56 protein-coding genes (2 of these 56 running past the window's edge) are annotated in these 57671 nt (G+C 38.1%); 29 read left to right on the top strand and 27 right to left on the bottom strand.

All coding sequences use genetic code 11. From position 1 onward, the window contains the following. From yccS to ACUXZ4_RS08215, 3 genes are all read right to left on the bottom strand, one after another. Positions 1 to 90, bottom strand: the start of a protein-coding gene (yccS, locus tag ACUXZ4_RS08225; protein ID WP_464972726.1) for a YccS family putative transporter. The gene continues 2067 nt to the left of window position 1, outside the view; 90 of the gene's 2157 nt are visible here — the first part of the coding sequence; the start codon lies at positions 88 to 90; its stop codon lies beyond the left edge, outside the window. Positions 91 to 181: 91 nt separating this feature from the next. After that, a complete protein-coding gene (locus tag ACUXZ4_RS08220; protein ID WP_464972725.1) occupies positions 182 to 640 on the bottom strand; it encodes a methylglyoxal synthase in 459 nt (152 codons plus the stop codon). Between the two features lie 86 nt (positions 641 to 726). Next, positions 727 to 1392: a curli polymerization inhibitor CsgI-related protein gene (locus tag ACUXZ4_RS08215; RefSeq protein WP_464972724.1), complete on the bottom strand. Its 666-nt coding sequence runs from the start codon at positions 1390 to 1392 to the stop codon at positions 727 to 729. Positions 1393 to 1560: 168 nt separating this feature from the next. Here ACUXZ4_RS08215 and ACUXZ4_RS08210 point away from each other — a divergent pair, with 168 nt between their 5' ends. The 4 genes from ACUXZ4_RS08210 (at position 1561) to hypE (ending at position 4872) form a co-directional block, all read left to right on the top strand. Then, positions 1561 to 1833 carry an acylphosphatase gene (locus ACUXZ4_RS08210; protein ID WP_464972723.1) on the top strand — a complete coding sequence of 91 codons (273 nt, stop codon included), beginning with the start codon at positions 1561 to 1563 and terminating at the stop codon, positions 1831 to 1833. Positions 1834 to 1940: 107 nt separating this feature from the next. Continuing rightward, on the top strand, positions 1941 to 2732 hold the full coding sequence (gene hypB / locus ACUXZ4_RS08205) for a hydrogenase nickel incorporation protein HypB (protein WP_464972722.1): 792 nt from the start codon (positions 1941 to 1943) through the stop codon (positions 2730 to 2732). Positions 2733 to 2744: 12 nt separating this feature from the next. Further along, complete coding sequence (gene hypD, locus ACUXZ4_RS08200) at positions 2745 to 3857, top strand: hydrogenase formation protein HypD (RefSeq protein ID WP_464972721.1); 1113 nt, start codon at positions 2745 to 2747, stop codon at positions 3855 to 3857. A gap of 1 nt (position 3858) precedes the next feature. Beyond that, positions 3859 to 4872, top strand: coding sequence for a hydrogenase expression/formation protein HypE (gene hypE, locus ACUXZ4_RS08195; RefSeq protein WP_464972720.1), 1014 nt, complete (start codon positions 3859 to 3861; stop codon positions 4870 to 4872). A gap of 37 nt (positions 4873 to 4909) precedes the next feature. On the opposite strand, the gene cmoA is transcribed toward hypE, so the two are convergent. Continuing rightward, positions 4910 to 5635: a carboxy-S-adenosyl-L-methionine synthase CmoA gene (gene cmoA, locus ACUXZ4_RS08190; RefSeq protein ID WP_464972719.1), complete on the bottom strand. Its 726-nt coding sequence runs from the start codon at positions 5633 to 5635 to the stop codon at positions 4910 to 4912. 107 nt (positions 5636 to 5742) lie between these two features. Between cmoA and aspS the strand changes: the two genes are divergently transcribed. From aspS to ruvB, 8 genes are all read left to right on the top strand, one after another. Then, on the top strand, positions 5743 to 7509 hold the full coding sequence (gene aspS, locus ACUXZ4_RS08185; RefSeq protein ID WP_464972718.1) for an aspartate--tRNA ligase: 1767 nt from the start codon (positions 5743 to 5745) through the stop codon (positions 7507 to 7509). Positions 7510 to 7512: 3 nt separating this feature from the next. Further along, positions 7513 to 7971, top strand: coding sequence for a dihydroneopterin triphosphate diphosphatase (gene nudB / locus ACUXZ4_RS08180; RefSeq protein WP_464972717.1), 459 nt, complete (start codon positions 7513 to 7515; stop codon positions 7969 to 7971). 78 nt (positions 7972 to 8049) lie between these two features. Next, on the top strand, positions 8050 to 8790 hold the full coding sequence (locus tag ACUXZ4_RS08175; RefSeq protein ID WP_464972716.1) for a YebC/PmpR family DNA-binding transcriptional regulator: 741 nt from the start codon (positions 8050 to 8052) through the stop codon (positions 8788 to 8790). 87 nt (positions 8791 to 8877) lie between these two features. After that, entirely contained in the window at positions 8878 to 9342 is a 465-nt protein-coding gene (locus ACUXZ4_RS08170; RefSeq protein WP_464972715.1) for a hypothetical protein, read from the top strand. Positions 9343 to 9412: 70 nt separating this feature from the next. Beyond that, a complete protein-coding gene (gene ruvC / locus ACUXZ4_RS08165; protein ID WP_464972714.1) occupies positions 9413 to 9982 on the top strand; it encodes a crossover junction endodeoxyribonuclease RuvC in 570 nt (189 codons plus the stop codon). Positions 9983 to 10043: 61 nt separating this feature from the next. After that, complete coding sequence (gene ruvA, locus ACUXZ4_RS08160) at positions 10044 to 10655, top strand: Holliday junction branch migration protein RuvA (protein ID WP_464972713.1); 612 nt, start codon at positions 10044 to 10046, stop codon at positions 10653 to 10655. 9 nt (positions 10656 to 10664) lie between these two features. After that, positions 10665 to 12137: a protein adenylyltransferase SelO gene (locus ACUXZ4_RS08155; protein ID WP_464972712.1), complete on the top strand. Its 1473-nt coding sequence runs from the start codon at positions 10665 to 10667 to the stop codon at positions 12135 to 12137. A 24-nt stretch (positions 12138 to 12161) separates the two neighbouring features. After that, positions 12162 to 13169, top strand: coding sequence for a Holliday junction branch migration DNA helicase RuvB (ruvB, locus tag ACUXZ4_RS08150; protein WP_464972711.1), 1008 nt, complete (start codon positions 12162 to 12164; stop codon positions 13167 to 13169). A 58-nt stretch (positions 13170 to 13227) separates the two neighbouring features. Here ruvB and apbC read toward each other — a convergent pair whose 3' ends face one another. Next, positions 13228 to 14340 carry an iron-sulfur cluster carrier protein ApbC gene (gene apbC / locus ACUXZ4_RS08145; protein WP_464972710.1) on the bottom strand — a complete coding sequence of 371 codons (1113 nt, stop codon included), beginning with the start codon at positions 14338 to 14340 and terminating at the stop codon, positions 13228 to 13230. A 241-nt stretch (positions 14341 to 14581) separates the two neighbouring features. Here apbC and metG point away from each other — a divergent pair, with 241 nt between their 5' ends. Beyond that, positions 14582 to 16627 (top strand): methionine--tRNA ligase, encoded by a 2046-nt coding sequence (gene metG, locus ACUXZ4_RS08140; RefSeq protein WP_464972709.1) that lies wholly within the window; start codon positions 14582 to 14584, stop codon positions 16625 to 16627. 74 nt (positions 16628 to 16701) lie between these two features. On the opposite strand, the gene ACUXZ4_RS08135 is transcribed toward metG, so the two are convergent. After that, on the bottom strand, positions 16702 to 17748 hold the full coding sequence (locus ACUXZ4_RS08135; RefSeq protein ID WP_464972708.1) for an extracellular solute-binding protein: 1047 nt from the start codon (positions 17746 to 17748) through the stop codon (positions 16702 to 16704). 261 nt (positions 17749 to 18009) lie between these two features. Between ACUXZ4_RS08135 and deoD the strand changes: the two genes are divergently transcribed. Then, positions 18010 to 18720 (top strand): purine-nucleoside phosphorylase, encoded by a 711-nt coding sequence (deoD, locus tag ACUXZ4_RS08130; RefSeq protein WP_464972707.1) that lies wholly within the window; start codon positions 18010 to 18012, stop codon positions 18718 to 18720. A 42-nt stretch (positions 18721 to 18762) separates the two neighbouring features. Here deoD and ACUXZ4_RS08125 read toward each other — a convergent pair whose 3' ends face one another. Beyond that, a complete protein-coding gene (locus tag ACUXZ4_RS08125; protein ID WP_464972706.1) occupies positions 18763 to 19098 on the bottom strand; it encodes a zinc ribbon domain-containing protein YjdM in 336 nt (111 codons plus the stop codon). Between the two features lie 141 nt (positions 19099 to 19239). Here ACUXZ4_RS08125 and ACUXZ4_RS08120 point away from each other — a divergent pair, with 141 nt between their 5' ends. Further along, positions 19240 to 19800, top strand: a complete 561-nt coding sequence (locus ACUXZ4_RS08120) for a YtfJ family protein (RefSeq protein WP_464972705.1) — start codon at positions 19240 to 19242, stop codon at positions 19798 to 19800. 58 nt (positions 19801 to 19858) lie between these two features. On the opposite strand, the gene ACUXZ4_RS08115 is transcribed toward ACUXZ4_RS08120, so the two are convergent. Together ACUXZ4_RS08115 and ACUXZ4_RS08110 are read right to left on the bottom strand one after the other, a co-directional pair. Further along, on the bottom strand, positions 19859 to 20587 hold the full coding sequence (locus ACUXZ4_RS08115; protein ID WP_464972704.1) for a nitroreductase family protein: 729 nt from the start codon (positions 20585 to 20587) through the stop codon (positions 19859 to 19861). A 93-nt stretch (positions 20588 to 20680) separates the two neighbouring features. Next, a complete protein-coding gene (locus tag ACUXZ4_RS08110) occupies positions 20681 to 21982 on the bottom strand; it encodes a nucleobase:cation symporter-2 family protein (protein WP_464972703.1) in 1302 nt (433 codons plus the stop codon). A gap of 233 nt (positions 21983 to 22215) precedes the next feature. On the opposite strand from ACUXZ4_RS08110, the gene ACUXZ4_RS08105 reads away from it, so the two are divergent. Next, positions 22216 to 22803, top strand: coding sequence for a hypothetical protein (locus tag ACUXZ4_RS08105; protein WP_464972702.1), 588 nt, complete (start codon positions 22216 to 22218; stop codon positions 22801 to 22803). 142 nt (positions 22804 to 22945) lie between these two features. On the opposite strand, the gene ACUXZ4_RS08100 is transcribed toward ACUXZ4_RS08105, so the two are convergent. The 11 genes from ACUXZ4_RS08100 to glnA form a co-directional block, all read right to left on the bottom strand. Continuing rightward, positions 22946 to 23377, bottom strand: a complete 432-nt coding sequence (locus ACUXZ4_RS08100) for a methyltransferase family protein (protein ID WP_464972701.1) — start codon at positions 23375 to 23377, stop codon at positions 22946 to 22948. Between the two features lie 54 nt (positions 23378 to 23431). Further along, positions 23432 to 24523: a redox-regulated ATPase YchF gene (ychF, locus tag ACUXZ4_RS08095; RefSeq protein ID WP_464972700.1), complete on the bottom strand. Its 1092-nt coding sequence runs from the start codon at positions 24521 to 24523 to the stop codon at positions 23432 to 23434. Between the two features lie 24 nt (positions 24524 to 24547). Next, positions 24548 to 25132, bottom strand: coding sequence for an aminoacyl-tRNA hydrolase (gene pth / locus ACUXZ4_RS08090; protein ID WP_464972699.1), 585 nt, complete (start codon positions 25130 to 25132; stop codon positions 24548 to 24550). A 123-nt stretch (positions 25133 to 25255) separates the two neighbouring features. After that, positions 25256 to 25942: an arginine ABC transporter permease ArtM gene (artM, locus tag ACUXZ4_RS08085; protein ID WP_464972698.1), complete on the bottom strand. Its 687-nt coding sequence runs from the start codon at positions 25940 to 25942 to the stop codon at positions 25256 to 25258. Then, complete coding sequence (artQ, locus tag ACUXZ4_RS08080) at positions 25942 to 26613, bottom strand: arginine ABC transporter permease ArtQ (RefSeq protein WP_464972697.1); 672 nt, start codon at positions 26611 to 26613, stop codon at positions 25942 to 25944. The genes artM and artQ overlap by 1 nt, the downstream gene beginning before the upstream one ends. 3 nt (positions 26614 to 26616) lie before the next feature. Beyond that, positions 26617 to 27339 (bottom strand): arginine ABC transporter substrate-binding protein, encoded by a 723-nt coding sequence (locus ACUXZ4_RS08075; protein WP_464972696.1) that lies wholly within the window; start codon positions 27337 to 27339, stop codon positions 26617 to 26619. 11 nt (positions 27340 to 27350) lie between these two features. Continuing rightward, positions 27351 to 28085 (bottom strand): arginine ABC transporter ATP-binding protein ArtP, encoded by a 735-nt coding sequence (gene artP, locus ACUXZ4_RS08070; RefSeq protein WP_464972695.1) that lies wholly within the window; start codon positions 28083 to 28085, stop codon positions 27351 to 27353. Between the two features lie 130 nt (positions 28086 to 28215). Beyond that, entirely contained in the window at positions 28216 to 28800 is a 585-nt protein-coding gene (gene lpcA, locus ACUXZ4_RS08065; protein ID WP_464972694.1) for a D-sedoheptulose 7-phosphate isomerase, read from the bottom strand. A gap of 54 nt (positions 28801 to 28854) precedes the next feature. Beyond that, the gene (gene mfd / locus ACUXZ4_RS08060; RefSeq protein WP_464972693.1) at positions 28855 to 32310 is read right to left on the bottom strand and encodes a transcription-repair coupling factor; all 3456 of its coding nucleotides are present in this window, start codon (positions 32308 to 32310) and stop codon (positions 28855 to 28857) included. 123 nt (positions 32311 to 32433) lie between these two features. Next, positions 32434 to 32805: an MliC family protein gene (locus tag ACUXZ4_RS08055; protein WP_464972692.1), complete on the bottom strand. Its 372-nt coding sequence runs from the start codon at positions 32803 to 32805 to the stop codon at positions 32434 to 32436. 89 nt (positions 32806 to 32894) lie between these two features. Continuing rightward, complete coding sequence (gene glnA, locus ACUXZ4_RS08050; RefSeq protein ID WP_464972691.1) at positions 32895 to 34322, bottom strand: type I glutamate--ammonia ligase; 1428 nt, start codon at positions 34320 to 34322, stop codon at positions 32895 to 32897. Positions 34323 to 34530: 208 nt separating this feature from the next. Between glnA and typA the strand changes: the two genes are divergently transcribed. Beyond that, the gene (typA, locus tag ACUXZ4_RS08045; protein WP_464972690.1) at positions 34531 to 36378 is read left to right on the top strand and encodes a translational GTPase TypA; all 1848 of its coding nucleotides are present in this window, start codon (positions 34531 to 34533) and stop codon (positions 36376 to 36378) included. A gap of 45 nt (positions 36379 to 36423) precedes the next feature. Here typA and ACUXZ4_RS08040 read toward each other — a convergent pair whose 3' ends face one another. The 4 genes from ACUXZ4_RS08040 to ACUXZ4_RS08025 form a co-directional block, all read right to left on the bottom strand. After that, positions 36424 to 37434, bottom strand: a complete 1011-nt coding sequence (locus ACUXZ4_RS08040) for an ABC transporter ATP-binding protein (protein ID WP_464972689.1) — start codon at positions 37432 to 37434, stop codon at positions 36424 to 36426. Between the two features lies 1 nt (position 37435). Further along, positions 37436 to 39088 carry an ABC transporter permease gene (locus ACUXZ4_RS08035; RefSeq protein WP_464972688.1) on the bottom strand — a complete coding sequence of 551 codons (1653 nt, stop codon included), beginning with the start codon at positions 39086 to 39088 and terminating at the stop codon, positions 37436 to 37438. A 113-nt stretch (positions 39089 to 39201) separates the two neighbouring features. After that, positions 39202 to 40212: a Fe(3+) ABC transporter substrate-binding protein gene (locus ACUXZ4_RS08030; protein WP_464972687.1), complete on the bottom strand. Its 1011-nt coding sequence runs from the start codon at positions 40210 to 40212 to the stop codon at positions 39202 to 39204. A gap of 188 nt (positions 40213 to 40400) precedes the next feature. Beyond that, the gene (locus ACUXZ4_RS08025; RefSeq protein WP_464972686.1) at positions 40401 to 40745 is read right to left on the bottom strand and encodes a DUF496 family protein; all 345 of its coding nucleotides are present in this window, start codon (positions 40743 to 40745) and stop codon (positions 40401 to 40403) included. Positions 40746 to 40946: 201 nt separating this feature from the next. Here ACUXZ4_RS08025 and serC point away from each other — a divergent pair, with 201 nt between their 5' ends. From serC to recR, 5 genes are all read left to right on the top strand, one after another. Beyond that, positions 40947 to 42029 (top strand): 3-phosphoserine/phosphohydroxythreonine transaminase, encoded by a 1083-nt coding sequence (gene serC, locus ACUXZ4_RS08020; RefSeq protein ID WP_464972685.1) that lies wholly within the window; start codon positions 40947 to 40949, stop codon positions 42027 to 42029. 114 nt (positions 42030 to 42143) lie between these two features. Then, positions 42144 to 43244, top strand: a complete 1101-nt coding sequence (gene hisC / locus ACUXZ4_RS08015) for a histidinol-phosphate transaminase (protein WP_464972684.1) — start codon at positions 42144 to 42146, stop codon at positions 43242 to 43244. A 17-nt stretch (positions 43245 to 43261) separates the two neighbouring features. After that, positions 43262 to 44563 (top strand): 3-phosphoshikimate 1-carboxyvinyltransferase, encoded by a 1302-nt coding sequence (gene aroA / locus ACUXZ4_RS08010; RefSeq protein WP_464972683.1) that lies wholly within the window; start codon positions 43262 to 43264, stop codon positions 44561 to 44563. A 77-nt stretch (positions 44564 to 44640) separates the two neighbouring features. After that, complete coding sequence (locus tag ACUXZ4_RS08005; protein WP_464972682.1) at positions 44641 to 44970, top strand: YbaB/EbfC family nucleoid-associated protein; 330 nt, start codon at positions 44641 to 44643, stop codon at positions 44968 to 44970. 374 nt (positions 44971 to 45344) lie between these two features. Beyond that, positions 45345 to 45947 (top strand): recombination mediator RecR, encoded by a 603-nt coding sequence (recR, locus tag ACUXZ4_RS08000; protein ID WP_464972681.1) that lies wholly within the window; start codon positions 45345 to 45347, stop codon positions 45945 to 45947. A 31-nt stretch (positions 45948 to 45978) separates the two neighbouring features. Here the strand turns inward: recR and ACUXZ4_RS07995 are convergent, their stop codons facing one another. Continuing rightward, complete coding sequence (locus ACUXZ4_RS07995) at positions 45979 to 47433, bottom strand: leucyl aminopeptidase (protein ID WP_464972680.1); 1455 nt, start codon at positions 47431 to 47433, stop codon at positions 45979 to 45981. A gap of 131 nt (positions 47434 to 47564) precedes the next feature. On the opposite strand from ACUXZ4_RS07995, the gene lptF reads away from it, so the two are divergent. Further along, entirely contained in the window at positions 47565 to 48665 is a 1101-nt protein-coding gene (gene lptF / locus ACUXZ4_RS07990) for an LPS export ABC transporter permease LptF (RefSeq protein WP_464972679.1), read from the top strand. 2 nt (positions 48666 to 48667) lie between these two features. Further along, positions 48668 to 49738, top strand: a complete 1071-nt coding sequence (gene lptG, locus ACUXZ4_RS07985) for an LPS export ABC transporter permease LptG (protein ID WP_464972678.1) — start codon at positions 48668 to 48670, stop codon at positions 49736 to 49738. 47 nt (positions 49739 to 49785) lie between these two features. Here lptG and ACUXZ4_RS07980 read toward each other — a convergent pair whose 3' ends face one another. After that, the gene (locus tag ACUXZ4_RS07980; RefSeq protein ID WP_464972677.1) at positions 49786 to 51741 is read right to left on the bottom strand and encodes a hypothetical protein; all 1956 of its coding nucleotides are present in this window, start codon (positions 51739 to 51741) and stop codon (positions 49786 to 49788) included. Between the two features lie 178 nt (positions 51742 to 51919). On the opposite strand from ACUXZ4_RS07980, the gene metF reads away from it, so the two are divergent. Further along, entirely contained in the window at positions 51920 to 52798 is an 879-nt protein-coding gene (metF, locus tag ACUXZ4_RS07975; RefSeq protein ID WP_464972676.1) for a methylenetetrahydrofolate reductase, read from the top strand. 85 nt (positions 52799 to 52883) lie between these two features. On the opposite strand, the gene tyrS is transcribed toward metF, so the two are convergent. Beyond that, a complete protein-coding gene (tyrS, locus tag ACUXZ4_RS07970; RefSeq protein WP_464972675.1) occupies positions 52884 to 54074 on the bottom strand; it encodes a tyrosine--tRNA ligase in 1191 nt (396 codons plus the stop codon). Positions 54075 to 54243: 169 nt separating this feature from the next. Between tyrS and ACUXZ4_RS07965 the strand changes: the two genes are divergently transcribed. The 4 genes in view from ACUXZ4_RS07965 to lolE are tightly spaced (at most 26 nt apart) and all read left to right on the top strand, a layout consistent with a single transcriptional unit that may run on beyond the window. Then, entirely contained in the window at positions 54244 to 55185 is a 942-nt protein-coding gene (locus ACUXZ4_RS07965) for a 2-hydroxyacid dehydrogenase (protein ID WP_464972674.1), read from the top strand. Continuing rightward, on the top strand, positions 55185 to 56390 hold the full coding sequence (locus ACUXZ4_RS07960; protein WP_464972673.1) for a lipoprotein-releasing ABC transporter permease subunit: 1206 nt from the start codon (positions 55185 to 55187) through the stop codon (positions 56388 to 56390). The genes ACUXZ4_RS07965 and ACUXZ4_RS07960 overlap by 1 nt, the downstream gene beginning before the upstream one ends. Positions 56391 to 56416: 26 nt before the next feature. Further along, positions 56417 to 57097, top strand: a complete 681-nt coding sequence (lolD, locus tag ACUXZ4_RS07955) for a lipoprotein-releasing ABC transporter ATP-binding protein LolD (RefSeq protein WP_464972672.1) — start codon at positions 56417 to 56419, stop codon at positions 57095 to 57097. A 2-nt stretch (positions 57098 to 57099) separates the two neighbouring features. Next, positions 57100 to 57671, top strand: the beginning of a protein-coding gene (gene lolE / locus ACUXZ4_RS07950) for a lipoprotein-releasing ABC transporter permease subunit LolE (protein ID WP_464972671.1). The gene runs 664 nt beyond the window's last position; only the first 572 of its 1236 coding nucleotides appear in the window; the start codon lies at positions 57100 to 57102; the stop codon falls past the right edge of the window.

Here is a 57671-nt window from a genome sequence, read left to right as displayed (position 1 = left end):
ATTGAGTAACCAAACCAACACCGCGGCAATATTCATCGCAATGAAGATAGGCAACGCAGTAAGAATTTTTTCATTGAGCTTAATTAACATTGGCTTTTTTGCTTCCTTCCAAATCTGTTTTTCAGTCAAATGTAAATATGGCTACTGCGTATTATCCCTAAAAGTGCGGTGTAAAAAAACATTATTTTAGTCGTTCACGTAAATAGCCTTGGTAATCGGGAATTTCAATGGATACTTCTTGGTTAAATGATGGCGAGGAAATTAAAAAGTCAGCGCTCGCGGTATTCATTGCGATAGGAATATTCCAGACGGTTGCAATGCGTAATAAGGCTTTGACATCAGGATCATGAGGGGCCGCATTCATTGGATCCCACAAAAAAATCATTAAATCAATTTTTCCTTCAGCAATCATTGCGCCTAGTTGTTGATCACCGCCCATTGGGCCGCTTAATAAAGGCTGAACCTGTAATCCCGTTTCTTTTTGTAGAAGATTTCCTGTGGTGCCTGTCCCATATAAATCGTGATTTTCTAATAAAGTGCGGTGATTTTTAACCCAGTTTATTAAATCTTGTTTGCGGTGATCATGAGCCACTAACGCAATTTTTTTGCTTTTGTTTAACATTCTGCTGGTGGTTTGCATTGTTTGTCCTTGAACGAGGTTGTTTCAAAAGAGAGACAAAATAAAAGTGAGCAATGCTCACTTTTATATTTGAATAGATTATGGGATTATTTTTGCGATTTTGCCCAATTTAAGAAACGTTGTTGTGTTTCTTTATCTGCTTGTTGGAACCAATATTGCAACATTTGCTCCGCTGCATTTTCACCTTGAACAGTCACTTTGTTTTTCGATACTTTACCGCTCGCATCACGTGTTGCCATTGTTGCTGGTAAGGTAACTGAAGCTAAGCCAGCAACAGAAGCTGCTGCACCAGATGAATTATAGTCAGATAAATTATCAATTAAGTTAAGACCAGGGAAAAAGCCTTCTTGTTTTAACACATCTTGTTTAGTTTCAACTGCTTGACCTGAAGCGGATTTCACCACAATGGTTGGATTTTTCTTGAATTGTTCAACATCATTTTGGCTACTTAAGCGAGGTGCTGAAATTTGGATATCTTCATTCGAGCCTTTGAATGTAATAATGATGGGATCACTTTCGAATAAAGTACGATCTGAACCAGCGCGTACAATCTCAGAAACACGAACAACCACTTGGTGTGTATTGTTATCACTCACATTGAATGAACGCACATCTTTTAACAATGATTTTGTTGCTTTTTGACCATCAATTGCAAGAAAATCAATATTAGATGAGCTAGTAACAACACCAGCAAAACTTGCTGAAGTAGCTAATAATGCGGTTGCAGCGATTGTAGCAAGACGAAATTTCATATTTACTCCTTTCTTCAGGAACGATTAAAACAAATGGATAGATTTTCACTTTATGATGAATAAAGTAATCCCTAGTATGCTATGCTAATTTTGCTTAAATGGAAATAGTCAAAGAGAAAAAAATAACAGATTCAGCAAAAATAAATAACAAATTGATAAGGGAAAACAATGATAACAAAACAATTTACAGTTTATGGTCGTGTTCAAGGCGTGGCCTTTCGTTTTTATACTTTGCAGCAAGCAAAAAAATTAGGTGTTCGAGGCTATGTGAAAAATCTTGTTGAGGGTTCAGTATTAGTTGTTGCGGAGGGAAGTGAAGCGCAGCTAGCAGAACTGGAAAGATGGTTACATCAGGGCTCGCCTAGTGCAAAAGTCACAAACGTCATCACACAATCTTATCAAGGACAACGCCAATTTAATACATTCAGCATTGAGCGTTAAAAAATTTTGTTAAATTTTTGTTTTGTGATCTCTATCAATATCAGTGCCAAGAATAAGTGCTATATTAGCCAACACTATTTATCCATTATTTTTTAGGAGGGATCCTTATGTGTACAACCTGTGGTTGTGGACACCCTGATCAAGTGCGAATTGGCGCACTTCCACATTCTCATGACCAATCTAATACAAAAAGTGCGGTGAAATTTCCTGATTTTTCTCATTCCACTTTTCATTCGGAAGAACAACAAGCGCACCAAAAACGCTTATTAAGAGTAGAGCAGGATGTATTAGGTAAAAATAATCAATTGGCTGATATTAACCGTCAATTCTTTGCTAAACATCAGATTTCTGTGTTCAACCTTGTTTCGAGTCCGGGCTCTGGTAAAACTACTTTATTAACAACCACCTTAAACGCGCTAAAAGAGCAACGTGCTTGCTATGTGATTGAAGGGGATCAGCAAACTGAAAATGATGCAGATCGTATTCGTGCAACAGGCGTGCCGGCATTACAAGTGAACACAGGCAAAGGCTGCCACTTAGATGCTCAAATGATTGGTGATGCGCTGGTTAAACTTTGTCCTCAACCAGAAAGCTTATTATTTATTGAAAACGTGGGCAATTTAGTTTGTCCGTCTGAATTTGATTTAGGTGAACAAGCGAAAGTCGTGATTCTTTCTGTTACTGAGGGAGAAGATAAACCGTTAAAATATCCGCATATGTTTGCTGCATCTAAGTTAATGATTTTAAATAAAATTGACTTGTTGCCATATTTGAATTTTGATGTGCAAAAATGCGTGGATTATGCAAAACAAGTGAACCCTGATATTGAGATTTTAATGCTTTCAGCCACAACAGGAGAAGGTTTGCAAGCCTGGTTAGATTGGTTAAATCAGAAGTAATTGGGGGCAATAATGCAGTTTGTTGATGAATTTCGCGATCCCGTATTAGCCAAAAAACTCGTTGAGCGTTTGCAAAAACTCATGCAAAAATTACCGCAGTTTACGGAAAAAAATCCTTTGTATTTAATGGAAGTGTGCGGTGGGCATACACATACGATCTTCAAGTTTGGTTTAGATCGCCTATTGCCACCAAGCATTGAGTTTATTCATGGACCGGGTTGCCCTGTTTGTGTATTACCCATGGGGCGTATTGATTTATGTATTGAAATTGCACAACGTCCTGATGTGATTTTCTGTACCTTTGGTGATGCCATGCGTGTGCGTGGTCGTTCGGGATCTCTGTTGGAAGTGAAAGCGAAAGGAGCTGATGTACGCATTGTTTATTCTCCTCTTGATGCACTCAACATTGCGCTAAATAATCCCGATAAAAAAGTGGTTTTCTTCTCGCTCGGTTTTGAAACGACTATGCCAAGTTCTGCCATTACGTTACAAAAAGCCAAAGAACAAGATGTGCAAAATTTCTGGGTGGTTTGCCAAAATATTACCATTATCCCAACTTTGCGCAGTTTACTATCTCAGGAGCAAGTGAAAATTGATGGCTTTATTGCACCGGGTCATGTAAGTATGATTATTGGTACAGAGCCTTATGAAGATTTATGTCATACTTATCATAAACCTTTTGTGGTAACAGGATTTGAGCCATTAGATTTGTTACAAGCCATTGTTATGCTGGTGGAACAATTTGTGGAGCAACGTTGCGAAGTTGAAAATCAATATAAGCGTATCGTTAATTCAAAAGGTAATTTATTGGCTCAACAAGCTTTAGCAGAAGTTTTCCAACTGAAAGCCAGCAGTGAATGGCGAGGTTTAGGTGAAATCGCTGAATCCGGCGTAGAATTGACTGCAGCTTATCAGCGTTTTGATGCAGAACGTTATTTCAATGCGGCACCTCAACAGGTGGCGGATGATCCTTTATCACGTTGTGGCGATGTGCTAGTGGGTAAATGTAAGCCCATTGATTGCGCATTATTTGGCAAACAATGTACGCCAGAAAATGCTTATGGCGCATTAATGGTATCTTCTGAAGGGGCTTGTGCCGCTTATTATCAATATAGACGAGAGTAATATGACAGATTTTATTACCATGGCACAGGGTAATGGCGGTGCCGCAATGCAACAATTGATCCAAGATTATTTCTTGGCTGCGTTTGATAATGCGATTTTAGCGCAAGCAGAGGATCAAGCACGTTTACCCTTAAATGAATTCACTGCTTTAGGGCAACAATTGTCTTTTAGTACAGATAGCTTCGTGATTGACCCGATTTTCTTTCCCGGTGGAAATATTGGTAAATTAGCGGTTTGTGGGACGTTGAATGATGTGGCAGTTTGTGGTGCGATTCCTCGTTATTTATCTTGTGGTTTCATATTAGAAGAAGGTCTGCCATTAGCGGAATTAAAACAAATTATTCAAGCCATGGCGGAAACTTGTCAAAAGGCGAATGTGCAAATTGTCACTGGAGATACCAAGGTCGTACCGAAAGGCGCTGTTGATAAAATTTTTATCAATACCAGTGGAATCGGCGTGATTCCAACAGGCATTGATTGGGGGGCTCATCGCATTGAAGTGGGCGACCAAATTATTGTCAGCGGTACCATTGGCGATCATGGAGCAGCTATTTTGAATTTACGCGAGAATTTAGGTATTCAAACCGATTTACAAAGTGATTGTGCGGTATTGTCGCCATTAATTGATCAAATTCGTTCGTTTTCAGGTGTGAAAGCTGTACGAGATGCAACGCGTGGTGGGGTGAATGCTGTATTACATGAATTTGCGCAAACTCAACAACTTGGTATTCATATTGAGGAAGAATCGCTCCCAATACGCACCGAAGTGCGTGGCATTTGTGAACTGCTTGGTTTGGAAGCATTAAATTTTGCCAATGAAGGTAAATTAGTGATAGTAGCTGATAAGCAACAAACACCTGAAATTTTAACCGCACTTAAACAGCATGAATTAGGTAAAGATGCGGCGGTAATTGGCGAAGTGACAGAAGACAAAAAAGTCCGTTTAATTGGTATTTTTGGACAAAGTCGTTTGTTAGACTTGCCTTCAAATGAACCCTTACCAAGAATTTGTTAAAGATAAATAGAAAAGCTCACCAATGGTGAGCTTTTTGTTATTTTATGGCAATCATTGAGCCAAAGTTGAAACATTGAAACCAAAGTTCCACATGAGAAAATCCAACGTTTTTTAACCGCTCTTTATGGGTATCAATACTATCAATTCGCATCACATTTTCTAAAGCGGCACGTTTTTGGCTCACTTCTAATTCGCTATAACCATTGGCACGTTTGAATTGGTGATGCAAATCAATAAGTAATTCATTCGTTGTGTTATCTTCGAAACGGAATTTTTCTGACAACACCAATAACCCATTTGGATTTAACCCTTGGTAAATTTTTTCTAATAATGCTTTGCGATCTTCTGGTGGAAGAAATTGCAAAGTAAAGTTAAGAATGACCATTGAGGCATTTTCAATAGAAATATTGCGGATATCATCGCATAAAATTTCGACTGGAATTTCACTGTGATAAGCATTGATATGCTGGCGACAGCGTTCAACCATAGGCGCAGAATTATCCACTCCAATCATTTTGACATTAGGTTGATGAATATGACGACGAGCAGACAATGTCGCCGCTCCGCGTGAACAGCCCAAATCATACACATTACTATTGGCGGTAACAAAACGTTCTGCCAACATCCCGATTGCCGTAATAATATTGGAATAGCCTGGCACCGAGCGCTGAATCATATCGGGAAAGACTTCCGCCACATTCTCATCAAAAGTGAAATCGCCCAAATTCTCAATGGGTACAGAAAAAATCGTATCTTTAATCATAATTTTATAAATTGGTAAAAAAGTGCGGTTATTTTAGAGGAAGTTTGACAAATTTTCAGCTATAATCTGCCAGTTATTTTTAAATTAAATCTGAAGGAATACAGAATATGATGCGTACGAATTATTGTGGAGCATTAAACCGCGAACATATTGGTAAAGAAGTGATTTTAAGTGGTTGGGTAGATCGTATTCGTGATTTGCCTAATGTGGCTTTCGTTTTATTGCGTGATCGTGAAGGTATCGTGCAAGTCAGCGTAGATAAAACCGATGCAGCAAATGCCGCTATTGTAGCAGGATTGCGTAATGAAGCTTGTATTCAAGTGAAAGGCACTGTGGCAGCGCGTAGTGAAAATAATATTAATCCAAATATGGCGACAGGCGAAATTGAAATTTTGGTCAGCGCATTAACGGTTTATAACAATGCAGAAGTATTGCCTTTAGACTTCAATCAAAATAATACAGAAGAACAGCGTTTAAAATATCGTTATTTAGATTTGCGTCGTCCAGAAATGGCACAACGCCTGCGTACTCGTGCGAAAATTACCAGCTTTGTTCGTCGTTATATGGATGACAATGGTTTCTTAGATATTGAAACCCCAATGTTAACTAAAGCGACACCAGAAGGTGCGCGTGACTATTTAGTACCAAGTCGTGTGCATAAAGGTAAATTCTACGCCTTACCTCAATCACCACAATTATTCAAACAGTTGTTAATGATGTCTGGATTTGATCGCTATTATCAAATTGTAAAATGTTTCCGCGATGAAGATTTACGTGCAGATCGTCAACCTGAATTTACTCAAATCGATGTGGAAACCACCTTTATGACGGCGCCAGAAGTGCGTGAAGTAATGGAAAAAATGATCCACGGCTTATGGCAAGAAATTATCGGTGTGGATTTAGGTAAATTCCCAATGATGACTTGGCAAGAAGCAATGCTGCGTTTTGGCTCGGACAAACCCGATTTACGCAACCCGTTAGAAATTGTAGATGTTGCTGATTTAGTGAAAGAGGTTGAATTCAAAGTCTTTAACGAACCTGCCAATAGTGACAATGGACGCGTTGCTGTTATTCGTGTCCCAAATGGTGCCACATTAACGCGTAAAAATATTGATGAATATACGCAGTTTGTGGGCATTTATGGTGCCAAAGGCTTGCCTTGGTTAAAAGTTAATGATGTGAATGCGGGATTAGAAGGCGTACAAAGTCCAATCGCAAAATTCCTCTCAGAAGACGTATTAAAAGCATTATTGGCTCGTGTGAATGCGGAAAATAACGATATTATTTTCTTTGGTGCTGACAAATGGAATGTCGTCACTGACGCATTAGGTGCATTACGTTTAAAAGTGGGACGCGATTTAGGTTTGACCAAATTAGATGAATGGAAACCATTGTGGGTTGTGGATTTCCCAATGTTTGAACGTGATGAAGAAGGTAATTTAGCCGCAATGCATCATCCATTTACTTCACCAAAAGATTTCAGCCCAGAGCAATTAAAAGCCGATCCAACAAGTGCAGTGGCAAATGCTTACGATATGGTAATCAATGGTTATGAAGTGGGCGGTGGCTCAGTTCGTATCTTTGATCCGAAAATGCAACAAACCGTATTTAGCATTTTAGGTATTAATGATGAAGAACAGCGTGAAAAATTTGGCTTCTTATTAGATGCGTTAAAATTTGGTACACCACCACATGCCGGTTTAGCTTTCGGTTTAGACCGCTTAACCATGTTGTTAACCGGCACTGATAATATCCGCGATGTGATTGCATTCCCGAAAACAACAGCAGCCGCTTGTTTAATGACAGACGCACCAAGCTTTGCAAATCCGCAAGCATTACAGGAATTAGCGGTACAGGTGTTGAAATCAGAATAATCCATGCAATATAAAAATCCCAATTCGGTTTTAGTTGTTATTTATGCGGAAAATACGCAGCAAGTATTGATGTTACAACGCCAAGATGATCCGACATTTTGGCAGTCTGTAACCGGATCGCTTGCTTTAGGCGAAAAGCCTTATGAAGCGGCATTACGCGAAGTGAAAGAAGAAATTGGGATTGATATTGTTCAACAAGGATTAAAGTTGATTGATTGCCGAGAATGGATAGAATTTGAAATTTTTCCTCATTTTCGGTATAAATACGCACCCAATATAACGCACAGTAAAGAGCATTGGTTTTTATTGGCGTTACCAGAGCAATGGCAGCCATTATTGACGGAGCATTTGGCTTATCAATGGTTGCCAGCACAGCAGGCTGCTCAACTCACTAAATCGTGGAATAATCGAGCGGCAATTGAAAAATATGTAATAAATCAAAGTGCGGTTAAAATTTCGTGATTTTTCACCGCAGTTTTAAGGTAATTGCTTTCTTTTATATGAATAAAGAAAGAACATAAATAAAAAAGGAAAAGACAAATGGCAGGTCATAGTAAGTGGGCTAACATTAAACACCGCAAAGCAGCACAAGATGCACAACGCGGTAAAATTTTTACTAAATTAATTCGTGAATTAGTTACCGCTGCGAAATTAGGTGGTGGTGACGTGAGTGCTAACCCGCGTTTACGTGCAGCGGTAGATAAAGCGCTTTCTAGCAATATGACTCGTGACACCATTAATCGCGCAATTGAACGCGGTGTAGGTGGTGGCGATGATACCAATATGGAAACCAAAGTTTATGAAGGCTATGGTCCAGGTGGTACAGCTGTAATGGTTGAATGTTTAAGTGATAATGCAAACCGCACCATCTCACAAGTGCGTCCAAGCTTTACAAAATGTGGTGGTAACTTAGGTACTGAAGGTTCTGTGGGTTACTTATTTAGCAAAAAAGGACTTATTTTGATTGCTTCAGGCGATGAAGATAGCATTATGGAAGCGGCGATTGAAGCGGGTGCAGATGATGTTCAGCCACAAGATGATGGTAGCTTTGAAGTTTATACTGCTTGGGAAGATTTAGGTAATGTGAGAGACGCATTAGAAGCTGCAGGCATTAAAATTGATAATGCAGAAGTGACAATGATTCCATCAACCACAGTGGATTTAGATGCAGAAACAGCACCTAAATTATTGCGTTTGATCGAGATGTTAGAAGATTGTGATGACGTGCAAAATGTGTATCACAATGGTGAAATTAGTGACGAAGTCGCAGCTCTATTATAAATAATTTATTTTATGCGGAACTTTTTACGGAATACAGCGTCAAAGTATCCGCATAATTTATGCAGTATATTTTATTTAGGAGAATTTATGAAATTAACCAAACTTTTTGCTGGCTTAATGGTTGCTGGCGTATTAGGCGCTTGTACTCAAAATGCAAATTCAGAAATGAATAAAGTTGAGAAAGCCACACAAGAAGTGAAAGAAGTTGCGGGTCAAGTTCAACAAGCTATGGGTTCAACTCAACCAGCTTTAGAAACAGCTGCTTATTTCTGTGATGTACAAGGTAAGAAAAAACAAGTTGTTTCAGTGACTTATGCATTTGTAAACGGTAAAGCTGACAGCGCAACTGTAACAGTTAGAACTGGCAACAAAAAATCAATTCATGAATTAAAAGTGAACCCTTCTTACACAGACGGTACACAATTCGTTGATGGCAAAAAAGTCTTCACTTTAGATGAAGGTTTTTCTGCACAAACTGTAAACAAAACAGTTCCTGTTATGTTAACGATTAAAGATAAAATCATCGCTAAAAATTGTACGATGGCAAATTAATTTATCCGTTTAGGTAAAAATGAATGGATCTATAGTAAAATATAGGTCCATTTATTTTTTGAGGGCACAAATGGCAATTATTTTAGGTATCGATCCTGGCTCAAGAGTGACAGGCTATGGTGTGATTAGGCAAAGTGGTAAGCAGTTGGAATACCTTGGTAGTGGTGTTATTCGTACCTCTGCTGATGATTTACCCACAAGACTTAAACGCATTTATGCTGGTGTCAGTGAAATTATTACTCAATTTCAGCCAGACATGTTTGCCATTGAAGAAGTGTTTTTAGCCAAAAATGCCAATTCAGCCTTAAAATTGGGTCAAGCAAGAGGCGCAGCTATTGTTGCCGCTGTGAATCAAAATTTGCCAGTTTTTGAATATGCCGCACGTTTGGTGAAACAAACGGTGGTTGGTATTGGTTCTGCCGATAAAGTACAGGTGCAGGATATGGTTACTCGAATTTTAACATTATCAGAAAAACCACAAGCAGATGCAGCTGATGCACTTGCCATTGCCATTACTCATGCTCATTCCATTCAACATTCTTTGTTGGTTTCTCATTCTGCCACCAATGAAACTTCCACAAAATCCACCGCACTTTTACGTACCCGTTATAGCCGAGGGCGCTTTCGCTTAAAAATTTAAGTGGATATTTATCCAGTTTTGCTTTATGCTATGCCAAATTATTTGAGCAAAAGGAAAGCAAATGATCGGTTATTTAAGCGGACAATTAATGGAAAAGCAGCCACCTGAAATTTTATTAGACGTACAAGGTGTAGGCTATGAATTATTGCTACCCATGACCAGCTTTTATAACTTACCAGAAGTGGGTCAACCCGTTTCGTTATTTACTCATCTTGTCGTGCGTGAAGATGCCCATCTTTTGTTTGGATTCTCACAAAAAACAGACCGCACTTTATTTCGTGAATTAATCAAAACCAATGGCGTAGGGCCGAAACTGGCGCTAGCGATTTTGTCCGCAATGTCGGTCAATGAATTTGCTTATGCTATTGAGCGAGAAGAATTATCAAAATTAGTAAAAATTCCAGGCGTGGGCAAAAAAACAGCTGAACGTTTGCTGGTGGAACTTAAAGGTAAATTTAAAGGCACAGGACAAACGGATTTCTTTGTTGAAAGTCCGCATATTCCAACACAAAGTGCGGTGCAAAATTCGGAAGATCCTAGCCAAGAAGCAATTTCTGCTTTAATGGCGCTCGGTTATAAAGCAACAGAAGCAGAGAAAATGGTGAAGAAAATCGCGAAACCTGAGCTCTCCAGCGAACAACTTATTCGTGAAGCCTTAAAAGCTGCTTTATAGGGAATGTGCATGAGTTCGTCATTAAATTGGAATTTATCTCATACTTATCGCAGTTTACCGCAAAAGTTTTATTCGGAAGGGCAGAGCGCTGATTTTCCTGCGCCCGAAATTGTGGTTTTTAATACCGCACTTGCGCAAGAATTAGGTTTATTAACAGAGCTTCATAACTATATTGACGCAAATATTTTTGTGGGCAACCAATTTCCTGATAATAGCTTGCCAATTTCTCAAGCCTACGCAGGTCATCAGTTTGGTTACTTTAATATGCTGGGTGATGGGCGAGCTACATTAATTGGTGAACAATGTACGCCGCAAGGTGATCTTGTTGATATTCAATTGAAAGGCAATGGCAAAACGCCTTATTCACGTCGAGGCGACGGTAAAGCCGCTTTAGCACCAATGTTAAGAGAGTATTTAATCAGCGAAGCCATGCATGCTTTGGGGATTCCCTCAACCCGAAGTTTAGCGGTTACTACAACGGGAGAACATGTTCAACGCGAAAATATGCCTAAGGGAGCGGTATTAACTCGTACTGCAATGAGTCATATTCGTGTAGCGACTTTTCAGTTTGCTGCACAATTTGGTGATCTATCCGATGTAAAAGCCTTGGCTGATTACAGTATTCAACGCCATTTCCCCGCGCTTTTATCGCAAGATAATCCTTATCAATTATTTTTACGCGCAGTGATACAGAAGCAAGCACAATTAATTGCTAAATGGCAGTTAGTAGGCTTTGTGCATGGTGTCATGAATACCGATAATATCAGTATTGCTGGTGAAACCATTGATTATGGTCCATGTGCGTTTATGGATATTTATCATCCTAAAACGGTATTCAGCTCCATTGATTATGAAGGTCTTTATCGTTACGAAAATCAACCTTTCATTGCAAAATGGGCGTTGGCTCGTTTGGCAGAAGTATTGTTGCCACTATTACATTCAGATATTTCTTTAGCCGATGAAGTGGCAAAGCAAGAATTGCAACAGTTTATGCCACTTTTTGAATCTTATTATAATGAGGGCATGGCGAAGAAATTAGGGATAATGACATATCAATCTTCTGATAAAGCACTGCTTGAACAATTACTTGAGTTAATGCAAAAGTATAAAGCGGATTATAGCAATACTTTTGTTCGTTTAACGTTAGATAGGCGAGAAGAAAATGGCGATTATTTAGAGGCAACAGAAACATTATTTTCTGCTGCTGAATTCCAACAATGGAAACAAAGCTGGTCGGAACGTATTAATTCACAACATATTGATAAGCAAAAAATTGTACGAGTAATGCAAGCCAATAATCCATTTGCGATTCCTCGTAATGCCTTGGTTGAAGAGGCATTACAACAGGCAGAGCAAGAAAATTTGCAAAAATTCACCGCACTTTTACATGTATTACAACAGCCATTTTATTATCATCAGGCCGTTACTGATTATCAGAAAGTTATCGTGCAACCGGGGTACCGCACATTTTGTGGCACATAGAGATGAACAGCAAGGAATAAACCAATGATAGAAGCAGATAGAATTATTAGTGCCAGTGCGAAATTGGATGATGAATATGTGGATCGCGCCATTCGTCCGAAATTATTGGCGGATTATGTGGGGCAACCACAAGTGCGATCACAAATGGAGATTTTTATTCAAGCAGCCAAATTGCGCCAAGATGCTTTGGATCATTTATTGATTTTTGGCCCCCCAGGTTTAGGAAAAACTACTTTAGCGAATATCGTAGCAAATGAAATGGGCGTTAATATTCGGACAACTTCGGGGCCTGTGTTGGAAAAAGCAGGGGATTTAGCGGCAATGCTAACTAACCTTGAACCACATGATGTACTGTTTATTGATGAAATTCATCGATTATCGCCGGCCATTGAAGAAGTGCTTTATCCCGCAATGGAAGATTACCAGCTAGATATTATGATTGGGGAAGGTCCAGCTGCGCGTTCGATTAAATTGGATTTACCACCTTTCACCTTAATTGGTGCAACCACAAGAGCAGGGTCTTTGACCTCACCTTTGCGTGATCGTTTTGGTATTGTGCAACGGCTTGAATTTTATTCTGTGGAGGATTTAACATCCATTGTTTCCCGTAGTGCAGCTTGTTTAAATCTTGATATTGCCGATGAAGCGTCTTATGAAATTGCCCGTCGTTCACGTGGAACACCTCGTATTGCTAATCGTTTATTACGTCGAGTTCGTGACTATGCGGATGTGCGCAATGGCGGATTGATTTCCGAAGATATTGCCAAAGCAGCATTGCAAATGCTGGATGTGGATGATGCAGGGTTTGATTATTTAGATCGTAAATTATTAAGCGCGGTTATTGAACGTTTTGATGGTGGACCGGTTGGATTAGATAACCTTGCCGCCGCAATTGGTGAAGAGCGAGATACCATTGAGGATGTGTTAGAACCTTATTTAATCCAACAAGGCTTTTTACAGCGTACACCAAGAGGGCGTATTGCTACTTCAAGAACCTATCGCCACTTTGGATTAGAAAAATTAACAGAATAAGAAAGGGAGGATTTTATTCCTCCCTTTGCATAAAAGTGCGGTGAATTTTTTCTATGTTTTAATTCACTTCTTTAAACATGATTTCGCCTGGAATGACGGAACCTTGCCAATATAATTCGCTCGATACTTTTTCTGCTAATTGCAGATAAGCTTGTTTAATTTCTAAGTTTGAATTTGAAATTACGGTTGGTGTGCCTTTGTCTAAATCTTCGCGTAGGCAAATATGCAACGGTAATTGACCTAAAACCTGAGCACCATATTTTTCTGCAATTTTATTTGCGCCACCTGTACCAAAAATCGCTTCATGATGACCGCAGTTTGCACAAATGTGCATAGACATATTTTCAATAATACCTAGCACTGGTACTGAAACCTTATTGAACATCGAAATCCCTTTTACCGCATCAAGTAAGGCAATATCTTGTGGTGTAGTAACAACCACAGCACCTGTTACAGGAATCTGTTGAGAAAGTGTAAGTTGAATATCGCCTGTACCTGGTGGCATATCAATCACTAAATAATCTAGTTCATTCCATAATGTTTCGTTCAGTAATTGGTTTAAAGCACTGCTTGCCATTGGTCCTCGCCAGATGGTTGCGTTATCTGCATCCATTAAGTAACCGATGGAATTTGTTGATAAACCATGAGCAATAATCGGATTAATATGTTGGTTATCTGGTGATGTTGGGCGTTGATCTGCTGCGCCCAACATATGTGGAATAGATGGACCATAAATATCAGCATCTAAAATACCCACTTTAGCACCCTGTGCTTGTAAGGCTAATGCAAGATTAACTGTTGTAGTTGATTTACCCACACCACCTTTACCTGAAGTGACGGCAATAATATTTTTCACTCCTTTTACAGCTGGGTGATTATTAGCACGTTTTAAGGTGGCAATTTGGTAATTCATTATCCATTTAATCTGTTTGACTTCTGCTGCTGCGAGAATTTGCTCTGTCACTGCATGTTGTAATTCAATGAATGCTGTATTCCAAGCAAATGGCATTTGCATTTCAATGCGTAGAGTATCGCCACCTTTTTCAATTTTTTTCACCGCACTTAAGGCAATTAAATCTTTTTGTAGGCTGCTGTGGGTGAAAGATTGGAAGATTTGAATAAGCTGAGCTTGTTGCTCATTGGTTAAATTGTTAGAAAATTGAGTAGCCATAGTACATCCTATGTGAATAAATGGTAATTTAAAATTTTCGTTTATTAAAGCACGATCCCATTTTTCTGTTAAGCGAAATATGGTTGAACTGGAAAAAATACCGCAACTCAGGTAAAATCAAGCCAATTTTACTGATTAACTCATCTTCAAAATTACTGATGAATTTACCGAATGTTGTTGATTATACGCCAGTTTTATTTTTTAGGCATTCGATAAATTAAGCAATTACAAGGAAAATAGAATGTCAAAGCAAAATCGTCAAATTTTGGTTACCTGTGCCTTACCTTATGCTAATGGCCCTATTCATTTAGGTCATATGCTTGAACATATTCAAGCGGATATTTGGGTGCGTTTTCAACGTATGCGCGGTAACGAAATTTATTTTGTTTGTGCCGATGATGCCCATGGTACACCGATTATGTTAAAAGCAGACCAAATGGGGATTACGCCTGAGCAATTAATTGCGGATGTGCAAAAAAGTCATTATGCTGATTTTTGTGGCTTTAATATTAGTTTTGATAATTACCATTCAACTCATAGCGAAGAAAATCGCGAATTATCAGAAATGGTATATAACCATTTGAAACAAAATGGTTTTGTTAAAAACCGTACTATTTCACAATTGTTTGATCCCGAAAAAGAAATGTTCTTGCCAGATCGCTTTGTAAAAGGCACCTGTCCAAAATGTAAAGCGGAAGATCAATATGGCGATAACTGTGAAGTTTGTTCTGCTACTTACAGCCCGACTGAACTCATTAATCCACGTTCCGTTGTATCTGGCGCGACGCCGATTGTAAAAGAAAGTGAACATTTCTTCTTCGACTTACCAAGTTTTGAAGCAATGTTAAAAGAATGGAATCGTTCAGGTGCATTACAAGCAGAAGTGGCAAATAAAATGCAAGAATGGTTTGATTCTGGGTTGCAGCAATGGGATATTTCACGTGATGCGCCTTATTTTGGTTTTAAAATCCCAAATACAGAAAATAAATATTTCTATGTATGGTTGGATGCGCCAATTGGCTATATGGCATCTTTCAAAAATTTATGTCAGCGTGAGAATATTGATTTTAACCATTTCTGGCATAAAGAAAGCAGCACAGAGCTTTATCATTTTATTGGTAAAGATATTATGTATTTCCACAGTTTATTCTGGCCAGCGATGCTAGATGGCGTGGGTTTACGTAAACCAACCAATATTTTTGTTCATGGCTATGTGACGGTTAATGGCGAAAAAATGTCAAAATCGCGTGGTACCTTTATTCAAGCTGCGACCTATTTGAAACATTTAGATCCGGAATATTTACGCTATTACTATGCGGCAAAATTAAGTAATCGTATTGATGATTTAGATTTAAATTTAGAAGATTTTGTGCAACGCGTGAATACGGATTTGGTCAATAAATTGGTGAATTTAGCTTCTCGTAACGCAGGTTTTATTCAAAAACGTTTTGAAGGTAAATTAGCAGATAAATTGGATGATCAAGCATTATTTGATGAATTTATTGCACAATCGGCACAAATCGCGACTTATTATGAAAATCGTGAATTTGGCAAAGCTGTACGTGAAATTATGGCATTAACTGATAAAGCCAATAAATATGTGGACGATAAAGCCCCTTGGGTGATGGCAAAACAAGAGGGTATGGACGCAGAATTACAAGCCGTTTGTTCGCAAGGTATCCAAATGTTCCGCGTATTAATGGGCTATTTGAAACCAGTGTTGCCACAATTAGCATCGCGTGCTGAAGCCTTTTTACAAACGGAATTAACTTGGGATAATTTATCTCAACCGTTATTAAGTCATCAAATTGCGCCATTTAAAGCCTTATTTAACCGTATTGATCCAAAACAAATTGAAGCAATGGTAGAAGCCTCTAAGGTGGAAAATGCGGCAACACAAGCACCAAAAACTGTGAAAAAAGACACCGCACTTTCAGCAGATTTTGAACCTGTTGAAGCGGAAATCAGCATTGATGACTTTGCTAAAATTGATTTACGTGTGGCAAAAGTGATCAGCTGTGAAGCAGTACCTGAGAGTAATAAATTACTGAAATTCCAATTGGATTTAGGTTTTGAAACTCGTCAAGTATTGTCTGGTATTAAAGCTGCTTATGATAAGCCAGAGGATCTTGTTGGTCGCCATGTAATTATGGTAGCAAATTTGGCTCCGCGTAAAATGAAGTTTGGGGTTTCTGAAGGTATGATTTTATCAGCAGGCACAGGTGGTGCGGATTTATTCTTACTTGATGTGGATAATGGTGCAAAAGCAGGTAGCCGAGTGAAGTAAAATAATAAATAAGTGAAATAAAGACAGTAAAAAAGGGAGGTATTGCCTCCCTTTTGTTTTATGCGCTTAAGCCATTATTTATTGACTTTTAATTGCTGATAATATTTTTCATATATTTCAGTGGCATCGCCCACATCTAACTGCCATTGGCTACGATCAAGCACATCTTGTGGTAAGAAAATGGCTTTATCTTCGGTCAGTTCTTTTGGTAAGCGTTCAGCTGCAACCTTGTTTGAGGTTGGATAACCAATATTTAAGGTTAATTTTTCTGCCACTTCTGCACTGAGTAAATAATTAATCAGTTTATGTGCATTTTCCACATTCTTCGCATTGGCTGGAATAGCGAGGTTATCAATCCAAAGCATAGTGCCTTCTTTTGGATAAACCATATCAATTTTTGCGCCTTCATTTTTCGCAATACGCACAGAGCCATTCCATAATAACCCAAGACTTGTTTCACCTGAAATAAAGGTGCTTGCAGGGTTGTCTGAGTTAAATGAAAGAATATTTGGGCTAAGTTTTAATAGCTCATCATAGGCTTGTTTGATGACCTCAGGATCCTGTGTATTTGGATCTTTGCCGATTTTTAATAAAGCAATATTAAATAATTCGCGAGGATCATCTAGCATTTGTAAGCTTGATTGAAACTCAGGTTTCCATAAATCAGCCCAAGATTGAAAATGCTCTGGATTTTGTGTTTCGGTATTGTAAGCAATACCAGTTGCACCAAATAATTGAGGCAAGGAATATTTATTGTTTGGATCGTATGGACGATTCAACATATTCGGATCTAACTCCGCAATCACAGGCAATTTACTGTGATCTAGAGGTTGTAACATGCCTTCTTTCACCATTTTAGACACAAAATAGCTTGTTGGTGCCACAACATCATAACCCACATTTTTACCTTGGGTTTTTATTTTGGCGACCATTGTCTCGTTGGATTCAAGACTTGAGGTAAACACCTTAATGCCTGTTTGCTCGGTAAATTTTTCCAATAAACCTTCAGGCACATATTCCGTCCAAGTATAAAGATACACTTCATTACTATCGGCATTTGCAACTTGGTTGACACCAAGGAACAGGATTCCAGCGCTTAATACGCCAGTCATTTTTTTCATAAAAAACACTCCCAAATTAAGAGTAAAAAATACGTTAGCCATTACGCTAACTCGACATCGCCGAATGGGTACGGACATTGCGGATTGTAGGATAGATAAATGTTAATGTAAATCAATAGTTACTGCCAAAAAGGAAAAAGTGCGGTATAATTTGGGCGATTTTTAGGAGTAGCACCACGACTTTGTTCGTGGTGTTGTTGTATTAGGCCAAGTTAAACGTTTGCTATTTTATAGCAACGACATTCAATAAGGATTTCATTTATGACACCACATATTAACGCACCTGCAGGAGCATTCGCCGACGTTGTTTTAATGCCCGGCGATCCACTTCGTGCGAAATACATTGCTGAAACATTTTTACAAGATGCCAAATTAGTCACTGATGTTCGCAATATGTTTGGTTACACAGGCACATATAAAGGGCGTAAAATTTCTGTTATGGGGCATGGCATGGGAATTCCATCTTGCTCCATTTATGCGAAAGAATTAATTACCGAATATGGCGTGAAGAAAATTATTCGCGTAGGTTCTTGCGGTGCTGTGCGCCATGATGTGAAAGTACGTGATGTAGTGATTGGTTTAGGTGCTTGTACTGATAGCAAAGTCAATCGTACGCGTTTTAAAGATAATGATTTTGCTGCTATTGCGGATTTTAAATTAACACAGAACGCAGTTCAAGCAGCGAAAAATAAAGGTGTTGCAGTTAAAGTCGGTAATCTCTTTTCTGCTGATTTATTTTATACACCAGATATGGAAATGTTTGATGTCATGGAAAAATACGGCATTCTTGGTGTGGAAATGGAAGCCGCGGGGATTTATGGTGTCGCGGCAGAATATGGTGCGCAAGCCTTAACCATTTGTACTGTATCAGATCATATTCGTACAGGAGAACAAACTTCTGCAGAAGAACGTCAATTAACTTTCAATGATATGATCGAAATTGCCTTAGAAAGTGTTTTATTAGGCGACTAAGTTAAAACAAAAACTGCGGTGAAATTAACCGCAGTTTTTTTGTTAAGCCTTCTTCAAAAATTCTGATTTCAAAGAAAAAGGTTGACCATCAATTTTACAATCTACATCATGATCACTATCAACTAAGCGAATATTTTTCGCTTTGGTGCCTTTTTTCAACACAATTGATGAGCCTTTCACTTTCAAATCTTTAATTAAAATAACATCATCGCCATCTTGTAGAATATTGCCATTACTGTCTTTCCAGACTTTTTCTGCATTTTCTTCTGCCATTTCTTCGCCTGACCATTCATGTCCGCAATCTGGGCAAACAAAATTAATGCTATCATGATAGACAAATTCGCCTTTACATTGAGGGCAATTTGGCATTTGTTCCATTTTTCCTTCCTTTAACTAATTGAAAACAGCGGAATTATAGCAAGAAAAGGCGTTTTGCTAAAGTAATTGCAACAGATCTGATTTGTGTGAAAGCATTATTTACGTAAAATAAAGAGATTTTATTTATTTAATGAGAAGATTATGAAAAAAACACAACTTATCTTAGCCCTGTCGGCTAGTTTATTTTCTACTTTTACCTTTGCTCACAATATTCAGGTGAATGCTTCGTTACCTGCAGTAAAAGTGGCTCAAGATGGCGAAATTAAAGTGAATGGGAAAGAAGTTCAATACCAACAATGGAACTCATCTCAATTAGTCGGCAAAGTACGCATTGTTCATCATTTTGCCGGAAGAACTGCAGCAAAAGAGAAAAATGAAGCCTTAATTTCTGCGATCAAACAAGCGAAATTTGATCGTAATAAATACCAAACCACTAGTATTATAAATGCAGATGATGCTGTTATTGCCACTGGTATGTTTGTGAAAAGCAGTGCAGAAGATGGAAAAAAATCAAATCCGCATAGCCAAGTGATTTTAGATCAAAAAAGTGCGGTGAAAAATGCATGGAAATTAAGAGAAAAAGACAGTGCAGTGATTGTGTTGGATAAATCAGGCAAGGTGCAGTTTGTCTCTGAAGGTAAATTGTCGAATGATATGATCAAAGAAGTGATTGAGTTAACCAATAAATTGATTGCTCAATAAGCGCGAAATAAGCATAAATAAAAGGCGTATTTTTGAAATACGCCTTTTTTGTCAGATTTTATTTTGAACGATAAACTTGCTCAAAAGGAACTCGATAGCGATCTCCCCAAATGCCATGATTAGCTTTACGAATACCACAGGGTAAAATCATATTAATTTCACAATCGTGCGGTAAATCTAATAGTTTTTTCACTCTTTTACTGTCGAATCCCTCCAATGGACAGGTATCATAACCTTGTTCTGCCATGGCGAGCATAAAGGTTTGCACCACCAATGCACAACTTTTATGTGTGACAGCTACGATATCCGATTCTGAAACTTCTGTACAAATTGGTCGTCGTAGACTAATAATCTTGGTTAATAATTTTCTGAACAAACCAAGTACACCAAAGCAACGAGTATAAACAAATGGCATTAATTTGCCATAATAGGCTTTTTTATCCTTGATACGTTTAGCTTGGCGCTCAGCTGAACTATGGCGTTTTACGTTTTCTATTTCAAATTGTAAGACTTGTTCAGCGCGTTGTTTATGTAAATCTTGTCGTGTGACAAATACCACCATTTGTTGTGCAGTTGTCGCCGCACGTTGATTTAAACAGGCTTCAGCAAGTTGGGCTAACAAAGTGCGGTCTAAAATATGATAGAATTCATACAGTTGCATATTCGAGCTGGTCGGTGCGAGGGTGGCGAGTTGTAAACAATGTTTCACTTTTTCTGCATCAATGGGTTGCTCTGCATCAAAATGACGTACCGCACGACGATATTGGAGTAGATCTGACAAAGACATGGCAATATTCCTTGTAACAAGGGGATAACTAATTTCGCATTATAAATTGGAAAGAAAAGAAAGGCACAATAATTGTGCCTTTTCTTGTGATTATTATTGTTCTTCTACTTTATCTTCAGGTAATACCAAGTTTAAGATTAATGCAAGTAATGAGCCTACTGTAATGCCTGAACCCAGCACCTCTTTGAAGAAGCCTGGTAGTTTGTCTAATAATTCAGGGCGGGTTGTTACAGCTAAGCCACAGCCAATAGAAATGGCAATAATCAAACCGTTACGACGACTACGTTGAATATTATCAAGCATTTGAATACCCGCAGCGATAATCATTGCGAACATCATTAAACCTGCACCACCTAATACAGGCAATGGAATGGACACGATCAATGCACCAAATACAGGGAATAGTCCAGCCAATACTAATAATGCGCCAGTCAGCGCGACAACATATCGACTTGCTACGCCTGTGAGTGAAATTACGCCGATATTTTGTGAGAAAGAAGAGAATGGGGTGGTTGACATGATAGCCGCAAGCGCAGAACCAAGCCCGTCACAAAGTACACCACCGCGCAAATGTTTACCTGTAATTTCCGTTTGTGTTGCATTGCCTAAAGCGAGGAAGTTACCACTTGATTCAACAATGGTCACTAAGTAAGCAATAGACATTCCAATAATGCCAGAAATCGGGAAAGCCAAACCAAAATGAAGTGGTTGTGGAACAGCGAAAACTTGCGCCTCTTTTACGCCATCAAAGCTGACCCAGCCTAAAGCAAGTGCGACAATATAGCCCGTCATCATACCGATAACAATGGCTGCAGCTGAGAAAATTCCTTTGCCCCATTGTACTAAGGCAACTACAATCACTAACACGAAGGTTGCCATCATTAAATTCTCAGGCGTAGCATAGTGTGCATCACCACGTTGACCACCAGCAAACCAGTCAACCGCAACAGGAATGAGGCTTAAACCGATCATCATTACCACAGTACCTGTGACAACAGGTGGAAATAGTTTGCGGATATAAGGCATAAAGAAGCTACCGATGATCATGACCAATGAACCGACTAATGAGGCACCAAGAATACCCGCCACGCCTGCATCACTAAAGCCAATAGCAAGTGCTGCTGCAACAAAAGTAAAACTGGTTCCCATCACGCTAGGTAAGCGAATACCAATAGGGCCAATGCCTCGGCATTGAATAATGGTTACAATCCCCGAAATGAGCAACGCGGCATTAACAAGGGTTATAGTGTCTTCTGTGGGTAATTTTAAAACATTACCAATCACCAGCGGAACAGCGATAATTCCACCAAGAGCAGCAAGCAAATGTTGTGCAGCAAGTAATAAACTGAGCATAAAAGGTGGTTTATCTTCCACCGAATAAAGTAATTTTTGCATAATGGTTCCTTAATGAAAAATAGGGACGAATTATACCGCAAACGTTTGCGTATTGTCATAAAAAAGTGCGGTGAAAATAATGTGAATTTTCCCATTTTGATATCTATGTATATAAAATGCGAATAAGGTCGCAAATTTAACATTTGGTCGTTTTTAGTGCTTATTAGTTATGTTATAAAGTCGATATTAATCTTTTCTACATGCCCTATATTTAGAAAACGTGAGGTGTTGTGATGAGTCATAATATTTGGGATAAGTTGAAACAGCATGTTTCAAAACATCCCTATTGCTATATTTTTCTTATGTCTCCATTCCTATTACTATTTCTTTGCTTTTATGATCTGTTTTTCGCTCGAATTATTACACCTTTCCGTTGTGATATGTGGAAAGGGAAAGAAGTAGAAGTTTTTTTAACGCCTGAAGAATGGCGAAAGTTATCGGGTGTTAGTGAATCTTTAAAAGATACTGAATGGATATACTATCCTACCCTTGAAGGAGAACCAGAAACGGATCCTTTTTTTATAAAAAATCAAGGATTATATCAACCAACAATGTCTTTTAATGGAAATAAACATGATTTAAGAACAGTTAATAGTAAATATCCTTACTTAAATATATATAAATATATATATCCAAGGACAATTTTTGGTCATAATACCTTTGTATTATACGATCAGAACCTTAAAAAGGTTATAGTGCAGTATCATTTAATTGCAGGGTATTTCCGAAACCCTCTTTCTGGATTAGCGGAAAGTTTTAAATGCAATGAAAATGATATGTCGGAAGGTTCTGATTTAATGGATAATTATTTAAATAACTAGCGAGGTTAAATGATGTCTAAAATAGATTATTTCCTCTTTTAAAAGAAGCCATCTTTTATCAACTCGTACTTTAATATTTTCAAGCGCTTAAATCTTTGTTCTGTTACTACATAATGTTACTAATTTCCACCGCGCTTTTGTTCTAAATCCAGCGTCTTACGGATTTTTTATATGCTAAGAATTGTTGCCCAAATTTTTCTGTTAGGATTTTTTCTTCGGGTTGAATTTGAAAATGGGTTAAATACAGCATAAAGAGCCAAATAACAAGGATACCTAAAGAGCGCTGCGACATAATGCTCCAAGCCATAAGCCAACAAACGAGACTTAAGTACATCGGATTGCGACTAAAACGATAAATGCCTTGTGTGACTAATACGCTTGTTTGCTCTAACTGTTTGGGATGAATGGTTGTTTTTGCTCGATAAAAGGCGTAAAGGCTGAGGAAAGCGATGATAAGTCCAATGATGAAGAAAATAACACTACACCACAAAGGAATAATTGCATGCTGAGGTAAGCAAACAATCATACCAAGCGCGATAAGAAATAATAACGGGGGAGGAATTTTTAGAGCCATAAATTCGCGTAAAAATAACCGCACTTTTAAAGTGCGGTTAAAATTTTAGACGTTTTATACATTGAAGCGGAAGTGCATCACATCGCCATCTTGTACGACATATTCCTTCCCTTCTAAACGCCATTTGCCTGCTTCTTTCGCGCCAGCTTCACCTTTGAATTGAATGAAATCATCGTAAGCGATCACTTCTGCACGAATAAAGCCTTTTTCAAAGTCAGTATGAATAACGGAAGCGGCTTTAGGGGCGGTTGCTCCGATAGATACGGTCCACGCACGCACTTCTTTTACGCCAGCGGTGAAATAGGTTTGTAAGTTGAGCAATTTGTAGCCTGCACGAATAACGCGGTTTAAACCGGGTTCTTCAATGCCAAGATCTTGTAAGAATTCCACTTTTTCTTCATCATCTAACTCTGCAATCTCAGATTCAATCGCTGCACAAACTGGCACAACAACTGCGCCTTCTTTTTCTGCAATTTCACGTACACGATCTAAGTATGGATTATTTTCAAAACCATCTTCGTTGACGTTTGCAATATACATGGTTGGTTTTAAGGTTAAGAAGTTATAGCCTTTGATTGCGTGTAATTCTTCTTTATCTAAATCAACTGAGCGAATCATGCCTGCATTTTCTAGTACAGGTAAGATTTTTTCCATAATAGAGAGTTCAAATTTTGCTTCTTTATCGCCACCTTTTGCACGTTTTTGTAAACGCTGAATCGCACGTTCACAACTTTCTAAGTCTGCAAGGGCTAACTCAGTATTGATGGTGTCAATGTCATCAGCAGGATCAATTTTACCCGCCACATGTACAATATCATCATTCTCAAAACAACGAACCACATGACCAATCGCATCCGTTTCACGAATATTGGCTAAGAATTTATTGCCTAAACCTTCGCCTTTGCTTGCTCCAGCTACTAAACCAGCAATATCCACAAATTCCATGGTAGTTGGTAACACGCGTTCTGGATTAACAATTGCTGCTAATGCATCAAGGCGAGGATCTGGCATTGGCACTACGCCTGTATTAGGTTCAATTGTACAGAACGGGTAGTTAGCTGCCTCGATTCCTGCTTTAGTTAGTGCATTGAAAAGGGTTGATTTTCCTACATTGGGTAAACCCACGATACCACATTTAAATCCCATAATTTTTCCTTATTAATTTATTCTTTATGCTTTAAACGCATTTAAACGGTTTGTTGCTTTGGTAATGCCTTCTTTGATTAATATTTCGACACAATCAGTGGCTTCATCTAACGCGCGGTCAATTAATTGCCAATCAGTTGGCGAAGGTTTGCCAAGTACATAAGCGGAAACAAGATTCTTATCACCAGGGTGACCAATGCCAACGCGTAAACGGTAGAAATTTTTATTATTGCCCAGTTGCGCAATGGTATCACGCAATCCATTGTGCCCACCATGTCCACCGCCTTGCTTAATTTTAGCAACACCGGGTGGCAGATCTAATTCATCATGAATGACTAAAATTTCTTCAGGTTTAATACGATAAAAATTCGCTAATGCAGAAATCGCTTTACCACTCAAATTCATAAAGGTGGTTGGAATTAGAAAGCGCATTTCTTGTCCATTAAGCATTGCTCTTGCGGTTTTTCCAGAAAATTTCGCTTCAGGGGTGAGCGTTAAGTTCAAGCGACGCGCTAGGCGTTCAATCAACCATTCGCCCGCATTGTGACGCGTATCTGCATATTTCTCGCCGGGGTTACCTAAACCGACAATTAATTTAATTTCAGACATATTGTTTCCTTCAATAAAGTCGGCAGATTATAGCTTAAAATCCGAATGGTTGCCACTTGCGATTGATCTGCACGCTGCTTTGGCTAAAAGTGCGGTGTAAAAAAAGCGAGATTTTACTCTCGCTTAGTTAGATTTGCTGACTTCTAATCGCTCGAAACGTAAAACATAGCGTTCTAATCGGCGTAAAAGAATGGTTGCAATGCCAGTGATAACTAAATAAATAAGACCGGCAATACCATAGATGGTAATAGCGTCATATTCGGTGCCATAAAGTTGTCTTGCATATCCCATGATATCCATAATTGTAATGGTGGAAGCGAGGGATGTCCCTTTAAACACCAAAATGATTTCATTGGTATAGGAAGGTAGTGCCCGTTTTAGTGCATAAGGAATGAGCAGTTTTAAGGTTTGCATGCGATTTAAACCTAATGCTGCGCAACTTTCCCATTGTCCTTTGGGAATGGCTTTCACTGCGCCATGGAATAATTGTGTTGAGTAAGCGGCACTATTTAACGCAAGGGCTAACATAGCACAGAACCAAGCGTTTGATAATAATGACCAAAGTGGGCTATTTGTGATCCAGCTGAATTGTCCGGGCCCTGCATAAATCAAGAAAAATTGCACTAACAGTGGCGTGCCAGTGAATAAAACTAAGTATAAATTCACCGCACTTTTTACCCATTTATTTTCCAACGAAAGTAAAAAAGTAAAAGCCAATGCTAAGACAAAAGCGATAGCCAGTGAAACAGCAGTGAGTGCTAAGCTAGTTGGAATACCTTGAGCGATGATAGAAAAATAGTCTTGAAACATTATTTAACTCCTCGTTCAAAGCGAGTAAAACGGTGCTCTAATTTACGAATAAATACTTGGCTGATTAATGTAATAGCTAAATAAATCATTGCCGCAAAACCATACCAAGTGAAAGGTTGGTGCGTATTTGTATTGATTAACTCGGCTTGACGCATTAAATCACTGACACCAATTAAGGAAACAAGGGCAGTATCTTTGAGTAGTACTAGCCATTGGTTTGTTAATCCTGGCAATGCGTGGCGCCAAACCTGTGGCATGATAATACGCAAAAAAGTATAGGGGCGGCTTAATCCTAAAGCGGCTGCACTTTCCCATTGGCCAAGAGGGATTGCTTGAATGGCTCCGCGCAATGATTGAGAGGCATAAGCTGCGAAAATAAGTGAGAGCGCGAGTACACCACAACTGAAAGCACTAAATTCAATATATTCACCAGTGAGTTTTTCCACTAATTCCGTTGATCCGAAATAAATCAGTAATACAACGATAATTTCTGGTAATCCTCTGAGCAGGCTAACAAAAATGGAAGTGGGTTTGCGCACACAAATGAGCTTGTTCATTTCGAGTGAAGTAAAAATTAACGAAAAGAACAAGCCAACAAGTAATGAACAAACCGCTAACCCTAAGGTCATTAGGGTAGCGGAATACATTAAGGGGAGATAATCAGAAAACATAGATTATTTTACAGTCATCCATTTGTCATAGATTTTTTGATATTCGCCATTGGCTTTAATGGCTTCTAAACCTTTGTTGAGATCTTCAATAAGTTCTTTATTTTTTAAGTGTGTTGCAATGCCTAAACCATTACCAAAATATTTTTGGTTAGTGACTTTATCGCCAACGAAAGCTAAGTTAGGCTCTTTGCTTAACATATCAGCTAATACCGCTGTGTCACCAAAAATTAAATCAATGCGTCCATTTTTTAAGTCTAAAATCGCGTCTTGTAATGAAGCATAAGATTTTGGTGCATATTGTTTGGTTTCAGCAACAACATATTGTTGGAATGTGGTACCGTTTTGTACACCGACATTTTTCGCACTATTTAAATCAAATTTATCTTTGATTGTGATAAAACTTGCAGAACTATCGTAGTAAGGCGCGCTAAAAGCGACTTGTTTCGCGCGAGATTCAGTAATATCAATCGCAGAAATGGAAGCATCAAAACGTTTTTGTTTTAAACCAGGAATTAATGCATCAAAGGCTTGGTTTTTGAAAGAACAGTTAGCTTGAATTTCTTTACAAATTGCGTTTGCAATATCCACATCAAAACCGATGATTTCGCCTTTTTCATTTGTTAATTCAAATGGCGGATAGCTTGGCTCCATTGCAAAGGTAATATCTTTAGCCTGTGCTGCGACGCTAGTAGCAGCGATAAGTGCGGTTAATAATAATTTTTTCATTATGTTGTGTCCTATTCTGAATGAGAAAGATATTGTTTAAATTGTTCAGTTTGTGGGTTTTCAAAACAACTTGCATCACCCATTTCAATAATGTGACCTTGCTCCATATAGACGACCTTATTGGCGACTTTGCGAGCAACGCCAACTTCATGAGTTACAATAACCTGTGTAATCCCTGTTTGTTGCAACTCTTGAATAATTGACACAATTTGTGCCGTAATTTCAGGATCTAATGCAGCAGTAGGTTCATCAAATAATAAAACCTGAGGTTTCATCATTAATGCTCTTGCTATGGCAACACGCTGTTGCTGACCACCTGAAAGCTGTAATGGAAAACGATCGGCGAATTCTTTTAAACGTAAGCGTTCAAGTAATTCTAGCGCTTGTTGTTTCGCTTCTTTTTCATCTAACCCAAGAATTTTTCTTGGTGCTTCAATCAGGTTTTCAATAACAGTTAAATGAGGCCACAAATTATATTGTTGGAACACCATGCCAACATTTTTACGTAGCTGTAAAATTTGCTTTGGATTGCTTTTTTGTGATAAATCAAAATGGGTGCCAGCAATATCTAATTGCCCTGATTGCGGCATTTCTAAAAGGTTAAATGTACGAATTAATGTACTTTTTCCCGCGCCACTTGGACCGAGCAATACAACGGTATCGCCATCTTCAAGTTGAAGATTGATATCAAATAAGGCTTGGTTTGTACCGTAGAAAAAATTAAGATGTTGAACACGAATAGTCATTGGAATGTTCGCTGAGTAATTTAAATTGAAAATATATTAATATTTTTTGCATAACTATGCAATATAAAAACAAATTCACGCATAAAAAATCCCTAGCGATGGGCTAGGGATCCAAAAAGTGCGGTGGACATTACGCTGATTTTGCCATTTCAAATTCAATTAACATCATCAGAATATGAATCACTTTAATATGAATTTCTTGGATTCGATCAGCATAACGGAAATGGGGTACACGAATTTCGACATCTGCTAATCCTGCCATTTGGCCACCGTCTTTTCCTGTCATTGCAATAACTTTCATGCCTTTTTCTTTTGCTGCTTTAATGGCATTTAACACGTTTTTGGAGTTGCCAGAAGTGGATAAGCCAAATAATACATCGCCTTTTTGTCCAACGGCTTCTACATAACGAGAGAACACATAATCATAGCCAAAATCATTACTCACACAGCTTAAATGGCTGACATCGGAAATCGCAATTGCAGGGTAGCCTGGGCGGTTTTCACGATAGCGACCTGTTAATTCTTCAGCAAAATGCATGGCATCACAATGGGAGCCGCCATTTCCGCAAGAAAGCACTTTACCGCCTTGTTTAAAACTATCTGAAATTAACAATGCTGCTTGTTGAATTAATTTAATGTTGTTTTCATCACTGATGAATTTTTGTAATACATCCTGTGCTTCAAGTAATTCAGATTTAATTTGTTCTAAATACATATTTTCTCCTTTATTAATAATAATTGATTGAGCAAATTTTATCACTCTATGGGTTTAGTTCAATAAAGAATTCAGCAAATTCATAACAAATTCTAACCGCGCTTTTGCTTGTTCTAAGTTACAGGTAAAGCGGAATTTTGTAGGACCATCAAATTTAAACACTGCGGGTTGTTGTTGAATTAAGACTAAGAATTTGAGCGGATCAATATCTGCCGTTGGGTTAAATTCAATAAAGCCGCCATGTAAAGTCGCGTCAATTTTGATCACTTTTAATTGTTTTGCTAATAAACGTAACTCAGCAATTTGCATGAGGTTTTTCGTTGGTTCTGGTAAAAGTCCAAAGCGATCGATTAATTCCACTTTCAGTTCATCTAACATTTGTTTATTTTCAGCGGCAGCAATGCGTTTGTAGAAAGATAAACGCATATTAACATCACCTAAATAATCCTCAGGTAATAATGAAGGTACACGTAAATCAATTTCAACCTGCTGTTGAGTTAATTCATCTAAACTCGGCTCTCTGCCTTCTTTCATGGCTTTCACCGCGCTTTCTAGCAATTCCATATATAAACTAAAGCCAATGCTTTCAATTTGCCCGCTTTGTTCACTACCTAATAATTCGCCAGCACCGCGAATTTCTAAATCATGGGTTGCTAAAATAAAGCCTGCGCCTAAATTATCCAAACTTTCCAAAGCTTCAAGGCGTTTTTGTGCATCTTTCGTCATTAATTTGGATGGGGGCGTGAGCAAATAAGCATAGGCTTGATGGTGGGAGCGCCCAACTCTGCCTCGCAATTGGTGTAATTGTGCTAAACCAAAATTGTCTGCACGCTCAATAATAATGGTATTTGCAGTTGGCACATCGATGCCTGTTTCAATAATAGTAGAGCAAACCAAAACATTAAAGCGTTGATGATAAAAATCAGACATAACGCGTTCTAATTCCCGCTCGCGCATTTGTCCATGCCCAATAATAATACGTGCCTCAGGCACAAGTGCGGTTAATTTTTCCGCACAATTTTCAATGCTCGCCACATCATTGTGTAAATAATAAACTTGTCCACCACGTAAAATTTCGCGCAGAATGGCTTCACGAATAACCACATCATCCGTCTGGCGAACAAAGGTTTTGATACTTAAACGACGCGCAGGTGGTGTGGAAATAATGGATAAATCACGAATTCCATTCATCGCCATATTTAGCGTTCTCGGTATTGGTGTGGCGGTTAAGGTTAAAATATCAATATTGGCGCGCAATTGTTTTATTTTTTCTTTTTGGCGCACACCAAAACGATGCTCTTCATCAATGACTAATAATCCAAGATCATGGAATTTTACATCCGACTGAATTAATTTGTGCGTGCCAATTAAAATATCCACTTTACCTTCGGCTAAATTGGCTAAGATTTGTTTTTGCTCTTTGGCGGTCTTGAAGCGAGAAAGCACCTCGACATTAATCGGTAAATTAGCGAAACGATCGCGAAAATTCTCATAATGTTGTTGTGCGAGCAATGTGGTTGGCACCAGCACTGCTACTTGTTTATGATTCATGACTGCTAAGAAAGTTGCACGCATCGCCACTTCTGTTTTGCCAAATCCCACGTCGCCACAAACCAAGCGATCCATGGCTTTTGCTTGGCACATATCAGAAATCACCGCATTAATTGCCATTTCTTGATCAAGGGTTTCTTCAAATGGGAAGGTGGCAGCAAATGCTTGGAATTCATCGCGATCATATTTAAAGGCAAATCCTTTCTGAGCTTCTCGTTGTGCATAAACATCTAACAATTCAGCTGCCACATCACGAATTTTCTCTGCGGCTTTTGAGCGCGCTTTTGCCCAAGAATCACTCCCTAATTTATGTAATGGTGCGCTTTCATCGTTGCCACCAACATAACGGCTAATTAAATGTAAATTGGCGACAGGCACATAGAGTTTAGCTTCGTTCGCATAAGTGAGTAAGAGATATTCTGCTTTTATTCCTGCATTTTCTAAGGTCACCAAACCGCCATAGCGTCCCACACCATGATCTAAATGCACCACTGCTTGACCTATTTTTAATTCAGCCAGGTTGCGAATTAAGGTATCAGGGTTAATGCCTTTGCGTTTATCCCGTTGACGTAACTGTACGCGTGCGCCTAATAATTCTTGCTCAGAAATAATCGCAATTTTCACCGCACTTTCATTGTCCAAAATAAAGCCATGATCTAATGCGCTGATATGTAAGCTGAATTGCTGACTTAATGCTTCATCATATTGTTTGATTTGTTTAGGTTTAATTTTTAATGGTGCCAATAAATCAAGTAGGGTTTCTCGTCTGCCTTCCGTTTCTACCGAGAAAATAATACGTCCGTCAAATTGTTCAATAAATTGACGCAATAATTGCAAGGGTTCTTTTTGTTGCGATTGAATTTGTAGCTCTGGCAATGGTGAAACGGGCAAGTTTTTTTGGCGTACAGATGAACGAACTTTTTCTTGCTTTAATGTAATGCGTGGATATTGCTTTAAAGTGCGGTTAATTTCATCGATCTTTTGCCAAAGCTGACTTGGTGGCAATAACGGACGCATCGGATCCACTTTGCGGCTTTCATAACGCTGTTCAATATCCTGATAAAATCGTTCTGCGTAGGTTTGTAAACCATCCATTTCCACAAATAGCGTATTTTGTGGCAAATAATCAAATAGTGTAGCCATTCGCTCGAAAAATAGCGGTTGCCAATATTCAATACCTGAAATTAGCGTACCTTTTGACACCTGTTGATAGATATGTTCAGGATCGCGACGAATTTCGCCAAAAGTAGCACGAAATTGTGTGCGGAAAAATTCAATGCCTTGACTGTCCGTTGGAAATTCATGAGCGGGTAATAAATTAATGTTATCAATTTCTTGCAAAGTACGTTGCGTATCTACATCAAAGGTGCGAATACCATCAATTTCATCATCAAAAAAATCTAAGCGAAAAGGCACCGCACTTCCCATTGGAAACAGATCTAATAAAGAACCTCGTAGCGCAAATTCTCCAGCTTCTAACACTTGTTCAACGGCACGATAACCCGCTTGCTCTAACTGCAAGCGTAATTTCTCAATATTGAGTTGATCGCCTTTTTTGATTAACAACACATGCTGGCTAAAAAAATCAGGCGGACAAACGCGTTGCATTAAAGTGCTGATAGGAAGCACAACAATGCCTTGTTTGGCTTGTTGCAAGTAAAATAATGTACTTAATCGAGTTGAGATGATGTCTTGATGAGGAGAAAAAGCATCATAAGGCAAGGTTTCCCAATCTGGAAAAAAACGCACATCAGATTGGCTTTCCGATAAAAGTTTGTCTAAACGCACCGCACTTTTTGTGTCTGTTGTGAGGATAACGGTTAAACCTTTATGTTGTTTTGCATATTGTCGCGCAATTTCAGCAATAGCAAAGCAATCAGCTCCGGGCAAGACATTCGCTAGAATTTTATGATCGCCAGCCGTAAATGGGATATCAAGGTTAAAGTCGTTCATCTTCATAAAGTGCGGTGTAAAAAAGTGATATTTTGAAAGGGAGTAGTTTAGCAGAAAATCGAAAGGGGGGAGGATTATTTTAAGGACTAATCACAGTATTGTTTGGAATTAGTCCTTTTATAAACTTAATTAATATTTTTGGCAAGCGGTGGTCGAAAGTTTGCCTGTTGAAGCATAATCTTTATCAGGATAAGTAAGAGTATTACGTCCTTGTTGTTCTTGCCATTTTAATGTCTTTTTGTCGTTGACGTAAAGAATGTTGCTACCTGAAGATTGATTATTGAGGTAGGTCACATAGCTGTCTTTACCATCGCTAAATGCCATGCTTATTACGCCATTATCACGTTGTTTAATCGACCCTTTGTAGCCATTATCACAACGGAACTTGGTTAATTTTCCTGATGATTGGCCTAAGCCTGCAATTTCAACGCCGTCAAGGCTGAGGCAGCCTGCAGTAGTTAATGCCATAGCGAATGGGAGTAATTTTTTTACGATATTCATAAAAGACCTTATTTATTAAAATGAAATTGGCTCCCCTAATATGGAGAGCCGAATTGATTAAGAATGTATATGTTACGCTATTTTTTGCGTTATGCATAATACATTTCAAATTCCACTGGATGTGGAGTCATGTTTAAACGTTCCACTTCTTTACGTTTAATGCCAATAAATGCTTGTACAAATTCTTTTGAGAATACGCCACCTTGGGTTAAGAATTCATAGTCATTTTCTAATGCATTTAACGCTTCTTCTAATGAGCTTGCAACAGCTGGAATATCTTTTAATTCTTCAGGTGGTAAATCATAAAGATTTTTATCCATCGCATCGCCTGGATGAATTTTGTTTAATACGCCATCTAAGCCAGCCATTAATAATGCGGCAAAGCATAAGTATGGGTTTGCCATTGGATCCGGGAAACGCGCTTCTACACGTGTCGCTTTTGGACTGGTAACAGCAGGAATTCGGATAGAAGCAGAACGGTTGCTTGCTGAATAAGCTAATAATACGGGTGCTTCAAAGCCTGGAACTAAACGTTTGTAGGAGTTTGTTGTTGGGTTTGTGAAGGCATTTAATGCTTTCGCATGTTTAATAATACCGCCGATATAGTAAAGTGCTGTGTCAGATAAGCCAGCATATTTATCACCCATAAATACATTTTTGCCATCTTTACTTAAGGACATATTGCAGTGCATACCAGAGCCATTGTCACCTGCAAATGGTTTTGGCATAAAGCATGCGCTCTTACCATGTTCTAAAGCAACATTTTGCACCACATATTTATAGATTTGTGTTTCATCAGCTTTTAAGGTCAAGCTATTGAATTTAGTTGCGATTTCATTTTGTCCCGCAGTTGCCACTTCATGATGGTGTGCTTCGATGACCAATCCCATTTCTTCTAAGATTAAACACATTTCAGAACGAATATCGTGTGCGCTATCAATAGGCGCTACGGCACAATAGCCAGCTTTTTTCAGAGGACGATAGGCGTTGTTGCCGTTCTCAAATTTACGATTTGTGTTCCACATGGCTTCAACATCATCAATACGATATGACACGTTGTTAGCTTCAGTTGAGAAACGGACATCATCAAATAAGAAAAATTCAGGTTCAGGACCAAACATAACGCTGTCTGCAATGCCAGTTGATTTTAAGAAGTTTTCTGCACGAATCGCGATAGAACGCGGGTCGCGATCATAACTTTGCATTGTGTTTGGATCGTAAATGCTACAACGAATAGAAAGCGTTGGAATATGAGCGAAAGGATCTACCACCGCAGTTTCAGGAATAGGCATTAAAAGCATGTCTGCTTTATTAATGGCTTTCCAACCTTCTACTGATGAGCCGTCAAACATTTTACCTTCTTCAAACAGATCTTCTAAATCGTCAGCAACTAAGCTCACAGGTAAAGAGACGCCATGTTCTTTCCCTTTAATATCAGTAAAACGAAGAAGTACAAATTTAATGTCATTGTCACGAATTAATTTCGCAACATTTGCAATCGCATTAGCGTTAGTCATGGAGATTCCTTAATGGGTAGTGGTGAAATTTTAAGTGCAAGATTTTACCCTATTTTTCATCAATATTTAATAGGGTGTAGTGAATTATTTAATAGCTCATTGAGCAAAAAAGTTGTATAATTCGCCACCTTTTACCGCTATACCTCATAAAGTGCGGTGGAATTTTCATCAATTTTATTGACAAAACAAATTTAAGTAAGAATATTCAATGGCAGATTTAGATATTAATAAATTGCGTAATATCGCAATTATTGCGCACGTTGACCATGGTAAAACAACTTTGGTTGATAAACTTTTACAACAATCAGGCACTTTAGCCGCCGCGCGTAATGGCGATGATGAGCGCGTGATGGATAGCAATGATCTTGAAAAAGAACGTGGTATTACTATTTTAGCGAAAAATACCGCAATTAACTGGAACGATTATCGTATTAATATTGTGGATACCCCAGGGCACGCGGATTTTGGTGGAGAAGTTGAGCGTGTGCTTTCTATGGTGGACTCAGTGTTGTTGGTGGTGGATGCCTTTGATGGTCCAATGCCACAAACCCGTTTTGTGACACAAAAAGCGTTCTCACATGGTTTAAAACCTATCGTAGTCATTAACAAAGTGGATCGTCCTGGTGCACGTCCTGATTGGGTTGTTGACCAAGTGTTTGATTTATTCGTGAATTTAGGTGCGACAGACGAACAATTAGATTTCCCAATTATTTATGCTTCTGCGTTGAATGGTGTGGCTGGTTTAGAGCATGAAGATCTTGCTGAAGATATGACGCCATTATTTGAAGCTATTGTGAAATATGTACAACCACCACAAGTCGAATTAGATGCACCATTCCAAATGCAGATTTCTCAGTTGGATTACAACAACTATGTTGGCGTGATTGGTATTGGTCGTATCAAACGTGGTGCTGTAAAACCAAATCAACCTGTTACCATTATTGATAGTGAAGGTAAAACACGTCAAGGTCGAATTGGTCAAGTGTTGGGACATTTAGGTTTACAACGTTATGAAACAGAAACCGCTTATGCAGGCGATATCATTGCGATTACGGGGTTAGGCGAATTAAATATTTCCGATACTATTTGTGATATTAACAATGTTGAAGCCTTGCCTGCATTAACAGTTGATGAACCAACAGTAACGATGTTCTTCTGTGTAAATACTTCGCCATTCTGTGGTAAAGAAGGTAAATTTGTAACTTCTCGTCAAATTTTAGAACGTTTGAACAAAGAATTAGTACATAACGTTGCATTACGTGTAGAAGAAACACCAAACCCAGACGAATTCCGCGTATCCGGTCGTGGTGAATTGCATTTATCGGTATTAATCGAAAATATGCGTCGTGAAGGTTATGAACTAGCTGTATCTCGTCCTAAAGTTATTTACAAAGAAGTGAATGGTAAAAAACAAGAGCCATTTGAGCAAGTAACCATTGATATTGAAGAACAACATCAAGGTTCAGTGATGGAAGCTTTAGGTATTCGTAAAGGCGAAGTGAAAGATATGATTCCAGATGGCAAAGGGCGTACACGTTTAGAATATGTTATCCCTAGCCGCGGCTTAATTGGTTTCCGTAACGAATTTATGACAATGACATCTGGTACAGGTTTACTTTATTCAACCTTTAGCCATTATGATGATGTGAAAGCGGGCGAAATTGGTCAACGTAAAAATGGTGTGTTGATTTCTAATGCAACAGGTAAAGCCCTTGCTTATGCGTTATTTGGTTTACAAGAGCGTGGTAAGTTAATGGTTGATCATGGTGTGGAAGTTTATGAAGGTCAAATTATTGGTATTCATAGTCGTTCAAATGATTTAACCGTCAACTGTTTACAAGGTAAGAAATTAACCAATATGCGTGCATCTGGTAAAGATGATGCGATTGTATTGACTACGCCTGTGAAATTCTCATTAGAACAAGCTATTGAGTTCATTGATGATGATGAATTAGTTGAAGTAACGCCGGCATCAATCCGTATTCGTAAGAAATTATTAACGGAAAATGATCGTAAGCGTGCAAATCGTACAACAACAAGTACGAGTACCCACTAATAAAAACACCGCATTGAAAAGTGCGGTGTTTTTTTATCTTGTTTTTTAATCAAATAAAACCAATTCACGACATTGGAAACCAACGGAAACTTTATCTCCCAGAGCTAAATCCCCTAAGTAATAAGCGGTCAGTTCTGTGCCATTTATTGCAATTTTATAGCGGTGGAATTGCCCTAAAAAGAGTTTTTCCACCACTACGCCTTTTCCACTTTCATCTTGTTTAATCACAATCTGCTCTGGGCGAAGTAGCCATTGATATTGCCCTTTTTCATAAGGCATTTCAGGGAATTGGTAGCTGCCAATAGGGCTTTCGATCCAGTTATTTGATTGTACTTCACAATTCAAGTAATTCGATCCACCTAAAAAATCTGCCACAAATTTATTGCTTGGCAAATGGTAAAGGCTTGTTGGCGTACCAAATTGCACGATCTTGCCTTGATCCATTACCGCAATTTTATCCGCAAAAGCAAAGGCTTCTTCTTTACTGTGAGTTACGAAAATCGCAGGCACATTTTGGCTTTTTAAAATTTGTTTGATCTCTTGGATCATTTCATAGCGAGTTTGGCTGTCGATATTTGAAAACGGCTCATCTAACAATAAGAGCTGCGGTTTGCAAGCCAAGGCTCGTGCAATCGCCACACGCTGTTGTTGTCCGCCTGAAAGTTCGTGTGGGAAACGCTGTTCTAAGCCAGTGAGCTTCACAACTGCCAACATTTGTTCTGTGATCTGCTGCTGTTCTGCTTTTGGTAACTTACTTAAACCAAACTGAATATTATCTGTTACGTTCAAATGGGGAAAAAGTGCATAGTCTTGGAAAATCAAGCCAATGTGACGATTTTCCACCGCGGTTTCGGCTAAATCCTGCCCTGCTAGCGTAATTTTCCCCTGATGAATAGGCAAAAGCCCTGCAATTGCTTTGAGTAAAGTGGTTTTTCCACAACCACTTGCCCCCAATAAACAGATAATTTCATTATCACAGACTTCTAAATCGAGTGATTTTAAGATTTCATTCTGATCAAACTTACAACTAAGCTGTTGAATATCAAGAATTTTCATTTTAACGTTCTTTTTGTGATTGAGAAATTAATGAGCGAGTTAGCCAAATCACAGGGATCAAACCAACCAACACTAATATAATGGCAGGCATTGCTGCACGTTCTAGCTGCTCATCTGATGTAAAAGTAAAAACGTGGGTTGCTAAGGTGTCAAAATTAAATGGACGTAGCAATAAAGACGCATTCAGTTCTTTCATACTTTCGATAAATACCATCAATGCTGCGGTAATCAACCCTTTTGAAATCAATGGGATATGGATATTTTTAAACATTGTCAGTCCATTTTTACCCATTGTTTGACTTGCCATATCAAGTGATGGTGGTACTCGTCCTAAACAAGCATCTAAACTACCAATAGCCATTGCTAAAAAGCGGATAGTATAAGCCATTACTAAAGCAAACATTGACCCCGAGAAAATCAGCCCCACTGGTGAAAGCTCTAAACTTTTCAAGAAAGCGTGCAGGCTGTGGTCGGCAAAACTGAGCGGCGAAAGCAAGCCGATTGCCAAAACGGTGCCGGGAATAGCATAGCCCAAAGAAGAAACCTGCAACGACAAGCGGGTCGTTTTGTGCCAAAATTTGCGATTTTGTGATAAACGATGAGCAAAGTGTAGCAATAAGGCTACTGATACTGTCGTAATCGACGCAATTATCGACACTTTTAAGCTATTTAATGCAAATTGAACGAAGTCTAAATTCCAAGACTGCTCAAAATATTCATAGGACCAAAAGAGCAAACGCCCCAACGGAATGAAAAAGGCAAGGGCTAATAAGCCCCAACACCAAAGCTGAGCAAGACATAATTTCCACCCTTTTAACTGTCGGAACGATGTTTTCTTTTCATAGCCTCGTTGATAGTTTTTCTGTTTACGGCGGCTATATTGCTCAAGACTGATGAATAAAAAGATCATCAGTAACATTACCAACGAAATACGACTTGCGGTGCCAAGATCGTGGAAGCCTAGCCACGAATCGTAAATTGCGGTAGTTAGCGTTGGTACGGCAAAATAAGATACCGTGCCGAAATCACCTAAGGTTTCCATTGCGATCAACGCCATCCCCACTGCAATAGCAGGACGCATTAAAGGAAACGTGATTCGCATAAAAATCTGGCGAGAATTTGCCCCCATCATTTTCGCACTGTGCATTAAATTTTCAGATTGCTCTAACAATGCCACACGCACTAATAAAAACAGATAAGGGTAAAGCACTAACGCTAACACAAAACAAGCACCATACAATGTGCGAATCTGCGGAAACCAGTAATCTTTCGGACTTTGCCAGCCGAAAATGGCTCGCAACATTTCTTGGAAACTACCTGAATAATCAAGCAAATCGGTATAAAGGTAAGCAATTAAATAGGCTGGCATTGCCAGCGGTAAACAAAGTAACCATTGCAATGTTTTTTGCCCATAGAATTGATAATTTGCCACAATCCACGCGGACGGTACGGCGAAAATCAGCGAGAGTAAAACCGTCCCAACCACTAGCAATAATGAGTTGAGCACATAGTTACCTAACATTGTTTGCCATAAATGGACAAGATTTTCCAATTCCCCGCTCAATGCGTGGTAGCTGATGGCTAACAAAGGCAATAAGATCAAAAAAGTGGCACATAATGCCAACATTTGCCAGCTAAGATGACGGTTTTTCATTCAAAATTTCGCTTTCTTAAAAACAGAACAGGACGCCTTGGGCAAACCCAAAGAGCGTCCAGAAAAAGTGCGGTCAAATTTTAGCAAAATCTGACCGCTTGCATCAAAAAGAATTACTCGTCAAATTTTACTTCATCAACAAGTTTTAACGCTTTTTCGTAGTTTTTCGCAATCTCTTCTAATTTGATTGCATCCGCAGAGAATGAACCCCAACCTTGAACTAATTTAGATGGTTTAACACCTTCTTTTACTGGGTATTCGTGGTTAAGTTCTGCGTAAAGTGATTGTGCTTTATCGCCACTTAAGAACTCAATTAATTTCACTGCATTGGCTTTGTTTGGTGCATATTTCGCAACCGCCACCGCACTGATATTTACGTGTGTACCAAATTTACCAGCTGGGAAGTTGATGATTGCTGATTCAGCCCAAGCTTTTTGTTTTTCATCATCTAACATTTTACCGTAGTAGTAGCTGTTACCTAATGAGTAATCACAGATACCTTCTTTGATTGCTTTCACTTGATCACGGTCGCCACCTTGTGGTTTTTGTGCCAAGTTCGCTTTTAAACCTTCTAAGAATTTTTTGGTTGTTTCTTCGCCGTAGTGAGCGATCATTGAAGCAAATAATGATACGTTGTATGCGTTTTTACCTGAACGTACGCAAACTTTGCCTTTGTATTCAGGTTTTGCTAAATCTAAGTAATCGAAACCTGCAGGTAATTTACCGACGCGATCTTTTGATGTATAGATTGCACGTGCACGCGTTGTTAAACCGTACCAGTCGCCGTTTGAATCGCGGAATTGTGCAGGAATATTTTTCTCAAGCACTTTTGATTGAACTGGTTGTGAAACGCCTGCTGCAACAATTTTCATTACGCGGCTAATATCAACCGTTAAAAGCACGTCTGCTGGGCTTAATTCGCCTTCTTGCTTAACGCGTTCTTCTAACCCTTTATCAGCGAAGATCACGTTTACTTTGATGCCTGTTTGTTTTTCAAAATCTTTGAGCATTGGCTCAATTAAGTATGGTTGGCGATATGAATAAACATTCACTTCATTTGCTGCTAATGCTGAAGTTGAAGCGGCTGAAGCAATTAATACAAGAGTGGTCAGTGCTTTTTTCATAATGAAATCCTTTAATAAAATTAAAAAACAATATCTAAGATTAGATAGACTAAAAGTAAGCGGAAAGAAGTGTAAAGAGAAATTTGATTTGTGTCAATTGATAATTATTCTTATTTCATTGTTTTTGTGAGTTACATCACAAAAATCCCCAAATAACAGGTTATTTGGGGATAGGGGAAGCTTTAAAATTATTTAGCCGCTTTTGCCATTAATGCCGCATGCGCTTTGTTTTGTTCTTTCATTTTAGCTTTAATATCACGACGTTGTTTAGAAAGTTCAGCATTTTTGATCATATAATCATCAACGCGACCTTCATAGTCATCACGCATATTTTCAATAATTGCACGAACATCGGCAATAGTCATATCATCACGAATATAATCATTTAAGTTATCAAGTAATAACACGCGTTTGCTATTATCGCGAATTTTACGATCATTATCTGTAATTTCACGCAATAATTTATTACGTTGACGGTATAAACGTACATATTCTAAAACATCTTGGAAAGATTGTTTGCTTGCTTGTTCCATAGTTAAACTCTCTTATATAGTAGGGATATTGAATAATTTATCCTTTTTTCCCTATTTCGTCAAAGAGTTAATCCATATTTTACAATGCAAGGAAAATTTTTCTTATGGAGACGGAAATATTCATTGCTTAGAACCGCTTGTGGTGGTAAAACTAACCTCACACTTTATTTTATACAACATAAAAACACAGGAAAGGAAACAATGTCACAAGTATTTAATTTTAGTGCAGGTCCAGCAATGATGCCTCGCGCTGTATTGGAAAAAGCACAATCAGAATTATTAAATTGGCTAAATCAAGGCACTTCTGTGATGGAAGTTAGCCATCGTGGTAAGTTGTTTATGGAAATGATTGCGGATTGTGAAAAAGATTTTAGACAATTATTCCATGTGCCAGATAATTATAAAGTGTTGTTTTTACAAGGCGGAGCAAGAGGGCAGTTTGCAGCTATCCCAATGAATTTAGGTAATAATAAAGGCAAAGCACTTTATTTAAATGATGGACATTGGTCAGCAACCGCAGCGAAAGAAGCACGTAATTTTATTGAAGTTGATGAAATAAATATCCTAAATTCTGACCGCACTTTGAAAGTCGAACGCCTTGATTTTAGTGATGTGGCAGAACAATATGACTATGTTCATTATTGTACTAATGAGACTATTAGTGGAGTGGAAATCTTTGATGTGCCAAATGTCGGTAATGCAGTGTTAGTTGCTGATATGTCATCAGATATTCTTTCTCGTCAAATTGATATTAGTAAGTTTGGTGTTATCTATGCAGGCGCTCAAAAAAATATGGGACCTTCAGGTATTACGTTGGTGATTGTTCGTGAAGATTTATTAGGCAACGCACGTAAAGATACGCCATCAATTTGGAATTATGCAGTACAAGCTAATGCTGATTCCATGATCAATACGCCACCTACATTTGCTTGGTACCTTTGCTCATTAGTGTATAAACATTTATTAGAAAATGGTGGATTAAGTGCAGTAGAGCAACGCAATCGTGCTAAAGCAGAACGCTTATATCAGTATTTAGATCAAAGCGATTTCTATCATAACTATGTGGCTAAAGAAAATCGTTCTTTAATGAATGTCACTTTTACGACAGACAATGATGAACTCAATGCGAAATTTGTTGCAGAAGCAACTGCGGCAGGATTGCAAGCATTGAAAGGCCATAAAGTATTAGGCGGTATGCGTGCTTCCATTTATAACGCAATGCCAATTGAAGGTGTTGAAGCATTAATTGCCTTTATGCAGAAATTTGCTTTGGAAAATGCGTAGTCTTTTGCCTTTCTAAAGAAGTGAGTTTTATCTTAATTTTCCCCCTTTATTCAAGGGGGATTTTATACTCGGAAAGTGAAAACTTATAACAATAAATAAAATAGGAACAACATAATGTCTTTTCTACAACTTGCGAACAAAGGGGTTCAATCGCTCTCGCCTTACCAAGCAGGTAAGCCGATTGAAGAATTAGAACGTGAATTAGGAATCAGTCATATAATTAAATTAGCGTCCAATGAAAACCCATTTGGTTTACCAGATAGTGCTAAAGCGGCAATCCAAACGCAATTGTCTTATCTCACGCGCTATCCTGATAGCAATGGCTTTGAATTGAAAAAAGTGATCGCGGAGAAATTTAACTTACAGAGTAATCAAATCACTTTAGGTAACGGATCTAATGATTTACTTGAATTGGTGGCGCATACTTTTGCTAGTGATCAGGATGAAATTATTTATTCACAATATGCGTTTATTGTGTACCCGCTGGTGACTAAAGCGATCAATGCCATTGCGAAAGAAGTGCCTGCTAAAAATTGGGGGCACGATTTAAGCGGTTTTTTAGCAGCGATCAGCGATAACACGAAGTTAATTTATATTGCGAATCCAAATAATCCGACGGGAAATTTTTTAACTGAGGCGGAATTAGACGCTTTTCTTAGCAAAGTGCGGTCAAATATTATTGTGGTTTTAGATGAAGCCTATACGGAATTTACGGCTGAGCATGAGCGTGTTAATTCGTTTGCATTATTAAAAAAATATCCTAATTTAGTGGTATTACGCACCTTATCCAAAGCTTATGGCTTGGCAGGTTTACGTGTGGGGTATGCGGTTTCTCATCCTGAAATTGCGGATTTATTTAATCGTATTCGTCAACCTTTTAATGTCAATAGTTTGGCGTTAGCAGCCGCAAGTGCGGTGTTAAAAGACGACGATTTTGTCAACAAAGTTGCTGAAAATAATCATCTTGAAATGCAAGCCTATCAAGACTTTTGTCATAAATATGGATTGGATTATATTTCATCCAAAGGCAATTTTATCACTATTGATTTTAAGCAACCAGCGCAACCTATTTATGAAGCTTTATTGCGTGAGGGCGTTATTGTACGTCCTATTGCGGGTTATGGTATGCCACACCATTTACGCATTAGTATTGGCTTGCCAGAGGAAAACCAGCGATTCTTCAATGCGTTGATTAAAGTATTAAACCTAAGTTAATGGATTACACAAATCATATGGAAAAAATAACATTAAACCCAATTAGCCACATTGAAGGGATAATCAATTTGCCCGGTTCAAAAAGTTTGTCTAACCGCGCTTTATTATTAGCTGCTTTAGCAAAAGGCACAACAAAGATCACCAACCTTTTGGACAGTGACGATGTTCGCCATATGTTGAACGCATTGAAACAATTAGGTGTAAATTATCAATTATCACAGGATAAGTCGGTTTGTGAAGTTGAAGGGCTTGGTAAGGCTTTCCAATGGCAAGGTGGATTAGCGCTATTTTTAGGCAATGCGGGTACTGCAATGCGTCCGTTAACTGCCGCACTTTGTTTGGCAAATGCTAATTCTACGCTATCAGAAATTGTCTTAACTGGTGAGCCACGAATGAAAGAACGTCCAATTCAGCATTTAGTGGATGCGTTACAGCAAGCGGGAGCAGACATTCAGTATTTAGAACAAGAAGGTTACCCACCAATTGCTATTCGTAATACTGGATTGCAAGGCGGCAAAGTGAAAATTGATGGTTCCGTTTCTTCGCAATTTTTAACCGCACTTTTAATGGCAGCACCTATGGCACAAGGGGACATGGAAATTGAAATTATTGGAGAATTAGTGTCCAAGCCTTATATTGATATTACTTTAAATATGATGGCGACCTTTGGTGTTCAAGTTGAAAATCAACATTACCAACGTTTTTTGATCAAAGGTAATCAGCAATATCAATCGCCTGGGCAATTTCTGGTAGAAGGCGATGCCTCTTCTGCTTCTTATTTTTTAGCAGCGGCTGCCATTAAAGGAAAAATCAAAGTTACGGGCATTGGAAAAAATAGTATCCAAGGGGATCGCCTTTTTGCTGATGTATTGGAAAAAATGGGGGCGAAAATTACTTGGGGAGATGATTTTATTCAAGCTGAACAAGGTGAGCTAAAAGGCATTGATATGGATATGAATCATATCCCTGATGCAGCAATGACCATTGCAACCACCGCTTTATTTGCACAAGGTGAAACGGTAATTCGTAATATTTATAATTGGCGAGTTAAAGAAACAGATCGTCTAACAGCAATGGCAACAGAATTGCGTAAAGTGGGTGCAATAGTCGAAGAAGGAGAGGATTTTATTCGTATCCAACCACTTGAATTGTCACAATTTAAGCAAGCGGAAATTGAAACCTATAATGATCATCGAATGGCAATGTGTTTTGCGTTAATTGCGTTATCTAACACATCCGTTACCATTTTAGATCCAAATTGTACGGCAAAAACCTTCCCCACCTTTTTTAATAAATTTTTAGCGATAGCAAATAATTGATGTTAAAGGCGCTGGCTTGTCGAATTTTTATCAATAAGTTAGAATACGCCCGTTATTTTTAATATAAGGAAAGAATCATGTTTGGAAAAGCTGGATTAGGCGGCTTAATGAAGCAAGCCCAACAAATGCAAGAACGTATGCAGAAAATGCAAGAAGAAGTCGCACAATTAGAAGTGACAGGCGAATCGGGTGCAGGCTTAGTTAAAATTACCATCAATGGTGCGCATAACTGCCGTCGCATTGAAATTGATCCAAGTTTGATGGAAGACGATAAAGAAATGTTGGAAGATCTTATCGCTGCTGCATTTAATGACGCTGTACGTCGTGCAGAAGAATTGCAAAAAGAAAAAATGGCAGCTGTAACTGCTGGTATGCAGTTACCACCTGGGTTTAAAATGCCGTTTTAATATTTACTCTCTTTGCTTGTGCAAAAAAAGTAACAAAGAAACACCCCAAACTTCACCGCTATCCTGAACTTTATTACCATTTTCTTAACGGTAAATTTCTAAACTCACTTCGTTCGAACAGACGAAATTTACCTAAAAATGATAAGTCGTTCAGGCGGTTCAGATAGGGGAATTAGGTATGAAGTTCATCCTATTTATATTGTGTTATATGCGTTGCTTTTTATTTAGCTAAAGCAAAATCAGAACAATATTTGAACATTAAAGTGCGGTGGAATTTTGTGAAATTTCACCGCAGTTTTCTGTTATAGCAAGACAATTTGCCAGCCTTAAGTGATGAGTTCTTTCTTAATTTATGAAAGAACAAAGAGGATAATATGCAAACAAGCCCTTTATTAGAAAATTTAATTGAACATTTGCGTTGCTTGCCAGGAGTAGGACCAAAATCCGCACAGAGAATGGCTTATCATCTACTACAACGAGATCGTAGTGGTGGAATGAATTTAGCGCGAGCTTTGACAGAAGCAATGTCAAAAATTGGGCATTGTGAGCATTGCCGAACATTTACCGAAGAAGACATTTGTACGATTTGTGCTAATCCCCGTCGTCAAAATTCAGGTTTGCTCTGTGTGGTGGAAATGCCAACGGATATCCAAGCTATTGAGCAAACAGGACAATTTTCTGGGCGTTATTTTGTATTAATGGGGCATTTATCTCCTTTAGATGGTATTGGTCCAAAAGAAATTGGATTGGATCTGTTACAACAACGTTTGCAACAAGAACAATTTAATGAAGTGATTTTGGCGACTAATCCAACCGTTGAAGGAGAAGCTACCGCAAATTATATTGCGGAAATTTGTGTTCAATTAGGCATAAGGGTGAGTCGCATTGCTCATGGTATTCCTATCGGTGGTGAATTAGAAATGGTAGATGGAACCACATTGACCCATTCTTTTTTAGGTCGTAGAGAAATTCGTTAGTATAAAGGGCGTTAGAAAACGCCCTTTTATTTTACGCTTGATTAATTAAATATTGTGTTAATAAGGCGACAGGTCGTCCTGTTGCACCTTTGTTTGCGCCCTGTAGCCAAGCGGTGCCGGCAATATCTAAATGTGCCCATTGGTATTTTTGCGTGAAATTGGATAAGAATGCCCCTGCGGTAATTGCTCCGCCCCAACGCCCGCCAATATTGGCTAGATCAGCAAAGGGTGATTTTAATTGTTCTTGATATTCTTCACTTAATGGTAAACGCCATGCTTTGTCTTGGGTTTGTTGAGAAGCTTGGAAAAGCTGCTCTGCAAGTTCATCATCATTCGTGATTAATCCGCTGTTATGTTGCCCCAAGGCAACAACACAAGCACCCGTTAAGGTGGCAATATCAATGACAGTTGCTGGTTCAAAACGTTCTACATAGGTTAAAGTATCTGCTAAAACTAAACGTCCTTCTGCATCGGTATTAAGCACTTCAACAGTTAATCCATTCATGGTATTAATGATATCGCCAGGGCGGTACGCATTACCATCAGGCAAGTTTTCACAACCAGCCAGCACACCAATGACATTTAAAGGTAATTGCAATTCAACTAACGCATTCATTACACCATAAACCGCCGCCGCACCGCACATATCGTATTTCATTTCATCCATTTCTGCTGCCGGTTTGAGTGAAATACCCCCCGCATCGAAAGTTAATCCTTTACCCACTAATACGATAGGTTTTGCATCAGGATTTGGATGATTTTTATACTCTAATATAGAAAGTTTTGCTTCATTTTGTGAACCTTGAGACACTGCTAAATAGGCTTGCATGCCTAATTCCGCCATGTCTTTTTCACCTAATACCGTTGTGGTTAAAAGTGCAGTGCGTTTTGCCAAAGTTTTTGCTTGTTCAGCTAAATAGTTTGGATTACACACATTCGGTGGGCAATTCGCCACATCTTTTGCAGCTTTAACACCTTGTGCAATGGCTTGTGCATGTTGAATAGCAAGATGTGCTTGCATATCTTCTGTATGGAAAATAATTTGTTCTAATTTATCTGCACGCTCAGTTTTTTTGCTTTTGAATTGATCAAACACATATTGGTTATTTTCAATGGTTTCAATACTAAAGCGAATGTTCCAATATAGATCTCGTTGTTTAATTTGTACTTCAGTTAAGGCATTCACCAATTGCGTTGCGGCTGTCAATCTGACGTTTTTAATTGCCGTTTCGGTGATTTGTTTGAATTGGCGTTCAGTTATTTCATTTTGTTTGCCTGCACCAACTAAGAAAATGCGTTTTCCTTGTTGGCGCAATAGGGTGATTTCCCCAATTTTGCCTGAAATTTCACCGCACTTTATCAGTTCACTCATTTCGCCATTATGGTCCAATTGTTGTGCTGTTGGCGATAATTTACCTTGCTCGAAAACTGCCACTAATAGGGCATCAGCACTAGAAAGTGCGGTTAAATTTGCTGAATATTTCATTGTGATTCCTACTGTTTTTATAGTGAAAAATGAGCTATTATATGCGGCAAAATATTGACGCAAAAAGTGAAAAATAATGCGTTAAATTAACCGAATTTCAATAAATTGCAAGTGAAATAATAGGCGATAATGTGATTTTAAATAGATATTTAACCAAAGAAGTTTTTAAAAGCCAGATAGCGATTTTGTTTATTCTGCTGTTGATCTTTTTCAGCCAACAATTAGTGCGCGTACTTGGCTCTGCAGCAAATGGTAAAGTGCCAGCAGATTTGGTACTTTCATTGCTTGGTTTAGGTATGCCAGCCATGGCGCAATTAATGTTGCCTTTATGTTTGTTTATCGCCATTTTATTAACTTTTGGACGTTTATACGCAGAAAGTGAAATTACAGTCATGCGTGCCTGTGGTATTGGTTCTAGCTTGTTAGTTAAAGTTGCCTTGATTTTATCGGTTTTAACCGCAGGACTTGCTACTTATAATGCGCTCTGGTTATCACCATGGGCAATTAAGAAACAAACTGAAATTGTTGAGGATGCGAAAGCAAATCCTCGTCTTGCAGCCTTATCATCTGGACAGTTTATGTCTTCTGATAATGGCGATTTTGTTTTATTTGTCAATGAAATAAAAGACAATTCATTAAATGATATTTATATTTTCCAAATGAAACCTAAGAAGAATATTAAACCAGCAGTGGTGACTGCTGAAAAAGGAAAATTAGTTTCTCTACCTAATGGTGACCAATTATTAAGTTTGGAAAATAGTCAACGTGTTGAAGGTACGGCTGTATTGTCTGATTATCGAATTACACATTTTGAGGATTATCAGGCTTATCTTGGTCGTCAAATGGCAGATGATAAAGCAGCAGAAGTTGAAGTGTTACAACTAAACGAATTATTAGCGACAAAATCACCTGCGGCGAAAGCTGAATTACATTGGCGTATTACTTTGATCCTTGCGGTGCCTTTAATGGCATTATTGGCAGTACCTTTAAGTCGCGTTAATCCACGCCAAGGTAAATTTTCGAAAATTTTACCCGCACTTTTACTTTATCTGATTTATTTCTTAGCACAAAGTGCATTGAAATCAGCTGGTGGCGCTGGAAAATTAGATGCAGGGCTTTGGATGCCATTAGTGAGCATCGTCTTTTTGTTACTTGCCATTATATTAAATAGTTGGGAAAGTACGTTTATGTATAAATTTCGCTATGCGTTGAATCGCACTAAGGTGGCATAGATATGATGAATACATTAGAACGCTATATTGGAAAAAATATCCTTGGCACTATTTTTGCGACCTTATTTACCCTTGTTGGTTTGTCTGCAATTATCAAATTTGTTGAACAATTCCGCAGTGTAGGTAAAGGCAGCTATGATAGTATGCAGGCCGTTATTTATACGATATTAACGATCCCAAAAGATATTGAAACTTTCTTTCCGATGGCTGCCTTATTAGGGGCGTTAATTGCATTAGGGAATTTAGCTAGCCGTAGCGAATTAGTTGTGATGCAGTCTGCGGGTTTTTCCAAAATGAAAATTGGTTTGGCGGTAATGAAAACTGCATTGCCACTAGTTGTTCTTACCATGATTATTGGGGAATGGGGCATCCCTCAAACTGAGCAATATGCTCGTGATATGCGTGCAAAAGCGATTTCTGGTGGTGCAATGTTGTCGGTAAAAAATGGTGTTTGGGCAAAAGATGGTAATGATTTTATTTTTGTCCGTCGTATAACTGAAGAGGCGAAATTAAGTGATGTTTACATTTATCACTTTAATGAAAATCGTCAATTAGCTCAAATTAGCCATGCAAACCAAGCGCAATTTAATAATGGTGAATGGTTATTAAGAAATATTAATACTTCAGTTATCGAAGATGAACAAATCGTTACCACAAATAAACTAAATGATAAATGGAATACTAATTTAACCCCTGATAAATTGGGTATTTTCTCAATACGACCAACATCGCTCTCTATTTCAGGTTTATCTGATTATATTAGTTTCTTAAAACAAACAGGGCAGGATAGCAAAAAGTTTGAGTTGACTTATTGGCGTAAATTATTTCAGCCAATTTCTGTGGGGGTTATGATGTTACTTGCGCTATCCTTTATTTTTGGTCCATTGCGTAGTGTGACTGCAGGTGCTCGAATTGTAACAGGTATTTGCTTTGGTTTCCTATTTTACGTTGTGAATGAAATTTTTGGACCGATGAGTTTAGTTTACAATGTTCCCCCTATTATGGGTGTTTTAATGCCAAGTGCCCTTTTCCTTGTGATTACTTGGTGGTTGCTCAGTCGGAAACGTGATTAAAAAATTAAAGGACAGATTAAATCTGTCCTTTAATTTTGGTTATTTAATTATTCCATACTTTTTTGAGTTTCCTCTGCTTTTATACTATTTTGCCAGATTTGGTTATTCTCATAGCGGAGTTCAAATTCATATTTATTATTTTGTTCATTTTTAATAAATAGTCCTTGTTGTATTGCTTGAGCAATTTGTTGCCAGAATAAGGTGTCTGGTTTATTTGGTTGGGTAAGTTCGGTTGATAGCGCGCCAGTAAGATTTAGTTTTAATGGACTATCTGAACCATAAAATACAGCGACAGGGTCAATAAATTTTCCATTGGTTGTTAAATCTAGTTTAAATTCAACGGGTGCAGGCCCCGTTGCTTTCGGGTAAGTATCAATTTCACTTGTTAAAACTGCATTATTAATTTCGCCACCTAGTTTTTGATACATCTTAATCGCTACATTAGCATATTCTTCTTCCCCTAAATGATAGAAGCAGAGTACAGAGTAGAAAGTGTTATTACAAATATAGCTTTGATAAAATTCATCATTACTGAGCCATGCAAAAGGTAATTTGAATTCACTTTGTTTAAAGTGCACTTGTTGATCTTCAACAATTAACTTACCAATTTTGATGTTTGAATCAATATTTAAACTGTCTTTTGTTGGTTTCTCTTGATAGTTTAATTGCAGATTTTCACCACTGATTTTGTTCTTTATTGCAAGTTTTTTTAGCGTTAATTGGCTTGTTAATTCCGTTTTATAGTTGCTCGCCATTTTCTTTAGGTCAGTTAAAAAAGCTTTGGTACTCTTTTTAGATTTATCTAATTCATTAATATTTGAAGGAGTATAACGAGCTAAAAATGCCAAGTTCTCACTTAAGTCTAGTTGTGAGAATTCACTTTTACCATTGAGATCAGTCAATGTGATTGCAGGTAAGTCATTACTATTTTTGTCTGAAATGCTTAACGTACCAATATTGGTTTCATATTGATGGACTACGTTATGTTTATCTTGGTTATTAAATGTCGTTGAAAAATCGGCTTTTTTGAATTCCAAGGCATTTTCTGGTGAAATAAAGGCCCCTATTGCAATTTTGCTTTCAAATTGTTGGTTATTAAACAGAATATCGGAAACATATTGTAGTAATTTATTGAAATCAAAATTCTCTGTTTCAAACTGTTTTAATTGTTCGATAAATGTGATGTGAGATGGCACACCAGTATGTTTAGTGGATAATGCAAAGTCCTGAAAGCGCGTTTTATCTTCATCAAATTTTGTTGCTTTATTTGAAAAATAAATGCCTGGTGTTTTAAAACTTTGAACTAAATCATAGCCGATGTCAGTGATTTTCTTATCAATTTTATATTGACCTTTAACAATACCAATATGAGTGTTGTCGCCGTCTAATAAATTAATATCCGTTTTCTTAATGGTTAAATCTGCTTTTACTAAATCATATAAGCTATCTTTAACAGGGCTTAGCAAAAATTCACCACTTAGTTCTTTTAGGTTTAACATTTTGTCATAGTTAAAGCCTGACAGTTGGGTTTGTAAAGCAATGGTTTGTTTGTTATTTGAGTAGGTTAACTCAGATTCAAGGGTTTGAGATTTATTAGTTCCATCACGAAATTCAGTGATCATACGAGAACTTAAATTATCACTAAATGCTAAAAATTGATTGATGATGGTGTTTTTATCAATAGTAATATTTAGCTGTTTATTCAGTGACTTGATGATTTCTGGTGTTAATTTTGATTCCGCATTAATCATAGCGGGAAGTGCGGTTAATTTTGTCTGAATAAAATCGGTTTTTTGACCATTGTGTTCAATACTAAAAGTCAGATCTCTGGTAATAAAATCGCGATTACTTTCACTAACGGAAATATGAAATTGATCTTTTAATTGATAAGGAAACTGGCTGAGGGTTTGATCAATTTTATAATTGGTGTAAAACTGACCTGCAGTGCCTAAGGCTAATGCGACAGCAGAGAAAGTTAATAGCGCTTTTCTTTTTTTACTCATGGATACGCCTATATAAAAAGGGAATGAATGGCAAAAGTATAACCAATTCAGTCATTAACTACAAATGGCTTATTATGAATTCAATTCATAATAAAATTGAAATATTTGAAATTGAAGTATGTTAGAATTTATTTTAATTTAGTATCCAACATATATACGGAGTTATTGGAGTTTAACAATGAGTTATGCAAAGCAAATCGATACACTAAACCAACATATTGCTGATTTAAATGGAAAAATTAATGTGTCTTTTGAGTTTTTCCCACCAAAAACAGAAAAAATGGAAGAAACATTATGGGCATCAATTCATCGTTTAAAACCATTAAATCCTAAGTTCGTTTCTGTTACCTATGGTGCAAATTCAGGGGAGCGCGATCGTACTCACAGCATTGTGAAAAGTATTAAGCAACAAACAGGATTAGAAGCTGCACCACATTTAACAGGCATTGATGCAACACCAGAACAATTACGTCAAATTGCTAAAGACTATTGGGATAGTGGTATTCGTCGCATTGTAGCTTTACGTGGTGATGAACCTGAAGGTTATGTGAAGAAACCATTTTATGCTTCTGACTTAGTGGAATTATTACGTGACGTGGCGGACTTTGATATTTCTGTTGCTGCTTATCCAGAAGTGCACCCTGAAGCTAAATCAGCTCAGGCGGATTTAATTAATCTAAAACGAAAAATTGATGCGGGAGCAAATCATGTGATTACCCAATTCTTTTTTGATGTAGAAAGCTATTTACGTTTCCGCGATCGTTGTGCAGCAATTGGTATTGATGCCGAAATCGTACCGGGCATTTTACCAGTGACCAATTTCAAACAATTACAAAAAATGGCGAAAGTGACTAATGTGAAAATTCCTACTTGGTTAGCGAAAATGTATGAAGGTTTGGATGATGATCAAACCACTCGTAATTTAGTCGCTTCGAGTGTAGCAATTGATATGGTGAGAGTGCTTGCAAGAGAAGGAGTGAACGATTTCCATTTTTATACCTTAAACCGTAGCGAGTTAACCTATGCCTTATGCCATACTTTAGGTGTTCGCCCTTAATTTTTTATTTCAAAAATAAAAAAGTGCGGTTAAAAACGTATAATTTTTTAACCGCACTTTTTAATTATATTAATTAAAGAAATTTTTATTTAATTGTTACTCTTGCGAATTTGCGTTTACCCACTTGATATACCGCAGTTGTACCAGCGCTGATAACTTGTTTGATATCAGATACTTGTTCGCCGTTAATACGTACGCCACCTTGTTGAGCTGAACGGATCGCTTCAGAAGTTGAAGGCACTAACCCCGCTTCTTTTAATAGATTTGCTAATCCAATTTCGCCTTCAAAAGTAAATTCGGGCATTTCATCTGGCATTGCACCTTTTTGGAAACGGTTAATAAATTCCTGTTCCGCCGCGTCTGCTGCAGCTTGGTCATGGAAACGCGCGATTAATTCTTTCGCTAACAGAATTTTGACATCGCGAGGGTTTTTACCATTTGCTACATCTTGTTTTAGCTGTTCAATTTCAGTTAATGGACGGAATGAAAGTAGGTTATACCAATCCCACATTAAATCATCGGAAATTGACATCACTTTACCAAACATATCATTTGGTGCTTCGGTGACACCAATGTAATTGCCTAATGATTTAGACATTTTTTTCTCGCCATCAAGACCTACTAATAATGGTAATGTAATAGCAACCTGTGGTTTTTGTCCTGATGATTTTTGTAATTCACGACCAACTAATAAATTGAATTTTTGGTCTGTACCACCTAATTCAACATCCGCTTCTAGAGCCACAGAATCATAGCCTTGTAGTAAAGGATAGATGAATTCATGGATTGCGATAGGTTGTTGATTTGTAAAACGTTTTTTGAAATCGTCACGTTCTAACATACGTGCTACGGTATAGTTTGACGCAAGACGAATCATCCCTTCTGTACCAAGTTCGCCTAACCAACTTGAGTTGAACACAATGCGTGTTTTTTGTGGATCAAGAATTTTGAAAATTTGTTCTTTGTAGGTTTCTGCATTGCGTAATACATCTTCGCGGCTTAATGGTGGACGAGTACTATTTTTACCTGATGGATCGCCAACCATACCTGTAAAATCACCAATTAAGAAAATTACTTCATGACCAAAATTTTGGAATTGGCGCAATTTATTTAAGACAACTGTATGACCTAAGTGAATATCTGGTGCGGTTGGGTCCGCGCCTAATTTAACTTTTAATGGACGGTTTTCTTTCAATTTCTCAATCAAATCTTGTTCAGAAAGAATTTCATCAACACCTCGCTTTAATTCGGCGAGAACGGTATTCATATCAGTCATTTTGCATTCCTATTTAATGTAAACATAAAGCTGTCATTATAGAGGATATAAATGAAATATAAAGTGCGGTCTGGTTTTTTTTCGTTTTATTTTAGTTTTATTTCGCTTATGCCTTTTTTTTGTTATGCTAGCTGCAATTTTATTTCCATATTTTCTAAAGGGGGCACAAATGAAAATAGTATTTCTTGATAGTACGGCATTACCAAAACACATTCCTATTCCACGCCCAAAATTTGCGCATGAATGGATTGAATATGAAGAAACGTCGCCACAACAATTATTAGAACGAGCGAAAGATGCAGATATTTTAATTACCAGCAAAGTGCTCATTAATCGTGAATCTATGCAACAATTGCCTAACTTAAAATTGATCGCAGTGACTGCAACTGGCACAAACAATATTGATTCGGTTGCAGCAAAAGAGTTGGGTATTGTCGTTAAAAATGTAACAGGTTATTCCTCTGTCACAGTGCCTGAGCAAGTGTTAGGTTTTATTTTTAATTTAAAACATAGTTTGCATTTATGGTATCGCGATCAGTTACAAGGCAAATGGGCAGATTGCTCTCAATTTTGCTATTTTGATCATCCAATTAAGGATGTGAGAGGTTCAACATTAGGGGTGATTGGTAAAGGCTGCCTTGGTGCAGAAGTAGGGCGTTTAGCCTCTGCCTTAGGTATGAATGTGCTTTATGCTGAACATCGTAATGCAACGAGTTGTCGAGAAGGTTACACCCCATTTTATGAAGTGTTAGCTCAATCTGATATTGTGACCTTGCATTGTACATTAACAGATGAAACCAATAATTTGATCAATAAAGAAACTTTAGCACATTTCAAAAAAGGGGCTTGTTTAATTAATACGGGACGTGGTCCTTTAGTAAACGAACAAGATTTATTAGATGCGTTAAAATCAGGGCATTTGGCGGGGGCTGCATTGGATGTGTTATCAAAAGAGCCACCTGAAAAAGACAATCCAATTGTGGTTGCAGCTAAAACCATGCCTAATTTACTTTTAACACCACATATCGCTTGGGCATCGGATCAAGCAGTAGAGATTTTGGTGGATAAAGTGCGGTTAAATTTAGAAACGTTTTTTGAAACAGGCAAATAATGAATTTAGGCATTTCTCTTTTTATTGCCTTACGTTACTGGCGAGCGAAAAGTGCGGATCGTTTCGGGCGATTAGTCACTAACCTCGCCAGTGCAGGTATTGTGCTAGGGGTTATGGCATTGATTATTGTGCTATCGGTGATGAATGGATTGGAAAATTATCAGAAAAGCAACGTGTTAGCTGATATTCCCCATGCTATTGTGATGAATAAAGATGGCTATTTTGCGGAAGATAATTGGCACAAACAATTACCTAATTTTAGACAATACCCATATGTGCAACAGGTTGTGCCAATCAACACGACGCAAGTGATTTTCCAAACCGCAAATGGTATTAGTGCTGGTCAAGTCATTGGCGTGCAACGGCCTACTGATGATCGTTTATTGAATTATCTGGATAATGAACAGCTGACACAATTATTACCGACGGGCGAATTTAAGTTGATTATTGGTGCACAGTTGGCTGAGCAATTAAAGGTACAAATTGGTGATAAAGTGCGGTTAATGTTGACGGAAAATAGCCAATATACACCATTTGGTCGAGTGCCGGCACAACGCTTATTTAAGGTAAGCGATATTTATTTGGCTTCATCAGAAGTGTCCAGCTATGTTGCTTTTGCGAATTTAGCAGATATTGGGCGGCTAATGCGTATTAAGCCAGAGAATGTTCAAGCAGTTCGTTTAAGTTTATCAGATCCGTTTAAAATTACCGAATTAAATCAAATTTTTCCTGAATCAGCATGGAAAATTGACGATTGGCGCAAGCAAAAAGGTGAATTTTTCCAAGCTGTTCGCATGGAAAAAAATATGATGGGATTGCTGATTAGCCTGATTATTGTGGTTGCAGTTTCCAATATCATTACTTCTTTAAGTTTAATGGTGGTGGATAAACAAGGTGAAATCGCCATTTTACAAACTCAAGGTTTAACCAAACGCCAAGTTGGGCGTATTTTTATTTTACAGGGTTTCTTTGTTGGATTAGTTGGCACCATAATTGGCTGCATTTTAGGGATTTTGATCACTTTAAATTTAAGCCAAATAGTTAATTTAATTAATCCAAATGGCATTTTCTTGCCAACAGAACTAAATGCAACGCAAATTTTGATTATTGTATTGTTTTCTCTTGGATTATCATTAATTTCAACGATTTATCCAGCCTATCGTGCAAGTCAAATTGAGCCTGCACAGGCACTACGTTATGAATAATCCCTATTTTTACAGTTAAAAAATATATGAATGAAATATTATTAAATTGCCAGAAAGTAAGTAAATTTTATCAAGAAGGCGATAAACAAACGCAAGTATTAAAAGAGGTTACTTTTTCTTTATATGAGAAAGAATTAGTGGCGATAGTCGGTTCTTCTGGCTCAGGGAAAAGTACGTTGCTACATACATTGGGTGGGCTTGATCAACCATCAAGTGGTGAAATTTTTATTAAAGGGCAATCATTGCAACAAGCGAGTCAAGACCAGCTAGCGAAATTACGCAATCAATACCTTGGTTTCGTGTATCAATTTCATCATTTAATGGCAGATTTCACCGCACTTGAGAATGTGTTAATGCCGATGTTGATTGCGAATAAAAACAAAACAGAAGCACAGGATAGAGCAGAAAAAATGTTAAGTGCGGTGGGATTATCTCACCGAATTTCCCATCGCCCTTCAGCTTTGTCTGGTGGTGAACGTCAGCGAGTGGCAATCGCTCGTGCTTTGGTTAATGATCCTGCTTTAGTGTTAGCTGATGAGCCAACCGGTAATCTTGATCGTAAAACAACAGAAAGTATTTTTGAGTTAATTCAACAACTTAATCAAGAACAGCACATTTCTTTCTTGCTCGTTACCCATGATTTACAATTAGCTGAAAAATTGCAACGCCGCATGATTATGCAAGATGGCGTATTGCGAGCGGAGTAATTATGAACACGCCTTTTTTTATTAGCTGGCGTTATCAACGCGCAAAACAGAAAAATCATTTAGTTTCCTTGATTTCTTTTTTCTCTACTTTAGGAATTGCTTTAGGTGTGGCTGTCCTGATTTTGGGATTAAGTGCAATGAACGGTTTTGAGCGTGAATTAAACCAACGTATTTTGGCAGTCGTTCCTCATGGCGAAATTGTGTCAGTGGATGGTCCTATTGATCAATCAAGCAAATTACAGAAATTATTAACCAGTAGTCCTCATATTCAATCGGTTTCTCCTTTTGTGCATTTTACCGCTTTAGTGGAAAATGGCAGCAAAATGAAAGTGGTACAGGTAAAAGGGATTGATAAAGCCGCACAAGATCAAGTTAGCTCATTAGGGCATTTCGTATTGGATAATCAATGGCAACAGTTTTCTGAACAAAGTGGTTTGGTTTTAGGCTATGGTATAGCCAAAGAATTGGACGTGAATGTCGGCGATTGGGTGACATTGCTTATTTCACAAAATAATGGCGAAGAAGTCGGACAACCAAATCGCGAGCGAATTCAAGTGAGTGGTATTTTACGTTT

It is taken from the genome of Reella acinonychis (genome assembly GCF_052828705.1).
The sequence above is the reverse complement of the archived record's forward strand: the minus strand, read 5'-3'. Positions and strand labels throughout refer to the sequence as shown.

Excerpts from the sequence above, each read along its gene's own strand:
- ACUXZ4_RS08220 (WP_464972725.1), bottom strand. The coding sequence starts at position 640 with ATGCAAACCACCAGCAGAATGTTAAACAAAAGCAAAAAAATTGCGTTA.
- ACUXZ4_RS08215 (WP_464972724.1), bottom strand. The coding sequence starts at position 1,392 with ATGAAATTTCGTCTTGCTACAATCGCTGCAACCGCATTATTAGCTACT.
- ACUXZ4_RS08210 (WP_464972723.1), top strand. The coding sequence starts at position 1,561 with ATGATAACAAAACAATTTACAGTTTATGGTCGTGTTCAAGGCGTGGCC.
- hypB (WP_464972722.1), top strand. The coding sequence starts at position 1,941 with ATGTGTACAACCTGTGGTTGTGGACACCCTGATCAAGTGCGAATTGGC.
- hypD (WP_464972721.1), top strand. The coding sequence starts at position 2,745 with ATGCAGTTTGTTGATGAATTTCGCGATCCCGTATTAGCCAAAAAACTC.
- hypE (WP_464972720.1), top strand. The coding sequence starts at position 3,859 with ATGACAGATTTTATTACCATGGCACAGGGTAATGGCGGTGCCGCAATG.
- cmoA (WP_464972719.1), bottom strand. The coding sequence starts at position 5,635 with ATGATTAAAGATACGATTTTTTCTGTACCCATTGAGAATTTGGGCGAT.
- aspS (WP_464972718.1), top strand. The coding sequence starts at position 5,743 with ATGATGCGTACGAATTATTGTGGAGCATTAAACCGCGAACATATTGGT.
- nudB (WP_464972717.1), top strand. The coding sequence starts at position 7,513 with ATGCAATATAAAAATCCCAATTCGGTTTTAGTTGTTATTTATGCGGAA.
- ACUXZ4_RS08175 (WP_464972716.1), top strand. The coding sequence starts at position 8,050 with ATGGCAGGTCATAGTAAGTGGGCTAACATTAAACACCGCAAAGCAGCA.
- ACUXZ4_RS08170 (WP_464972715.1), top strand. The coding sequence starts at position 8,878 with ATGAAATTAACCAAACTTTTTGCTGGCTTAATGGTTGCTGGCGTATTA.
- ruvC (WP_464972714.1), top strand. The coding sequence starts at position 9,413 with ATGGCAATTATTTTAGGTATCGATCCTGGCTCAAGAGTGACAGGCTAT.
- ruvA (WP_464972713.1), top strand. The coding sequence starts at position 10,044 with ATGATCGGTTATTTAAGCGGACAATTAATGGAAAAGCAGCCACCTGAA.
- ACUXZ4_RS08155 (WP_464972712.1), top strand. The coding sequence starts at position 10,665 with ATGAGTTCGTCATTAAATTGGAATTTATCTCATACTTATCGCAGTTTA.
- ruvB (WP_464972711.1), top strand. The coding sequence starts at position 12,162 with ATGATAGAAGCAGATAGAATTATTAGTGCCAGTGCGAAATTGGATGAT.
- apbC (WP_464972710.1), bottom strand. The coding sequence starts at position 14,340 with ATGGCTACTCAATTTTCTAACAATTTAACCAATGAGCAACAAGCTCAG.
- metG (WP_464972709.1), top strand. The coding sequence starts at position 14,582 with ATGTCAAAGCAAAATCGTCAAATTTTGGTTACCTGTGCCTTACCTTAT.
- ACUXZ4_RS08135 (WP_464972708.1), bottom strand. The coding sequence starts at position 17,748 with ATGAAAAAAATGACTGGCGTATTAAGCGCTGGAATCCTGTTCCTTGGT.
- deoD (WP_464972707.1), top strand. The coding sequence starts at position 18,010 with ATGACACCACATATTAACGCACCTGCAGGAGCATTCGCCGACGTTGTT.
- ACUXZ4_RS08125 (WP_464972706.1), bottom strand. The coding sequence starts at position 19,098 with ATGGAACAAATGCCAAATTGCCCTCAATGTAAAGGCGAATTTGTCTAT.
- ACUXZ4_RS08120 (WP_464972705.1), top strand. The coding sequence starts at position 19,240 with ATGAAAAAAACACAACTTATCTTAGCCCTGTCGGCTAGTTTATTTTCT.
- ACUXZ4_RS08115 (WP_464972704.1), bottom strand. The coding sequence starts at position 20,587 with ATGTCTTTGTCAGATCTACTCCAATATCGTCGTGCGGTACGTCATTTT.
- ACUXZ4_RS08110 (WP_464972703.1), bottom strand. The coding sequence starts at position 21,982 with ATGCAAAAATTACTTTATTCGGTGGAAGATAAACCACCTTTTATGCTC.
- ACUXZ4_RS08105 (WP_464972702.1), top strand. The coding sequence starts at position 22,216 with ATGAGTCATAATATTTGGGATAAGTTGAAACAGCATGTTTCAAAACAT.
- ACUXZ4_RS08100 (WP_464972701.1), bottom strand. The coding sequence starts at position 23,377 with ATGGCTCTAAAAATTCCTCCCCCGTTATTATTTCTTATCGCGCTTGGT.
- ychF (WP_464972700.1), bottom strand. The coding sequence starts at position 24,523 with ATGGGATTTAAATGTGGTATCGTGGGTTTACCCAATGTAGGAAAATCA.
- pth (WP_464972699.1), bottom strand. The coding sequence starts at position 25,132 with ATGTCTGAAATTAAATTAATTGTCGGTTTAGGTAACCCCGGCGAGAAA.
- artM (WP_464972698.1), bottom strand. The coding sequence starts at position 25,942 with ATGTTTCAAGACTATTTTTCTATCATCGCTCAAGGTATTCCAACTAGC.
- artQ (WP_464972697.1), bottom strand. The coding sequence starts at position 26,613 with ATGTTTTCTGATTATCTCCCCTTAATGTATTCCGCTACCCTAATGACC.
- ACUXZ4_RS08075 (WP_464972696.1), bottom strand. The coding sequence starts at position 27,339 with ATGAAAAAATTATTATTAACCGCACTTATCGCTGCTACTAGCGTCGCA.
- artP (WP_464972695.1), bottom strand. The coding sequence starts at position 28,085 with ATGACTATTCGTGTTCAACATCTTAATTTTTTCTACGGTACAAACCAA.
- lpcA (WP_464972694.1), bottom strand. The coding sequence starts at position 28,800 with ATGTATTTAGAACAAATTAAATCTGAATTACTTGAAGCACAGGATGTA.
- mfd (WP_464972693.1), bottom strand. The coding sequence starts at position 32,310 with ATGAAGATGAACGACTTTAACCTTGATATCCCATTTACGGCTGGCGAT.
- ACUXZ4_RS08055 (WP_464972692.1), bottom strand. The coding sequence starts at position 32,805 with ATGAATATCGTAAAAAAATTACTCCCATTCGCTATGGCATTAACTACT.
- glnA (WP_464972691.1), bottom strand. The coding sequence starts at position 34,322 with ATGACTAACGCTAATGCGATTGCAAATGTTGCGAAATTAATTCGTGAC.
- typA (WP_464972690.1), top strand. The coding sequence starts at position 34,531 with ATGGCAGATTTAGATATTAATAAATTGCGTAATATCGCAATTATTGCG.
- ACUXZ4_RS08040 (WP_464972689.1), bottom strand. The coding sequence starts at position 37,434 with ATGAAAATTCTTGATATTCAACAGCTTAGTTGTAAGTTTGATCAGAAT.
- ACUXZ4_RS08035 (WP_464972688.1), bottom strand. The coding sequence starts at position 39,088 with ATGAAAAACCGTCATCTTAGCTGGCAAATGTTGGCATTATGTGCCACT.
- ACUXZ4_RS08030 (WP_464972687.1), bottom strand. The coding sequence starts at position 40,212 with ATGAAAAAAGCACTGACCACTCTTGTATTAATTGCTTCAGCCGCTTCA.
- ACUXZ4_RS08025 (WP_464972686.1), bottom strand. The coding sequence starts at position 40,745 with ATGGAACAAGCAAGCAAACAATCTTTCCAAGATGTTTTAGAATATGTA.
- serC (WP_464972685.1), top strand. The coding sequence starts at position 40,947 with ATGTCACAAGTATTTAATTTTAGTGCAGGTCCAGCAATGATGCCTCGC.
- hisC (WP_464972684.1), top strand. The coding sequence starts at position 42,144 with ATGTCTTTTCTACAACTTGCGAACAAAGGGGTTCAATCGCTCTCGCCT.
- aroA (WP_464972683.1), top strand. The coding sequence starts at position 43,262 with ATGGAAAAAATAACATTAAACCCAATTAGCCACATTGAAGGGATAATC.
- ACUXZ4_RS08005 (WP_464972682.1), top strand. The coding sequence starts at position 44,641 with ATGTTTGGAAAAGCTGGATTAGGCGGCTTAATGAAGCAAGCCCAACAA.
- recR (WP_464972681.1), top strand. The coding sequence starts at position 45,345 with ATGCAAACAAGCCCTTTATTAGAAAATTTAATTGAACATTTGCGTTGC.
- ACUXZ4_RS07995 (WP_464972680.1), bottom strand. The coding sequence starts at position 47,433 with ATGAAATATTCAGCAAATTTAACCGCACTTTCTAGTGCTGATGCCCTA.
- lptG (WP_464972678.1), top strand. The coding sequence starts at position 48,668 with ATGATGAATACATTAGAACGCTATATTGGAAAAAATATCCTTGGCACT.
- ACUXZ4_RS07980 (WP_464972677.1), bottom strand. The coding sequence starts at position 51,741 with ATGAGTAAAAAAAGAAAAGCGCTATTAACTTTCTCTGCTGTCGCATTA.
- metF (WP_464972676.1), top strand. The coding sequence starts at position 51,920 with ATGAGTTATGCAAAGCAAATCGATACACTAAACCAACATATTGCTGAT.
- tyrS (WP_464972675.1), bottom strand. The coding sequence starts at position 54,074 with ATGACTGATATGAATACCGTTCTCGCCGAATTAAAGCGAGGTGTTGAT.
- ACUXZ4_RS07965 (WP_464972674.1), top strand. The coding sequence starts at position 54,244 with ATGAAAATAGTATTTCTTGATAGTACGGCATTACCAAAACACATTCCT.
- ACUXZ4_RS07960 (WP_464972673.1), top strand. The coding sequence starts at position 55,185 with ATGAATTTAGGCATTTCTCTTTTTATTGCCTTACGTTACTGGCGAGCG.
- lolD (WP_464972672.1), top strand. The coding sequence starts at position 56,417 with ATGAATGAAATATTATTAAATTGCCAGAAAGTAAGTAAATTTTATCAA.